The 57671-nt window shown below is 67.2% G+C and carries 35 protein-coding genes and 1 riboswitch (2 of these 36 running past the window's edge); of the genes, 14 read left to right on the top strand and 21 right to left on the bottom strand.

Going from position 1 to position 57671, the window contains the following annotated elements:
* From acs to mntP, 3 genes are all read left to right on the top strand, one after another.
* On the top strand, positions 1-614 hold the final stretch of the coding sequence (gene acs / locus AB3X07_RS22390) for an acetate--CoA ligase (protein WP_369941412.1). 1330 nt of this gene lie to the left of the window's left edge; only the last 614 of its 1944 coding nucleotides appear in the window; its start codon lies beyond the left edge, outside the window; it ends in the stop codon at positions 612-614.
* Positions 615-752: 138 nt separating this feature from the next.
* A complete protein-coding gene (locus tag AB3X07_RS22395; RefSeq protein ID WP_369941414.1) occupies positions 753-1418 on the top strand; it encodes a response regulator transcription factor in 666 nt (221 codons plus the stop codon).
* 356 nt (positions 1419-1774) lie between these two features.
* Positions 1775-1867: riboswitch (yybP-ykoY riboswitch) on the top strand.
* An 81-nt stretch (positions 1868-1948) separates the two neighbouring features.
* A complete protein-coding gene (mntP, locus tag AB3X07_RS22400; protein WP_369941416.1) occupies positions 1949-2512 on the top strand; it encodes a manganese efflux pump MntP in 564 nt (187 codons plus the stop codon).
* Positions 2513-2965: 453 nt separating this feature from the next.
* Here mntP and AB3X07_RS22405 read toward each other — a convergent pair whose 3' ends face one another.
* The 4 genes from AB3X07_RS22405 to AB3X07_RS22420 all read right to left on the bottom strand — a co-directional run bounded on the left by AB3X07_RS22405 (position 2966) and on the right by AB3X07_RS22420 (position 12842).
* On the bottom strand, positions 2966-5668 hold the full coding sequence (locus AB3X07_RS22405; RefSeq protein ID WP_369941418.1) for a TonB-dependent receptor: 2703 nt from the start codon (positions 5666-5668) through the stop codon (positions 2966-2968).
* A gap of 319 nt (positions 5669-5987) precedes the next feature.
* Positions 5988-7835: a tetratricopeptide repeat-containing sulfotransferase family protein gene (locus tag AB3X07_RS22410; RefSeq protein ID WP_369941420.1), complete on the bottom strand. Its 1848-nt coding sequence runs from the start codon at positions 7833-7835 to the stop codon at positions 5988-5990.
* Positions 7836-7985: 150 nt separating this feature from the next.
* Positions 7986-11420, bottom strand: a complete 3435-nt coding sequence (locus AB3X07_RS22415) for a NahK/ErcS family hybrid sensor histidine kinase/response regulator (RefSeq protein WP_369941421.1) — start codon at positions 11418-11420, stop codon at positions 7986-7988.
* 45 nt (positions 11421-11465) lie between these two features.
* Positions 11466-12842, bottom strand: coding sequence for a sensor histidine kinase (locus tag AB3X07_RS22420; protein WP_369941422.1), 1377 nt, complete (start codon positions 12840-12842; stop codon positions 11466-11468).
* A gap of 167 nt (positions 12843-13009) precedes the next feature.
* On the opposite strand from AB3X07_RS22420, the gene AB3X07_RS22425 reads away from it, so the two are divergent.
* The gene (locus AB3X07_RS22425) at positions 13010-14905 is read left to right on the top strand and encodes a sensor domain-containing diguanylate cyclase (protein WP_369941424.1); all 1896 of its coding nucleotides are present in this window, start codon (positions 13010-13012) and stop codon (positions 14903-14905) included.
* 137 nt (positions 14906-15042) lie between these two features.
* Positions 15043-17469: an AAA family ATPase gene (locus AB3X07_RS22430; RefSeq protein ID WP_369941426.1), complete on the top strand. Its 2427-nt coding sequence runs from the start codon at positions 15043-15045 to the stop codon at positions 17467-17469.
* Between the two features lie 39 nt (positions 17470-17508).
* Here the strand turns inward: AB3X07_RS22430 and AB3X07_RS22435 are convergent, their stop codons facing one another.
* Positions 17509-19929: a GH36-type glycosyl hydrolase domain-containing protein gene (locus AB3X07_RS22435; protein ID WP_369941428.1), complete on the bottom strand. Its 2421-nt coding sequence runs from the start codon at positions 19927-19929 to the stop codon at positions 17509-17511.
* Complete coding sequence (locus tag AB3X07_RS22440; RefSeq protein ID WP_369941430.1) at positions 19926-21305, bottom strand: MFS transporter; 1380 nt, start codon at positions 21303-21305, stop codon at positions 19926-19928. Before AB3X07_RS22440 ends, AB3X07_RS22435 begins: the two co-directional genes overlap by 4 nt.
* Positions 21306-21455: 150 nt before the next feature.
* Here AB3X07_RS22440 and AB3X07_RS22445 point away from each other — a divergent pair, with 150 nt between their 5' ends.
* Complete coding sequence (locus AB3X07_RS22445) at positions 21456-22019, top strand: gluconokinase (protein WP_369941432.1); 564 nt, start codon at positions 21456-21458, stop codon at positions 22017-22019.
* A 292-nt stretch (positions 22020-22311) separates the two neighbouring features.
* Here the strand turns inward: AB3X07_RS22445 and AB3X07_RS22450 are convergent, their stop codons facing one another.
* The 10 genes from AB3X07_RS22450 to AB3X07_RS22495 form a co-directional block, all read right to left on the bottom strand.
* Positions 22312-22938, bottom strand: coding sequence for a DNA-3-methyladenine glycosylase (locus tag AB3X07_RS22450; protein ID WP_369941434.1), 627 nt, complete (start codon positions 22936-22938; stop codon positions 22312-22314).
* A 125-nt stretch (positions 22939-23063) separates the two neighbouring features.
* Positions 23064-25211, bottom strand: coding sequence for a S46 family peptidase (locus tag AB3X07_RS22455; RefSeq protein WP_369941436.1), 2148 nt, complete (start codon positions 25209-25211; stop codon positions 23064-23066).
* A gap of 317 nt (positions 25212-25528) precedes the next feature.
* Positions 25529-26017 carry a hypothetical protein gene (locus tag AB3X07_RS22460; RefSeq protein WP_369941438.1) on the bottom strand — a complete coding sequence of 163 codons (489 nt, stop codon included), beginning with the start codon at positions 26015-26017 and terminating at the stop codon, positions 25529-25531.
* Positions 26014-27000 carry an RHS repeat-associated core domain-containing protein gene (locus AB3X07_RS22465; RefSeq protein ID WP_369941440.1) on the bottom strand — a complete coding sequence of 329 codons (987 nt, stop codon included), beginning with the start codon at positions 26998-27000 and terminating at the stop codon, positions 26014-26016. The genes AB3X07_RS22460 and AB3X07_RS22465 overlap by 4 nt, the downstream gene beginning before the upstream one ends.
* A 28-nt stretch (positions 27001-27028) precedes the next feature.
* Positions 27029-27397 (bottom strand): hypothetical protein, encoded by a 369-nt coding sequence (locus AB3X07_RS22470; RefSeq protein WP_369941442.1) that lies wholly within the window; start codon positions 27395-27397, stop codon positions 27029-27031.
* Positions 27398-27897: 500 nt separating this feature from the next.
* Positions 27898-28224: a hypothetical protein gene (locus AB3X07_RS22475; RefSeq protein WP_369941444.1), complete on the bottom strand. Its 327-nt coding sequence runs from the start codon at positions 28222-28224 to the stop codon at positions 27898-27900.
* A 56-nt stretch (positions 28225-28280) separates the two neighbouring features.
* Complete coding sequence (locus tag AB3X07_RS22480; RefSeq protein ID WP_369941446.1) at positions 28281-28610, bottom strand: hypothetical protein; 330 nt, start codon at positions 28608-28610, stop codon at positions 28281-28283.
* A gap of 35 nt (positions 28611-28645) precedes the next feature.
* On the bottom strand, positions 28646-32851 hold the full coding sequence (locus AB3X07_RS22485) for an RHS repeat domain-containing protein (RefSeq protein ID WP_369941448.1): 4206 nt from the start codon (positions 32849-32851) through the stop codon (positions 28646-28648).
* Between the two features lie 629 nt (positions 32852-33480).
* A complete protein-coding gene (locus AB3X07_RS22490; RefSeq protein ID WP_369941450.1) occupies positions 33481-37314 on the bottom strand; it encodes a translocation/assembly module TamB domain-containing protein in 3834 nt (1277 codons plus the stop codon).
* Entirely contained in the window at positions 37311-39092 is a 1782-nt protein-coding gene (locus AB3X07_RS22495) for an autotransporter assembly complex protein TamA (protein ID WP_369941452.1), read from the bottom strand. The genes AB3X07_RS22490 and AB3X07_RS22495 overlap by 4 nt, the downstream gene beginning before the upstream one ends.
* Positions 39093-39626: 534 nt before the next feature.
* On the opposite strand from AB3X07_RS22495, the gene AB3X07_RS22500 reads away from it, so the two are divergent.
* Positions 39627-40172, top strand: a complete 546-nt coding sequence (locus tag AB3X07_RS22500; RefSeq protein WP_369941454.1) for a GNAT family N-acetyltransferase — start codon at positions 39627-39629, stop codon at positions 40170-40172.
* A 3-nt stretch (positions 40173-40175) separates the two neighbouring features.
* Positions 40176-40718: a DinB family protein gene (locus AB3X07_RS22505; protein ID WP_369941456.1), complete on the top strand. Its 543-nt coding sequence runs from the start codon at positions 40176-40178 to the stop codon at positions 40716-40718.
* A 212-nt stretch (positions 40719-40930) separates the two neighbouring features.
* Here AB3X07_RS22505 and AB3X07_RS22510 read toward each other — a convergent pair whose 3' ends face one another.
* Positions 40931-41581 (bottom strand): YceH family protein, encoded by a 651-nt coding sequence (locus tag AB3X07_RS22510; RefSeq protein WP_369941457.1) that lies wholly within the window; start codon positions 41579-41581, stop codon positions 40931-40933.
* A 429-nt stretch (positions 41582-42010) separates the two neighbouring features.
* On the opposite strand from AB3X07_RS22510, the gene AB3X07_RS22515 reads away from it, so the two are divergent.
* A complete protein-coding gene (locus AB3X07_RS22515; RefSeq protein ID WP_369941459.1) occupies positions 42011-42937 on the top strand; it encodes a 5'-nucleotidase, lipoprotein e(P4) family in 927 nt (308 codons plus the stop codon).
* Positions 42934-43677, top strand: a complete 744-nt coding sequence (pyrF, locus tag AB3X07_RS22520; protein WP_369941461.1) for an orotidine-5'-phosphate decarboxylase — start codon at positions 42934-42936, stop codon at positions 43675-43677. Before AB3X07_RS22515 ends, pyrF begins: the two co-directional genes overlap by 4 nt.
* A gap of 181 nt (positions 43678-43858) precedes the next feature.
* On the opposite strand, the gene AB3X07_RS22525 is transcribed toward pyrF, so the two are convergent.
* On the bottom strand, positions 43859-45364 hold the full coding sequence (locus AB3X07_RS22525; RefSeq protein WP_369941463.1) for a tryptophan halogenase family protein: 1506 nt from the start codon (positions 45362-45364) through the stop codon (positions 43859-43861).
* Between the two features lie 18 nt (positions 45365-45382).
* Between AB3X07_RS22525 and AB3X07_RS22530 the strand changes: the two genes are divergently transcribed.
* Positions 45383-45853, top strand: a complete 471-nt coding sequence (locus AB3X07_RS22530; RefSeq protein ID WP_369941465.1) for a hypothetical protein — start codon at positions 45383-45385, stop codon at positions 45851-45853.
* 81 nt (positions 45854-45934) lie between these two features.
* Here the strand turns inward: AB3X07_RS22530 and AB3X07_RS22535 are convergent, their stop codons facing one another.
* The 3 genes from AB3X07_RS22535 to AB3X07_RS22545 all read right to left on the bottom strand — a co-directional run bounded on the left by AB3X07_RS22535 (position 45935) and on the right by AB3X07_RS22545 (position 53177).
* Entirely contained in the window at positions 45935-48970 is a 3036-nt protein-coding gene (locus tag AB3X07_RS22535) for a TonB-dependent receptor domain-containing protein (RefSeq protein ID WP_369941467.1), read from the bottom strand.
* An 89-nt stretch (positions 48971-49059) separates the two neighbouring features.
* Positions 49060-50112 (bottom strand): LacI family DNA-binding transcriptional regulator, encoded by a 1053-nt coding sequence (locus AB3X07_RS22540; RefSeq protein WP_369941469.1) that lies wholly within the window; start codon positions 50110-50112, stop codon positions 49060-49062.
* Positions 50109-53177: a discoidin domain-containing protein gene (locus AB3X07_RS22545; RefSeq protein ID WP_369941471.1), complete on the bottom strand. Its 3069-nt coding sequence runs from the start codon at positions 53175-53177 to the stop codon at positions 50109-50111. Before AB3X07_RS22545 ends, AB3X07_RS22540 begins: the two co-directional genes overlap by 4 nt.
* 376 nt (positions 53178-53553) lie before the next feature.
* On the opposite strand from AB3X07_RS22545, the gene AB3X07_RS22550 reads away from it, so the two are divergent.
* The 3 genes in view from AB3X07_RS22550 to AB3X07_RS22560 are tightly spaced (at most 45 nt apart) and all read left to right on the top strand, a layout consistent with a single transcriptional unit that may run on beyond the window.
* Positions 53554-54516 (top strand): hypothetical protein, encoded by a 963-nt coding sequence (locus AB3X07_RS22550; RefSeq protein ID WP_369941473.1) that lies wholly within the window; start codon positions 53554-53556, stop codon positions 54514-54516.
* Complete coding sequence (gene plsB / locus AB3X07_RS22555) at positions 54516-57173, top strand: glycerol-3-phosphate 1-O-acyltransferase PlsB (protein ID WP_369941474.1); 2658 nt, start codon at positions 54516-54518, stop codon at positions 57171-57173. Before AB3X07_RS22550 ends, plsB begins: the two co-directional genes overlap by 1 nt.
* Positions 57174-57218: 45 nt before the next feature.
* A protein-coding gene (locus tag AB3X07_RS22560; protein WP_369941476.1) for a DUF2884 family protein crosses the window boundary here: on the top strand, positions 57219-57671 show its 5' portion. It continues 540 nt past the right edge of the window; only the first 453 of its 993 coding nucleotides appear in the window; its start codon is at positions 57219-57221; its stop codon lies off the right edge, out of view.

Consider the following 57671-nt stretch of genomic DNA (forward strand, 5'->3'; position numbering starts at 1 on the left):
AACCGGCCCTGGTCAGCGCCGACGGCGAGATCCTGGAAGGCGCCACCGAGGGCAACCTGGTGCTGCGCGATTCCTGGCCGGGGCAGATGCGCACCGTCTACGGCGACCACCAGCGCTTCATCGACACCTATTTCCGCACCTACCCGGGCAGCTACTTCACCGGCGACGGCTGCCGCCGCGACGAAGACGGCTACTACTGGATCACCGGCCGCGTCGACGACGTCATCAACGTCTCCGGCCACCGCATCGGCACCGCCGAGGTGGAGAGCGCGCTGGTCTCGCACCCGAAGGTGGCCGAAGCCGCGGTGGTCGGCTTCCCGCACGACATCAAGGGCCAGGGCATCTACGCCTACGTGACCCTGGTGGCGGACGAGGCCCCGAGCGAGGCGCTGCACAAGGAACTGGTGGCCTGGGTGCGCAAGGAGATCGGCCCGATCGCCGCGCCCGACCACCTGCAGTGGGCGCCGGGCCTGCCCAAGACCCGCTCGGGCAAGATCATGCGCCGCATCCTGCGCAAGATCGCCGAGAACGCCCCCGACCAGCTCGGCGACACCTCGACCCTGGCCGATCCGTCGGTGGTCGATTCGTTGGTGAACGAACGCCTCGCGCGCTAGCGCGCGAGACATTCGTTCGGGAATGGGGAATGGAGAATCGGGAATGGGAAAAGCCGTTTCCCGATCGCTTCGTTTCCTCAGGCACCGACACGCCGCTTTTGCCGTTGCTATTCCCCATTCCCCACTCCCGGCCTCACCATGCCCACCCTGCTGATCGCCGACGACCATCCCCTGTTCCGCGAGGCGCTGCGCGGGGCGGTGCAGCGGGTGATGCCGGGCGTGCAGTTGTACGAGGCCGACAGCGTGGAAGCGTTGTATGCGCTGGCCGACCACCACGCCGATGCGGATCTGTTGCTGATGGACCTCAACATGCCCGGCGCGCAGGGGTTCAGCGCGCTGGTGCATCTGCGCGCGCTGCATCCGCAGTTGCCGGTGGTGGTGGTGTCCGCGCGCGAGGAGCCGACGGTGATGCGGCGCGCGCTGGACCACGGCGCGTTCGGCTTCATTCCCAAGTCGGCCGATTCGGACACCATCGGCCTGGCCCTGGGCACGGTGCTGGACGGCGAATGCTGGGCGCCGCCGGAAGCGCACAACATGCCGCCCACCGACCGTGCCGAACGCGAGGTGGGCCAGCGCCTGCGCGAGCTCACCCCGCAGCAGTTCCGCGTGCTGCAGATGCTCGGCGCCGGCCGCCTCAACAAGCAGATCGCCTACGACCTGGGCGTGTCCGAGGCCACCATCAAGGCGCACGTCACCGCGATCCTGCGCAAGCTTGGCGTCACCAACCGCACCCAGGCCGTGCTGATGGCCGGCAAGCTGGCCATCGACAGCGACGGCATCGTGCTGCCGCTGGAAGAGGATTGAAGCCGCCGGCCTGGCGGATGCGTGGGCCGGGGTGTGGCGGCACGCGGCTCGATCGCGACGGGTAGGCTGAGGCCTGCGGCCATGCGTGGCGGTTTCGATCAAGCATGTTCGCGTGGGTTCGCCGCTGTGGCATCCGTCGAGATTCGGTCGCGGCTGAAGCCGCTCCTACAGTGAAGCGTTTCAGTGCGACCTTTTCCCTGCAGCCTCCCCCTGTAGGAGCGGCTTCAGCCGCGACCACTGTTGATGCAGCACGCATCGCCGACACCGCCCATATAGCTGCGGCTATGAAAAAAAGCTGCAGGTTCGCGTGCGTTCCCGGTGTGTTCGCCGCTGTTGACCGCTGTTAGACTGCGCGTCCCTTGGGGAGTAGCCTGCTGTCCGACTTGCGCGGACAGCGCCCGCATCAACAGACTCGGCCGATGGCCGTGGTGCGGGCAGCCAGTCCGGTTGGCGAGACCAGCGGCGAGCTTGCGTGGCGAAAGCCGGGCGCGCGCGCTCGTCGTCGTCTCCTGCCCCGGCGCGGTCCCTCCATGTCCTTTCTTTCGATTCTGCTGCTCGGCATCGCCATGTCGACCGACGCTTTCGCCGCCGCGGTCGGCAAGGGCGCGGCGATGCAACGCCCGCGCTGGGCCGACGCGCTGCGCGCCGGCCTGATCTTCGGCTGCATCGAGGCGCTGACGCCCGCACTCGGCTGGTTACTGGGCCAGGCCGCATCCAAGTACGTGGTCGCCTTCGATCACTGGATCGCGTTCGGCCTGCTCGGCGCGCTCGGCGTGCACATGATCGTCGCCGGGCTCAAGCCGGATGCCGACGAACCCGAGGCCACGCCCAAGCGCCACGGCTTCTGGAACCTGGCCGCCACCGGCCTGGCCACCAGCATCGACGCGATGGCGGTCGGCGTCGGCCTGGCCTTTCTGGACGTGAACATCGTCGAGGTCGCGGTGGTCATCGGCCTGTGCACGCTGACCATGGTCACCCTGGGCATCATGCTCGGCCGCGTGCTCGGCGCACTGGCCGGCAAGCGCGCGGAGATCGTCGGCGGCGCGCTGCTGATCGCGATCGGCAGCACGATTCTCTACGAACATCTGCATTGATGCCGGGATTGGGGAGTCGGGATTGGGGATTGGTCACGGCGGATCACCTCGCCGGCGGGTTATGGGATTGGCCCTGCATTGGCGCGATGGGACTGGCCTGGCGGTGAATTCCAGGTAGGTGGAGAGGGTGCACTTGTCGCCGCCGCGCGGCGGCAGTGCGGCACGCACGTGGAAGATCGGCGTGTTTCATGAGCGGCGGTTCCTGTATCCCGGACGGCATTGCTGGTTGCGGCTCGCGGTGCGGTCTGCGCGCCGACCGCCGATGCCCTCGACCGGGCGCGACGACGCCTCGCGTTCGAGCGGTGAGCGGTGAGCGGTGGCAGGCGTTCCGCGTGGCGAGTGGCGCGCAATGCGACCGGCAGCTCTGGCGATGGATCGGCTTGCCGGGCCATCGCTGCAATCGCCTCGAAGAAAACAGCGCGCCCAACCGGGCGCGCCGTGGGGCAACCTCCCTCAGAACCGGTAGGTGGCGCGCATCCAGTAGTAGCGCCCCAACGTGTCGTAGGTGCTCACGTCGGTGTTCGCGTTCAACACGTTGTTCTGGTACATCAGCGGCGGCTGCTTGTTGGTCAGGTTGTCCACGCCCAGGTCGACCCGCAGGTTGGCGCCTTCCATGTCGTAGCCCACCTGCAGCGCGTGATACATGTAGCTGCCGTAGCGCAGCACCACACCCTTATCGTGCCCGTCGGCGGACATGTTCTGCGACAGGTCGCCGCTGCCGACCTGCACCTTGCCGACCCACCGCGTGGTCCAGCTCGCATCCCAGTTGCCCAGCTTCCAGCCGGCCATGGCGTGCGCGCGCCAGTGCGCGTAATTGCCGTAGGACGAGTTGTAGCGGCCAGCCATGTGCACCACCGAGTCGCCGGTGTCGATGTCGTAGCGGTGCAGGTAGGTGGTGTCCAGGGCCAGGGTGAACTTGCCGAACTCGGTCTGCGGCAGCGCGTAGTTGGCGCCGAAGTCGATGCCCTGGGTGTCGAGCTTGCCGATGTTGACCACCGGCGTCTGGATGTAGTCGACGTTGCCGGCGCTGACGCTGTCGGAAGGATAGCGATGCAGGTAGCCGCAGTACGGGCTGCTCTCGTCGTTGTAGCAGAGATTGGCCACGGTCTGCGCGGAAATCGGCTGGATCAGGTCGTCGAGCTTGACCTTCCACCAATCCAGGTTGAGCGACAGGCCCGGCACGTAGTCGGGGCTGTAGACCAGACCGTAGTCGAACGAGGTGCCCTTCTCCGGCTTGAGCTGGTAGCCGACGTAGCTGGAGCCGGACACGATGCCGTTGGTCTGCGACAGGCCCGAGCCGCTCCAGCCGGCCGGCACGCCGGCGCAGGCGGCGGCGTGGCCGCTGCCGCTGTAGCCGATGCACGGATCGACGAAGTTCGGCGCGTCGGAGGTCGGCCCCTGGTAGATGTCGCTGATCGTCGGCGCGCGGAACACCTGCGCCGCGGTGCCGCGCACCATCAGGTCGTGGATCGGCCGCCATTCGACCTGGAACGAGCCGCTGTTGTTGCTGGAGCGCACGCTGCTGTAGTCGGAGAAGCGGTCGCTCAGGGTCAGGTTGAGCGCGCCGATCGGCGAGGACTGCGCCAGCACCGGCAGGAACAACTGCAGGTAGGCTTCCTTGACGTTGAAGCTACCGCTCAACGGCGAGGAACAGGCCTCGGTGGACACGGCGCAGGTGTTGTCGCTGTTGATCAGCGCATTGGCGGAGACGGTGGTGTTCAAGCTCTCCTTGCGGTACAGCGCGCCGACCGCCAACTGCGCGCTGCCGCCGGGCAACTCCCACAGGCTGCCGTTGGCGCTGGCCTCCCACTGTCGGGTGATGGTGGTGGTTTCCTGGCGCGGGATGGATTCATGGCTCTGCAGCCAGGCCACCGCATTGGCGCCGCCCTGGTCGAAGATGTTGACCTGGCCCGCGGTGATCGCGTCCTGCAAACCGGCGTAGTCGACGTAGCCGTGGCTCCAGTTGCGCTGGCGGTAGTGGCCGTAGTTGAAGTTGGCGTCCCACACCCAGCTGCTGTCGCCGATGCTGCCCTTCAGGCCGAACACGTCCTGGTCGGTGGCGGTGTCGTAGAAGCCTTCGCGCTGGCCCAGCGAGGTGAAGCGCGTCTGGTACTGGTAGCCGTTGGGGCCGAACTCCACGCCGAACGGGTTGTAGGGGTTGTCCGCGGCGATGGTGATGCCGTCGTTCTGCGCGTCCAGCGGCAGCGGCGCGATCGCGAAGTTGGACATGGTGTGGTTGTGGTACGCGTTGACGTAGGCCTGCAGCTTGTCGGTCACGTTGAAGCTGCCGAGCACGAAACCGCCGACGCGTTGCTGCGGGGTCAGCAGCAGGTTCTGCGCCTGGTAGTTGTAGGCGTCGGACGCGGGGTCGTAGCACTTGTAGCCGCCGCTGCCGTTGCCGGTCAGCGCGCCGTCGGCCGCGCAGCCGTTGGCGGCCAGGGTCGCGGCCGGGAGCTTGTAGTAGCCGCTTGGGGTGCGTGCCGAACCGCCCTTGTAGACGCTGCCGCTGGACAGGTACATCGCGTCCTTGGAGAACGCGCGGTTGGCGGTGGAGACCGCCTTCTGCTTGTTGTAGTCCAGCCCGACCACCACGTTGCCGCGGTCCCAGGTCTTGCCGAAGGTGAAGCTGCCGCCCTGGCGCGCGCCGTCGCCGCGGCTGGCCTGGCCGTAGTTGGCCGAGACTTCGCCGCCTTCGAAGTTCTTGCGCAGGATGAAGTTGACCACGCCGCCGATGGCGTCGGAGCCGTACATCGCCGAGGCGCCGACCTTCAGCACCTCGACGTGGTCGATCATGTTGGTCGGGATCGAGTTGACGTCGTTGTTGAGGATGCGGTGGCCGTCGATCAGGATCAGCGTGCGCGCATCGCCGAGGCCGCGCAGCGACACGGTCGAGGCGCCGTCGCCGCCGCCGTTGTTGACCTGCGGATTGGTCGCGTCGCCGGCGATGCCGGGCAGCGACTGCAGCAGGTCGCCGAGGGTCTGCTTGCCGCTCTGCTGGATCTGCTCGCGATCGACCACCGCCACCGGGCTGGCCGTCTCCACGTCCACGCGGCGCACCAGCGAGCCGGTCACGGTGACCCGGTCCAGATCCACCGTGTCGGAGGCGGCCGGTGCCGAGGCAGGGTCGGCGCCCTGCGCGTAGAGCGAGGCGGGCAATGCCGCCAATCCCAGGCAAACGGCCTGTGCGAGTCTGTTCTTTGCTACGGACATGGTGAGCTCTCGTGTCATGGGCAATGGCATGCCTGCGCTGCGCACCGGCGCGAACCGATACGCGTCGCGCAAGGCGCGGCGGCGTGTTGTGGGATGCCCCGGATTCGCGACCCGGCGAAGCGCGAAGCATGTGTTAGTTTTTTATAAGAAACGTATGGTGCGGATGTGCCGGTTTACGCCAGCGACTGACACAATCGCTGCACCCGTTCGAAATACGCCGGTCACCGGCGCGTCCCCGTGGCCGCGCGCGCGGCGGCCGTCCCGCTCAATCGGCGTCGTAGCCCCAGCGCTGCAGATACGGCTGCAACAGCGGCAGCACCGGTTCGAAGAACGCGCGGTACGGGCGCCAGCGTCCGATGCCGTTGCGGTTGATGCCTTCGACCACCTGCGCGTAGCTGGGCGTGCTGATGAAGCCCTTGGCGCGGGCATGGCGCTGGAAATCGAGCAGCCGCGCCGGCTGTTCCAGTTCCAGAAAGTGGCCAAGACGCGCGACCTGGGTCTGCGGATTGGCGACCAGATCCTCGTAGCGCAGTTCCAGAGCATGCGGCCGCAGCAGCTCCACATGCTGCAGCCAGCCGCCCATCGCATCGGCGTAGCCTTGCGCCAGACGCTGCGCGCTGGAGCACAGCACGGCGAAGGCCGGCGAGCGGAACGCCTGCATGTAGCAACTCAGTAGCACGTCGCAGGGATGACGCAACGCCAGGATCACCGGCGACTGCGGAAACAGCCGCTGGATCAACGGCAGGCGCAGCAGGTTCAGGGGATTCTTGTCGACCAGGCGCTGTCCCAGCTGCAACGTCACGACGCCGCCTACCGAGCGCCAATAGTCCGCGCGCAAGGCGGCGCAGTCGGCGTCGTCCAGCTCGCCCAGGCCGTCCGGCCAGTCCAGGCCGCGGCGCTCGATGCGCTCGGCCAGCCCCTGCAGGAACGGCCGCTCGTCCATCGCGCACAGCTGCGGGTGCGCATCGAGCATCTGTTCGAGCAAGGTGGTGCCGGAGCGCGGAAACCCGACCACGAAGATCGGCGACGCCGCGCGCGGCGGGCCGGCGACCGGCAACGCCGCCGCGTGGCGCGCCGGGTTCCAGCGACGGCGGGCCGATGGCAGCGGCGGCGCATCCACGGCGATCAGATCGGGCACCAGCGCGGCGATGCCGGCGACCTGCCCGGCATGTCCGCGCGCGCAGGCCGCCAACGCGGCGTCGTGGCGCCCCAGCCGGTCGCAGACCCGGCCCAGCGCGAAGAACAGGTTGCTGTGCTTGCGCGCGTCGGTCGCGGCAGAGAGCAAGCGGGAGAGTTGCCGGTCCGCGTCGTGCCAGCGGCCGTCGCGCATCGCCAGCACCGCCAGCGCATTGAGCGCGTCGTGGCGCGCATCCGGGTCCGCGATGCAGTCCGGATCAGGCAGATGCGCGGCGGCCTCGCGTGCTTCCTGCAGCCGGTTGGCGCGCTCCAGGACCAGCACCAGCCGCGACCAGGCGCGCTCCGGGGGCGTCAGCACGGCCGCCGTCTCGCGCAGCAGCGCGCAGGCCGTGTCGGTATCGCCGGCCTGGGCCAGCAGCCAGGCCAGTTCCAGCGTGGTCTGCGGCTCCTGCGCCGGCCAGTGCCGCCAGTCCGCGATCAAGGCGTCGGCGCGCTGGAAATCGCCGCACTCGTGGCAGGCCATCGCCGCATGGACGCACAGCGGTGGCGACTGCGGCGCCAGCGCGTGCGCGTCCAGCAGGTGCGCGCGCGCCGCGGCGTAGTCGCCCTCGTCCAGCGCCAGCAGGCCCAGGTTGTGGTGCAGCATCGGATCGTCCGGCGCCAACGCCAGCGCCTTGGCATACGCCTGCCGCGCCTCGGCCAGACGCCGCGCCTCGCGCAGCGCCGTGCCGAGGTTGTTCCAGTGCGCCACGTCGCGCGGCTCGCGCTGGGCCAGGGTGCGATACAGCGCCGCCGCCTGCGCCGGGTCGCCCTGCATCTGCAGGCTCATCGCCAGCAGGCTGCCGACCGTGGCGTCGCCGGGCACATGCCGCAGGTAGCGGCGCGCGCCCTGCTCCAGCGCTTGCGCCTGCCCGGCCTGTAGCGCCGCCAGCAACGCGGGCAGGGTCGGGATCGCGGTGTCTTCCGATGGGGGCATGCGGTGAAGCGCGTGGTGGCGAGCGGGGAAGGCCCGTCACGATAGCCGTGCAGGATCGCCGCGCGAGGCGCCACGTGTCAGTGCCTGGCAAGAAACGCACACAGTGCGGGCACACGACGTCGCGCGCCGGCCGCGCTGTTGGCGCCGCGCCTAATCGCCCTTGATCGGGTCGTGATAGGCGGCCAGGAACGCGCGCAGCGACGCCGGCTTGACCGGTTTGGTCAGCACCCGGTAGCCGCGTTCGCGCGCCTGCAGCTTGAGTTCGTCGCGGCCATCGGCGGTGAGCAGCGCGCCGGCGAACGGGCCGACCATCGCCTCGCGCAGCGCGTCCAGCGTGTCCAGCCCGTCCAGGCGGTCGTGCAGGTGGTAGTCGACCAGCATCACGTTGGGCGCGCGCGCCGCCAGCGCCAGCGCGTCGTCCACGGTGCTGGCGCAGATCACCTCCACCTGCCAGCGGCCGAGCAGCGCGCGCATGCCGTCGAGGATCTCCTGGTCGTTGTCCACGCACAGCACGCGCAGGCCGGCCAGGGCCTCGCTGGCGGCGGCGCTGCGCTGCGGCCGCTGCTTCTGCGGTGCCGGCGCCACGCGCGGCACGGCGATCGAGAACATGCTGCCGCGGCCGACCGCGCTGCGCGCGTCCAGGTCGTGGCCGAGCAGGCGCGAGATGCGCTGGCAGATCGACAGGCCCAGGCCCAGGCCCTGCTCGCCCCAGTCGAACGGCTGCTCGTAACGCTGGAATTCCTCGAAGATCTGCTGCATGTGGTGCTGGGGGATGCCCGGACCGGTGTCCCACACCTGCAGCTGCAGCGCCGCGCCGCGGCCGCGCATGCCCAGCACGATGCGCCCCTGGCGGGTGTAGCGCAGCGCATTGGCGAGGAAGTTCTGCAACACGCGGCGCAGCAGGCGGCGATCGCTGCGCACCCAGATCGGCCGCGCGTACACGTGCATGCGCAGGCCGCGGCCGGCGGCGACCGGGGTGTACTGCGCGGCCAGTTCGCGCAGCAGCACGCTGGCGTCGAAATCCTCGATAGCCGGGCGCAGGCCGCCGGCGTCCAGCCGCGACACGTCGAGCAGCCCGTCAAGCAATTCCTCGGCCGCGCGCAGCGAGGCGTCCACGCGCTCGGCCAGGTGCCGCTGTTCCTCGTTCTGGTGCGCTTCGCGCAGCGCCGAGGCGAACAGCCGCGCCGCGTTGAGCGGCTGCAGCACGTCGTGGCTGATCGCGGCCAGGAAGCGGGTCTTGGACTGCTGCGCCAGTTCGGCCTCGCGCGAGCGGTCGGCCACGCGCTGCTCCAGCGTCTCGTTGGCTTCCAGCAGCGCCTGTTCGGCGCGCTTGTAGTCGGTGATGTCGTTGTAGCTGGTGACATAGCCGCCGCCGGGCAGCGGCTGGCCGCGCATCTCGATCACCTTGCCGTCGCTGCGGGTGCGCTCGAACACGTGCGAGGTGCCCGCGCGCAGGTGCGCGATGCGGCGGTCGATCTGCTCCTCGATCCGGCCCTCGCCCAGTTCGCCGCGCTCGGCGTTGTAGCGGATCAGGTCGGCGACCGGGCGGCCGACATAGAGCATGCCGTCGGGGTAGCCGAACATCTGCTGGTAGCGGCGGTTCCACGCGGTCAGGCGCATCGCCGGATCGACCACGCTGACCCCGGCGCTGATGTTCTCCAGCGTGGTGGACAGGATCTCGCGGTTGAAGCGCAACTCCTGCCCGGCCTCGTCGAGCACCGCCACCACCTCGCCGATATCCATGCCCGAGCCGCGCAGCAGACTGGTCAGCACCAGGCGCGCGGAGGCGGCGCCGATCGAGGCGGCGAGCAGGCGTTCGGTGAACTGCACCCAGACGCGGTCGGCCACCGCATTGGGTTGCGGCTCGCGGCCGAGCAGTTGCGCCTGCTCGGCGAAGGCGCGGCGCGCATGGCGCTCGCCGACCATGCGCTCGGCCAGGGCCTGCAGGTCCACCACCTGCACCTGCCCGAGCCAGTCGCCGGCCACCGCCGGGCGCTGCGAGTACGGCTCCAGGAACGGCGCCGCGCGCAGCCGTTCGTCCAGGCCCGGGCGCCAGCGCGCCGACACCAGCATCATCGTGCCGACGTTGAGCAGCAGCGACCAGAACGTGCCGTGCGCCATGGGGTCCCAGCCGCTCATGCCGAACAACTGCTGCGGGCGCAGCCAGGAGATGCCGAACGGTCCTTCGTGCAGCCAGTCCGGCGCCAGCCAGCCGGCCTGGGTCAGCGCCGGCAGCAGCAAGGTGTAGATCCACACGGCGAAGCCCAGCACCATGCCGGCCTCAACGCCCTTGCGGCTGGCGCCGCGCCAGTACAGCCCGCCGATCACGCCCGGCGCGAACTGCGCCACCGCGGCGAAGGCCATCAGCCCGTACGAGGCCAGGGTGCTGTCGTTGCTGCTGCTGCGGTAGTAGCCGTAGGCGATCAGCGCCAGCAGCAGGATCGCCAGGCGCCGGATCCACAGCACCCGCGAAGCCACGTCGGCACCGGCCGCCTGATGCCCGCGGCGGCGCAGCAGCACCGGCATCACCAGGTCGTTGCTGATCATCGTCGCCAGCGCGATGCTGGAAACGATGACCATGCCGGTGGCGGCGGAGAACCCGCCGACGTAGGCGACCAGCGCCAGCGCGGTACGGCCCTCGGCCAGCGGCAGCGCCAGCACGATGCTGTCGTCGGCCACGTCGCCGCCGCCGAACAGCGCCACGCCGGCGGCGGCGATCGGCACCACCATCGCCGAGATCAGCATCAGGTACAGCCCGAACAGCCAGCGCGCGCGGCGGATGTCGCCGACGTCGCTGCATTCCACCACCGCCACGTGGAACTGCCGCGGCAGGCACACGATGGCCAGGAAGCTGAGCAGGGTCTGCGAGATGAAGCCGACCGGCGGGGTGTTCTGGAACAAGGTGCGCGCCGACTGCAGCACCTGGCCGTCGCGGCCGTTGAGCCAGACGTAGGCGAACACGCCGACCGCGACCATCGCCAGCAGCTTGACCACCGATTCCAGCGCGATCGCCAGCATCATGCCGTGGTGGTGCTCGGTGGCATCGACCTGGCGGGTGCCGAACAGGGTGGCGAACAGCGCCATCAGCAGCGCCACGTACAGCGCCGGGTCGGCGTAGAACGGCGCGCCGGCGCTGGACTGGCCGCTGAGCACCTGCAGGCTCATCGCCACCGCCTTGTACTGCAGCGCCAGGTACGGCACCACGCCGACCAGCGCGATCACCGCCACCAGCGCCGCCAGCCGCCGCGAGCGGCCGTAGCGCGAGGAGATGAAGTCGGCGATGGACACCGTGTTCTCGCTGCGCGCGATCAGCGCCAGGCGTTCGACGATGCGCCAGCCGAACAGCAGCAACAGCAGCGGGCCCAGGTAGATCGGCAGGTAGCCGGCGCCATTGCGCACCGCACTGCCGACCGCGCCGTAGAAGGTCCACGACGAGCAGTACACCGCCAGCGCCAGGCTGTACACCGCCGGGCGCAGCCATGGCCGTTCCGGATACAGCGGACGCCGGTCGCCCCACCACGCCACCGCGAACAGCAGCGCGGCATAGCCGACCGATACCAGCAGCAGGATCCAGCTAGAAACCAAGGGCGAGGTCCCCGGGACGAACGCCGCAGTCTAGCCCGGCGCGGTTCACGTGGCGGTCGCGGCGGCGGCGTGCAGCGGCAGCCGCAGGCGGAACACGCTGCCCTGTCCCGGCGCGCTTTCCACCAGCAGCGCACCGCCGGCGGCGGCGATCAGGTTGGCGCTGACCGCCAGCCCCAGGCCGGTGCCCTGGCCGCTGGGCTTGGTGGTGAAAAACGGCTCCAGGCAGCGCGCACGCACCTCCTCGCTCATGCCGTGGCCGGTGTCGCGCGCGGCGATTTCCAGCATCGCGTCCGGCTGCGGCGCCAGCGCCAGTTCGAACCGTCCGCCCTCGGGCATCGCCTGCTGCGCGTTGGCGGCCAGGTTGAGCACGATCAGCTCCAGCTGCGCGCGGTCGAAGCGCACCGGGCACGGCGCCTCGTGCAGGTGCAGGCGCACCTGCACGTCCGGGCCGAACAACTGGTCGAGCATCGGGCGCATGCCGGCGATGGTCTCGGCCGGTTCGAACACCTCCAGCCGGGTCGCTTCCTGGCGGCTGAAGTCCAGCAGCTTGCGGGTCACCGCGGCCGCGCGCCGCGCAGCCGCCTCGGCGCCCTGCAGCGCGGCCTTGAGCTGCTGCGGATCGTCGCTGCGGCGCGCCCGCGCGGCATAGCCCATGATCAGGCTGAGCAGGTGGTTGAAATCGTGCGCCACGCCGCTGGCCAGGCGCCCCACGCTCTCCATCTTCTGCGCGTGCACCAGTTGGTCGCGCGAACGCTCCTTTTCCTGCATCTCCAACTGCAGCCGGTCGCGCGAACGGGCCAGGTCGTTGCCGCGCTTGCGCGCCAGCGCCAGGCTCTCGCGCAGGGCCGCCACCGACTGGTCCAGCACCACCGCCACGACCACGAAGCCGATCAGATTGCCCAGCGCCACTTCCAGTACCCGTGGCCACATCGCCGGCATGAAGAACATGCCCGCTGCGTCGCGCCAAGCCCCCAGCGCCATCACCAGCGCCAGCCACGCCACCGTGACCCAGAGCGCGCGCCGGCTCAACAGCAGGCCGCCGATCAGCACCGGAAGCAACTGCGCCAACTGGCTGCGCAGCTGCGCGTCCAGGCCGAGGCGCACGTAGCTCACGGTCAGCAGCGCGAGACTCACCACGACGAACAGCCGCGCCGCGCCCAGGAACGCGCCGCGGCGCAGCCACGCGAAGCAGGCCGCCATCGCCAGCGCGTTGAAGGCCGACAGCCACAAGGTGGCCGGATCGATCGCCGCGCCGACCCGCCACCACACCGCCAGCATCGCCGCCACCTGGTACAGGCCCACGAACACCAGCACCAGTTGCAGCATCGCCGCGTTGCGCCGGTCGACGCGGTCGGCCAGCGGGATTGCGCGCCACCAGCGCAGCGCAGCCGCCAGCGGACCAGCGGAGGGGGAAGAAGGCAACGGATTCGACATCGGCAGGAAGAAACGCCGGGCATGGGCGGAATGCGGACTGCGGCTATATTAGCGACCTCCGTCTTCCCGCTGGGTGCGACGCGGCACTGGACCTGCCGCCAACACGTGCCGCGCGGGCCGATTCCCCCGCTGGACGCGCCTGGATGACCCATTAGATGACGCCTCACTTGTTCACGCGCCCGGGCCGGGCACTGGTCGTGGTCCTGGCGCTGCTGGCTGGCCCGGCCCTGGCGCAGACCATTCCCGGCACCGATCCGTACGAACCGCTGTTGCAGCGTTGCCATGCCAGCATCATGCAGAAGCCGCAGGCTTCGCTGGCCATGGCCAAGGAGTTGCTGGGCAGGCCGGAGCTGCCGTTGCCGGCGCAGGTGCAGGCGAACGGCTGCCTGGGGGCGGCGCAGCAGATGCTTGGCGACAGCACGCAGTCGATGGCGACCACCGAGCGCTTGCTCGCCCTGCTGGAGAAGCCGGGACTGTCGCTGCCGGTCCTGACCGGCGGCCGCCTGCAGGCGGCGATGCTGCTGCAGCAGAACCGCCAGCTGCCGCGGGCGTTGAAGCTGCTGGAACAGGTCCAGTCCGATGCGGCGCGCAACGGCGACACCGCCGCGCAGATCAGCGCCCTGACGGGCATCGCGATGATGCGTGCCGACGCGCTGGACGATCCGCAAGGCGCACTGGACTACTTCCGCCAGGCCATCGCCCTGGCCGACCAGTTGCAACGGCCGGTGCGGCCCGGCGACATGATGCTGTACTACAACTACGGCTACGCGTTGCTGTTGCTCGAGCGCTACGACGAGGCCGACGCCGCCTTCGAGCGCGCCTCCGGCGTGGCGGCCAAGCTGCCCGGCCAAGACCTGTTCATGCATCGGATCGACGGCCACCGCGGCGAGATCCAGCGTGTCGGCGGCCATCTCGAACGCGCCGAGGCGATCTTGCAGAAGACGCTGCAGTGGCAGCAACAGTTCGATCCGCAAGGCGCGGTGGTCAGCCTGCAGCGGCTGGCGCGGGTGCGGCTGCAGCAGGGCCGTGGCAAGGACGCGCTGGCCTATGCCGAACAGGCGCAGGCGATGGCCGAGCGCAGCCGCTTCCTCGCCGAGACCCGCGACGGACTGGACCTGCTGAGCGAGGTCCACGCCGCGCTGGGCGATACCGCCGCCGCGGCCCGCAACGCGAAGCAGGCGCGCGCGATGGACCGCGACAAGGCGCGCGCCGAAACCCTGGACTCCCTGGCCAAGCTGCAGGCCGAAGCGGCGCGCAAACTGCCGCCGGCCGCCGCCGCACGCACGCAACTGGCCGATGGCGCCGGCCGTGTCGCGATCGGCCTGGCGGTGGCGCTGCTGCTGCTGGTCGCGCTGGTGCTGCTGCTGCGCCGCCGCCACCGCCTGGCCGCCGATCAGCGCCTGCGCGATCCGCTGACCGGGGTGCTGAACCGGCCCGAGGCCGAGCGCCGCATGCAGGCGCTGTTCGACGCGCAGCCGCAAGCCAAACGCGAGACCGATAGCCGCTGCGCGCTGCTGCTGGTCGACGTGGACGGGTTCAAGGCGTTGAACGCGCGCTACGGTCACGCCGCCGGCGACCGCGCGTTGCAGGCGCTGGCCGACTGCCTGCGCGCGCACTGCGACGCCGACGACCTGATCGCGCGCTGGGGCAGCGAGGAGTTCCTGGTGATCCGCGCGGACACCTCCGCGGCCGCGGCCTTCGCGCTGGCCGGCCATCTGCGCGGCGCGGTCGAACGCCTGCGGGTCCAAACCGAGCAGGGCGAACCGTTGCCGTTGACCGTGTCGGTCGGCGCGGCGCCGTTCCCGCTGTTGCACCGGCCCGATGCGCGCCTGCAGGACACCGTGGCATTGGCCGAACAGGCGCTGCACGCCGCCGCGCAGGCAGGCGGCAACGCCTGGGCCGGGGCCTGGGGCACACCGGGCGATGTGCCGGTCGCGCCGCAGCAGGTGCTGGCCGATCCGCTGCGCGCGCGCGCGCAGGGCTGGCTGTTGCTCGACGGCAGCGACCCGCTGTCGTGGGCCAACGCGTTCGCCACCGCGCGCCGCGCGTGAGGGCGCGCGTGCAGCGCAAATGCGCGCGCCGTGCCTGGACGGCGCCCGTCGCCCCGGCGCATGCGCTGTCTTGGTTCGGGACCGCCGGGCCGGCACGCTAAGATTCACGCCGTGACCGCCTGCCCCCGCCACCGCTGATGGTGTCCGACCCGACCGCGTCGCGGACGACCTACCTGCAGCAGCAACAGCTGCGGCTGCAGGCGCAGTTGCAGCAGGCGCAGCTGCGCCAGACCGCGGCCGAAGCCGAGGTCGAGCGCCACCTGCCGGCGGTGGAGCAGGCGGTGGCCACGATCCGCCGCGATTTCGGCGCACGCGCGCAGCAGGCGGCCGCCGCGGTGCTGCGCCGCGAACGCCGCCGGGCCTGGTGGCCGGCGCTGCTGCTGCACCCGTTGCTGCCGGACTGGCGCTGGCGGGCGGCGCTGCTGACCTTCCTGCTGCTGGCGCTGCCGTGGATGAGCGCGCGCTGGTTCGGCGACGCGCACGGCTACCTGGACTGGTGGCGCCTGCTCGGCATGCAGGGCGACACGCTGCAGCTGCTGCAACGCGCGCTGCCGTCGCTGCTGCTGTACGCGCTGCTGGTGGTCGGCGGCGCGCAGCTGCTGGCCCAGCACGTCAGCCACGACGAACGCGCGCTGCTCGGCGACGTCGCGAAACTGCCGCTTGCCCTGCTGCAGGTCGCCAGCGAGCCGCGTCCGCACGACGCGTCCACCTACCGCGTCACCCGCGCGCCGTGGCCGCAGCGCGCGCTGCAGGGGCACTGGCAGATCGACGCGGCGCACGGCGACCTGTCCGGCGCGCGCCTGCTGGCACTGCACGATGGCGCCGAACCGGAGCCGCAAGTGTTGGCGTTGCTGGTGTTGCCCGACCAGGCCAGGAACGCCGCGCTGATTCCGATCGCCGCCCGGTTCGACGCGAGCGAGCAGGCGCAGGTGCGCGCATTGGCGCTGGCGGTCGCCGAGGCCGCGGTAGCCGAGGCGCAGCCGATCGCCACCCTGCACCGCCACGTCGAAGCCTGGATGGAGGCGCGCAACCAGCAGCGCGTGTTGCAACAGCGGCTGCAGAGCATGCAGGCGATCCATCGCCACTGGGCCGACGTGGCGCTGCCCGACGCCACCCTCGACCAGATACTGAAGTTGGTCGACCTGTTCGTGTCCGGGCGCACGCCCGCGCCCAAGGGCATGCTGCTGCACGGCCCGCCGGGCACCGGCAAGACCCTGATCGCGCGCAAGCTGGCGCGCCATGCCGGCTGCCATTTCGAGGCGCTGGGCGTGGCCGACCTCAAGGCCGCGCACATCGGCCACACCGCGCCCAAGGTGCAGGCGATCTGGCAGCGCTGCCGCGCCAAGGCGCCGGCGATCCTGTTCATCGACGAATGCGAGAGCGTGTTCGCGCGCCGCGGCGGCAGCGACAGCGACAGCTTCGGCGCCGAACTGGTGCAGACCTTCCTGGCCGAATGGGACGGCTTCCACGAGGCGCGCGGCCAGGTGCTGGTGATCGGCGCCACCAACCGCCCCGCCTTGCTCGACGATGCGGTGATGTCGCGCTTCACCGCCAGCATCGGCATCGGCCTGCCCGACGCGCCGGCGCGCGCGCGCATCCTCGGCAGCGAGCTGGAACGCGCCGGCTTCGCGCAGGCGCTGGACCCGCGCGTGGTCGCCGACAGCAGCGGCCTGTCCGGCCGCGACCTGCACACCCTGGTGGCGCGGGTGGCGGCCGACTGCCTGGACGGCGAGCTGGATGGCGAGGCCTTGCTGGCGCAGTTGCGGGCACTGCGTGGCAAGGGCTCGACCCGGGTCGCCGCGCTCGACTGGAACGACGTGGTGCTGCCGGCGGCGGTGATCGAGGAATTCGTCGGCCTCGGCAAGGAACTGCGCAACGCCGAGACGCTGGCGACGCTGGGCGTGCCGGTGCCGCGCGGCATCCTGCTGTACGGCCCGCCGGGCACCGGCAAGACCCAGCTCGCGCGGATCCTGGCCAGCCAGTCGGGGCTGGCCTTCATCGCCCTGACCGGCGCCGACCTCAAGGCGGCCTACCTTGGCCAGTCCGGCCAACGCGTGCAGGCCGCGTTCGAACGCGCGCGCGCGCAGGCGCCATGCATCGTGTTCGTCGACGAGATCGACATCGTCGCGCCGGCACGGGGCGCCGATGGCGACGACGCGCTGACCCGCGAGATCGTCGGCCAGTTGCTGCAGGAACTGGACGGCGTGGCCAGCCAGGCCGGGCAGGTGTTCCTGCTGGCGGCCAGCAACCATGCCGCCGCGATCGACCCGGCCTTGCTGTCGCGGCTGGACCGGCAGATCGAGATCGGCCTGCCCGACCACGCCGCACGCGCCGCGATCGTCGCGCGCCTGCTGCACGGCAAGCCGCTGGCATTCGATGCCGACGCCGCCGCCGCCTGGCTGGCCGAGCGCAGCGACGGCCGCTCCGGCCGCGACCTGCAGACCTGGATCAGCCGCGCCCTGCGCCGTGCCGCACGCCGCGCGCTGCAGGAAAGCGACGATGCGGCGAACACGCGGCTGCAGTGGGACGATTTGGTCGACGCGGCGGGTGCCGGTCGCGGCTGAAGCCGCGACAGACCGCCAAACGCAACCGCTCTTCCGCGATCACGACGCGCCCCCCGCGCCCTCGCCCACCGGCAACACCACCTCGACCAGATAGCGGCGGCCCGCGGCGATCCCCTCGATCCGCGGCGCAGCCAACACCTGTCCATCCACGCTCACCCGCGGCGCTGTGCACTCCGCATCGCGGCGCATCCGCACCTCGAACGCCGCGCCGCGGAAGCGCCGCTGCACCGTCGCCTGCGTCCAGTGCGACGGCAATTGGGGCCGCACGCACAGCGCATCGCCATCGCCCTTCAGCCCGAACAGACCCTCGATCACGCAGCGGTACAGCCACGCCGCGGTGCCGGTGTTGAACAGTTGGCTGGAGCGGCCCGCCGTGCGCGGCAACTCGCGCCAGGCGCCGCGGTAATAGTTCGGCACGAACACCGGTAACTGGCCGCGCTGCAGGTAGTCGGCCAGTTCCGGTCCGGGAATCATCGCGCGCAGCACGCGCCAGGCGCGGTCCGCGTCGCCGATCGCGTACAGCGCATGCAGGTAGAACGCGGCGGCATGGTTGTAGACCGAACCGTTCTCCGCCGACCCAGGATGCTTCTGGGTCAGCCGCCCCACGTCCTCGCGCATCGCGGTGTACGGCGGCGCCAGCATGGTCGGCCCGTACGGCGTGTCCAGCTGCGCATCGACCGCCTGCAGCAGGCGCGCACGCCGCTCCGCATCGGCGGTGCCGGCGAGCAGTGCCCAGCTCTGCGGGTTGAGATAGATGCGCCCTTGCGCATCGTCCTTGATGCCGAAGCGCACGCCGTCGTCGGTGATGCCGCGCGCGTACCAGTCGCCGTCCCACAGTTCGCGGTTGACCGCGGCGTTGACCTCCGCCGCGCCAGCGCGAAAGGATGCCGCCTGCGCGCCGCGGCCATGCTGTTCGCAGATCGCCGCCCACAGCTGCAAGGCGTAGGCGGTGGCGACCGACAGCCAGCCGGACACGCCACGGCCGCGGTAGCCGACCATGTTCATCGGGTCGCACCAGTCGCCCTGCGCGATGTAGCTCAGCCCGCGCGCATCGCGCGCCTGCAGCAGCCAGCGCATTGCCGCGTCCAGCCGCTCGGCGACGCTTGCCGCATCGCCATCGGCGCAGGTCACGACTTCGTCGAGCAACGCCGCATCGCCGGTCTCGTCCAGATAGGCGGTGAGGAACACCGGCAGCCACACGCAGTGGTCGGTATGCGGCACCTGGTTGATGTACTTCAGCTCCGCGCCCTCGATCAGCAGGATGCCGTCCGGCATCGCGCCGCTGGGCTCCTGCTGCGACAGCGCATGCAGCAGCGCCGCGCGCGCGGTCCGCGGGCGCAGGAAGCTCATGCCCATGTGGTCCTGCAGGAAATTGCGGGTCTGCGGATCGGTGGTCAGGCGGTTGACATCGCCGTGGTAGAACACCTGCCGCGGCAGCCAATGGTTGACCAGGTTGTCCAGGCACGGATCCGGCGTGGCGATGTGCAGACAGCCCTCCGCCGCCTCCAGATAGGCGCGGTAGTCGTCCGCGGCGGCCGCGAAGCCCGCAGCGGACAGATAGCGCTGGCGCAGCGCGCCGATCTCCGCGTCGTCGCGCGCCGGGCCGAACAGGAAGCGCAGCGTGTGGGCCTGCTGCGGCTGCAGCGTCAGGCAGTACTGCAAGGCCGCGGTCGGCGTTTCGTAGCGTGCGTCGCTGCCGCCCAGCCGCGGCTGCAGCACCGCGCTGGGCGCATGCAGGCCGCCCTCGCCCTCGAACGCCGATTGCCGCGCGTCCCAGGCATCGGGCGGCTGCTCGTGCAGCAGGAAGGTGCAGTCCTTGAAGTCGCGGTTGCGGAAGTAGTCCTCGACCTTCTGGTACGGCGTGACGCTGCGGCAGACGATGCCGCCCAGGTCGGCGCGGTACTCGCCGCTCTGGTGCATCCACGACATGTAGCCGACCGGGAAATACGCGTACAGCGCGATCCGCCGCGCGCGCCCATCCAGATTGCGCACCTGGCACTGCCACAGCTCGACCGTATCGTCCACCGGCAACTGCAGGCGCAGTTCCACTTCGATGTCGGCGTAGCGCACGCACCAGACGATGTCGCGCCGGCCGACCGAAAACGCGAACGCCTGCGGCGTCGCCCGCACCGGCTCGTACGGCACCGCGTACAGCGCGCCGCTGTCCTCGTCCTTGAGATAGAAGAAGCGCCCGGGATGATGCGCGTAGTACGGTTGCTCCGGCTGCATGAAGGTCCTGGCCTCCAGGTTCGGCGCATGCGCGTACTTGGCCGGCTCCGGCTGCATGAACTGCGCGGTCGCATAGCCGCGGCAGGTGACCTGGATCATCATCCGGCGATTCCACAGGAACCCGCCGGCATTGGGCAGCGCGGTGGGGCTGTGCAGCGTGTAGCGCTCGCCGTCGGCGCTGGGCGCCAGCAGATCGCGCGCGTCGTGGTAGGCGTCGTTGCCGGCACTCATGCGTTTGTCTCGTTCGCGGCGCTTTTGCGCGCGGCCAGTTCCTGTTGGATGCGCAACAATTTCGCGTCGTCGAGTGGATAGAAGTACATGGTCCACGCCGCCAGTAGCGCCACCGCGCCGGGGATCGCGGTCAGCAACAGCACGATGCCGAGCTGCGACGCCCCGCTCTGCGCCTGGTTGGCCACATAGCCCATCGCCGCCAGCACCCAGGCGATGCAGGCCGAGGCCAGCGCGCCGCCGAGCTTCTGCGAGAACGTGGCCGCCGAGAACGTCATCGCCGTGGCGCGGCGCCCGGTCTTCCATTCGGTGTAGTCGGCGGTATCGGCGTACATCGAGAACGCCAGCGGCGACTTCGGCCCAAGCGCCAGGCCGATCAGGAAGTTGATGGCGAACAAGGCCCAGATCGCATCGCGCGGGATGAAGAACATCGCGCAGCTGAGCGCGCCCACCGCCGCCATCAGGCCCATCATCAAGCGGCGCTTGTCGAACAAGCGGGTCAGCAGCGGCGTGGCCGCCGCGCCCAGCGCCAGCGCCACCGAATAGCTGCCCAGGAACCAGCCGGTCAACTCCGGACGGCCGACGTAGTACTTGAAGTAGTACACGCCCGCGCCGGCGCGCATGACGATGGTGATCATGATCACCAGCGCCAGCACGAACAGCACCCGCCACGGCGGGTTGCGCAGCAGATCGGCGATGTCCTGCCGCACCGGCACGCGCGGCTGCGGCAGCGGCTGCACCCGCTCGCGCGTGGTCGCGAACACGATCGCGAACAGCACCGCGGCGGCGGCGCCGTAGGCCAGCATCGTGCGCTGCCAGCCCTGCGCATCGTCGCCGTTGCCGAACCAGCGCACCATGTCCAGCGTGGCGTAGTTGACCAGCGTGGTGCCGGCGAAGGCGGCGATGAAGCGGAAGCTGATCAGCGTGGTGCGCTGCTGGCTGTCGGCGGTGATCACCCCGGACAGCGCCGAATACGGGATGCTGATCACCGTGTACATCAGCATCATCAGGCCGAAGGTGACATAGGCCCAGACCAGCCGCCCGCCCTGGTCCAGGTCCGGCGTGGTGTAGGCCAGCACGCCGCTGGCGGCCATCGGCAACGCCGCGAACAGCAGATAGGGCCGGAACTTGCCCCAGCGCGAGCGGGTGCGGTCGGCGATCGCGCCCATCAGCGGATCGGTGATCGCATCGACCACCTTGGTCAGCAGGATCATCGTGCCCACCGCGGCCGCCGGCAGGCCCATCGTGTCGGTGTAGAAGATCAGCAGGAACGCGGAGATGTTGGCCCAGTAGAAATTGAAGCCCATGTCGCCGACGCCGTAGCCGACCTTTTCGGTCCAGCGCAGCGGGGCATCGGCGCGTGGCGGCGGTGTCGGCATCGGCGATCCTGGGCGGGTGGGCATGCGATGATGGAACCGCGTGAGGCGCGTTCCGCGGTCGTGGCGTGCCGACGCTACACCACGCTGCGCGCCGCGCCAACGCTGGCGCGCGCATCATGCCAAACCCCCTGTCAGGTATAACCGCTCGTGATGGACGCGACATCCCAGAATTCCTTGCCGCAGCGCAGCGAAGCCATCGTGGTGATGGGCATTTCCGGCAGCGGCAAGACCAGCGTCGCGCAGGCGCTGGCGCGGCACTATGGCTACGCCTTCCTCGACGCGGACGACGTGCACAGCGCAGAGGCCAAGGCCCAGATGGCGCGCGGCGTGCCGCTCACCGATGCGCAGCGCGTGCCGTGGGTGGCCGCGCTGGCGGTGCGCCTGCGCCAGTCGCTCGATGCCGGGCGCAGCGTGGTGCTCGCGTTCTCCGGGCTGCGCCGCGCGCATCGGCAGCAGTTGCGCGACAGTGGCGTACCGATGCGGTTCGTGTTCCTGCACGCGGCCCGGCACGTCATCGCCACGCGCCTGGCCGCGCGCAGCGGCCATTTCATGCCGCCGACGCTGCTGCAGAGCCAGATCGATGCGTTGGAGTTGCCGCTGGAAGAGCCGGATGTCGTCTCCGTGGATGTGGATGCGCCATTCGATGCGGTGGTGGCGGATGCGATCGCGCAGCTGGATGCTGCGGCTGGCGGTGTGCGCGTCGGTGGTGTTTAGCCTGTCTTTCGTCATTCTCGTGAGCGCACTCGAGTCGTTCGTTGCAGCTCGGGTGGCTGCCCATATCGCCTCGTAGCCAACTCGCCGGATGCACTGTAGGAGGGACTTCAGTCCCGACGCCTTCCGGTCGCGGCAACCCCACCGCTTCGTTCGTCGCAGCTGAAACCACTCCTACATGGCGCTTGCGGCCAACCCGATGGGTGCACTGTGGGAGGGACTTCAGTCCCGACGCCTTCCAGGTCACGGCCATACCGCCATTCGAAGCGTCGGTGTGCGGAACCGACGCAACCTCTCAGCTCGCGCGCATGCGCCTACGCTTCACTCCCGGCAGCGCAGGCCCCGACACGTTCGGATCGCCAGGCACATACCAGCGCCACAGCGCCTCGGTAGCCTTGCTGATGCCGATGCGCGGCGTGACCGCCGGATCGGCCGGCGGCGGCATGCCATCCTCGCCCATCCACAGGCGCGAACTGGCCTTGGTCAGATCCAGACCATTGTCCGCACCCGAAGCGCCAAGCGCCTTGGCCAGCCGGCCGGGACCGCGGGTGAGGTCGGCGATGCGTGGCACACCGCGTGCCAGCTGCATCGCCTCGATTCCCGCGACCGGCGCCAACGCACGGATCAGCACCGCATGCCCGGGCGCGCCGCCGCACACCGCGTTGAGCGCCCAGTGCATGCCGTAGATGAAGTAGACATACAGATGGCCAGGCGGCCCGAACATCACCCGGGTGCGCGGCGTCATGCCGCGGAACGAATGCGCCGCCGGATCCTCGGCGCCGCAATAGGCCTCGACCTCGACGATACGACCGCAACGGCCATCGTCGGTGACCAGCAGCTTGTTCAACAAGTCTGGCGCCACCGCGCGCGAATCGCGGGCGTAGAACGCACGTGGCAATGGAGTCGGGGCTGGTGAAAGCATGCTCGCAGGCTAGCGCGACGTGCGCGAAGACCATGTGGGTCGGCGCAATGCAGCGCCGGCTAACGTGTCCTGCTGGGTATCCCCCGGCACGCGACACATCGCGCGACCGCGGGACGCGCGGCGCCTCATTCCGGCGGCAACTTCAGCTCCTGCAGCAGCTGCGGCGCCGGATACACCTTGGCCAGCAGCCAACGCAGGTAGCGCATGTCCACGTGGATCGCGCGCTTGTAGCGCGGGTCGTACCACCAACTGGCGCTGACCGCCTCCCAGTTGCTGTCGAAGTTCAGCCCGATCAGTTCGCCACGCGCGTTGAGCACCGGCGAACCGGAATTGCCGCCGGTCGTGTCCAGGTTGGTCAGGAAGTTCACCGGCTGCGTCTTCAGCTGCGCATCGGCGGTGCTGCCGAAATCGCCCTTGGCGATCGCCGCGAGCAAGGGCTTGGGCGCATCGAACGGCACCTGCCCGGTGTTCTTCTCGACGATGCCGGCCACCGTGGTCACCGGCGCGAAGCTCACCGCATCGCGCGGCGCCAGCGGCTCCACCCGGCCATAGCTGATGCGCAGCGTGCTGTTGGCGTCCGGATACACCGCCCGTCCCTGCTGCTTGCGCCACGCGAACAGCGCACGCATGTAGGCCGGCCGCAGCCGCAACAGCTCGCCTTCGCGCGCCTTGCGCTCGTTCTCCAGGCGCAGCTGCGCCGGCACCAGCGCCGCGGCCAACGCCATCAGCGGATCGGCCGTCACCGGCTTGCCTTCCCGAGCAGCGGCAAAGCGCGACAGCCGCTCGGCCTCCTCGCCCATCTTGGTCCCGCCATACACCTTGTCCAAGGCCTGCTGCAGCTGCACGGGCGTGCGCCCGAAGGCCGCGTCGAATTCGGGCACGCGCTGCGTATCGGGCAACTGCTGGTAGCGGGTCAACAGCGCGCTGAGCAGCGCCTTCTCCACCGCGGGCGCGTAGCGCCGCTGCGCTTGCTTCAGCGTGCCCTCGATCAACGCCTGGTCGCGCTGCTGGTAGCCGCTCTCGCGCTGCGCGTCCGGCTTGGCCGACTCCAGCCGCAACCGCTCCAGCGTCAGCGCCGAACGCAGCAACTGGGTCTGGCTGCCGATCAGCGACAACAGCAGATCGCGCTCGCGCAACGCCGAGGCCGCGGCCAGCGTCGACTGCAGCGCCGCGATGTCGCCCGCGTCGCTGCCGTGCGTGGAGGCGAGCATCCCGCGCTCGTCCTCACCGCGCAGCCGCACCGCATCGCTGCGCTGCATGCCTTCCAACTCGCCGGCCGCGCGCTTGCGGTTGTTCTTCAACGACTGCAACTGCGCCGCGTAGCGCGTGCGCGCCTCCGCATCCGCCTTGCCCGCCGCCTCGATCACCGCGATCATTTGGTCAAACACCGCCACCCGCTGCGGCAGCGTCCAGTTCACCTGCTCGTCGAACTCCGCCGCCGTGCGATGCCGATAGGTGATGCCCGGATAGCCGGCCAACATCGCGAAATCCCCCGCCTTCGGTCCCTGCGTGGCGATCTGCAGATGCGCCGGCGGCTGATAGGGCACATTGTCGGCGCTGTAGTCGGCCGGCTTGCCGTCCTTGCCGACATAGGCGCGCAGCAGCGTGAAATCGCCGCTGTGCCGTGGCCACATGAAGTTGTCGATCTCGTCGCCGTAATTGCCGATCGCCCGTGGCGGCGCATACACCAGGCGCACGTCGCGCAACTCCAACTGGCGGATGCGGTAGAAGTCGGTGCCGTAGTACATGTTGGCGACACTGCAGCGCACCCCGCCCTCGCGCTCGCAATCGGCCACGATGCGCTTGCTCGCCGCATCCACCGCATCGTAGTAAGCACGCCCGGTTTTGCCCTTGGCCGAGCCGAGCACCTGATCGGTCACCTTGTCGAAGCCCACCGTCACCAGCACCCGGAAATCGGGATTGGCCGCGCGCTCATCGCCGCGATCCTTGGCGATGAAGCCGTTCTCGATCAGGTTGTCCTTGGCCGAGGTGTTGTACTGGATCACCCCATAGGCGACGTGGTGATTGGTCAGCAGCAACCCGTCCCCGGACACGAACGCCCCGGTTCCACCCCCGACCTTCACCACCGCACTCAGCGGAGGCTGCGTCACCGCCGCCAGGTCGCGGGGATCTCCGCGAAAACCAGCTTCGCGCAGCGGCTTGGCCAGCTCCGGCAACTGCGATGGCATCCACATGCCTTCGTCGGCGTGGGCGGTGGCGGTGAGGGCGACACCGAGGGCGAGTGAGGCGGCGAGGGAGCTGGGGATGGACATACGGGTATCGAAGCAAAGAATGTAACCGCGACCTTAGCCGGCCGGTGCGGTCGCAGCAACCAAGCTGCCGATCCATCATCGATGGATATGGTCTTTACGATGAAGGCCAAGAATACTCACGACACAACGAGCGCAGGACCAGATCGCTTCCTACTGCCCGATGCACAGATGCATGCTATGAATAAGTAAACCTGACCCCGTTACTGTACGTTACTGTACTGGACCCCGTTACTGCCCTCATCTCGAGGCCATGGGGGGTTGTTTGAGGTGCCCAAACAGTCCACCTGGCCCGCCTTCCCTTGCAAGCATTGCGAGTACTACTTCTCTTCCAATGCTAGGAGAGTACTAGCCGCTGGCAAAAAGTCTCCCTTCTGAGAATACCCTGACAACCAAATAACTGGATCAACCGCGCGCAAAAATCGGCTTACATTTACTGCTGATATTTGATAGTTGAATCTAACTGCCTTTCCTCCCTGCTTGGTGACGAGGCAACCTTTTCCGCTTGTCAATCGAGGAGTTGCAGCTTTTGCTTCGATAAAGCTAGTATCGCAATCCCTGACGGACGCCTCCTGGATCAGGACATTAATTTGGGCGCCACTTTGATAGCGAACCACCACCTGCTTTATCGCGTGCGGTTGAACATAAACGTAGTAGTCCTTCAACTGCTCAGAACGATGCTTAGTCACGGACCAACAGAAATCTTGCTCACATGCCATATCCGCTTCGACCGACGCCAGCGCGCACAGGGGGCACAGCCAAAGCACCGCCACAGAAAAATACCTTATATTAACGAAGGCAATATTCATTTAGATAGCTCGCGATCAAGACGTTTTGAATCATTACGTCCCTCCACCTGAAAAACCCCTTGAAAACTACTGAGTCTCAGCTTTTGAGTGGATTCATTAGCCGAAATACGGTCAGTATCACGGGCAGTTAATGAACTTCCACGCCGATCAGCCATAATATTATCCCGACCGTAACCATCAAGATATTCGGCACTTCGGTCGTCCAAAATTCCTCCTACATCTCGATAACCGTCTGGAGCACCGGCAAAGTGAAAAATATCATGAACTGCGGCATTATGCCAGTCCGGCTGTGAGGAATTGATATGCCCAAAGTTGCCACCGGATCCCCCATAAACACCCTGGCCAGCGGCTGGAAACAGAATTTTGTTATAGCCAGGCGATAAATTCATCGTATTCGTCCCCTCACCGCCAGGTCGACTCAAAACCTGTAGAACAGGCCGCATATTGCCAAACTCTGATTTAATTGAATCGAACTTGCTTTTTATTGCCGCAATGTTCTCTGGCGTGGCAGCTGATCCGGTAAAATAAACTGGCACAACAAGGATATTTTTGTCAGTGAAAAGAAAAGCGTCACGCCCATCAGGGTCTGTGAATTTATAGGGGTTATTATTTGCATAAAGGTATCGGTTGAAGCTCGCCCCTGTACTCGGGTTAGCAGCTACCGGATCAACGCTGAGGAACCTCCCACTTTCTGGGCCATAGTAACGTTGCTGCATGTATGTTAGCCCAGTAGCCGAATCCGTTACATGCCCAGCGTATCCGGGGCCATCCGTTGACGTCCGATTCAGTAGGCTTCCGTATGGTTCATATTCACTTCGGTCGGCAATGCTGCGCTCGTTGTCCGTCACGAGCACTACCGAGCCCAGCCCATCCGTATGGATATAACGAACTGTTTGCGCAGAGGCGCCGAGGGAAAGGATCGATGAAACGGTTACTGCGACGATGCCATAAAGCACCACCTTAACCATCCGAATTTTCAACATGACCCGTCCTTTCACTTTAGATAGTTAATCAATATGATATTCGGATAAACATCGGCCGCTCTCTATCAGACCAATCCTTGCAGTCGCCGCTGCCTCGAACATAGACCTGCTTACCTTGTGCAGCCGCTGATAGCAGCATGGCATACATCGCCTTACCATGATCGTTAGATGAATCGAACGCCCAGTCCGTTGGTGTCGTCGTACAGTTAGTCGTGGCGTTGACAGCAGGGCTGCCCTCGCGCTTCTCCATGCTGAACATGATGACTCCCTTGTCGATTCCGTTCACCACGTTCTGATGCGCGTAGATTTCCATTATTTTGCCATAGCCATTTCCGCAGTAGCCGATTTGAGGCAACTGTGCAAGCAAAACGAGGATTACGGTGCTTGTCAATTTCATAGTCGTTCGTTGAACCCAAATTAGTTAGTGCATCAATCAGACCGATGGCATCTACCGGTCGCACGACCCTCAGCACTGTAGCGACTGATATAAGAACCATTCCGCGCGTTCTGCGGTCGACGTCCACTATCGGCAGTGGCTTTAGTCATACCATCTTCGCAGCGGACCATTCCATCATTAAGCATTCATTTAATATAGACCTCAAAGATACTGCATCCGCTAACTTGAACATCCACTTCCGCTTATTGATTAGAGCAGCCATCAGTACTGCCAGCATTGACTTCCCACCGGGTTGCGTTTCGCTACATCTCACGACCGGGCTTGTTGGATTCGCGGCCTTGCATTCTTCTGGCGTGGCGCTGAACCAAACGAAATGCGTTGCATTATCTTGATACGTTCCAATCTGAGCTACTTCAACGTTAGATAGGGTTTCGTTTGCGCTGGCGTGTCCACTAAACAAGCCAGTCAAAAACAAAGCCAATATCGCTAGCTTCATATTCTCAGCTTTTAGAAATGGACACAGACTTCAGCTTCATGACGCCGCCACTGCAGCCATCTACATAGAGCGTGGCCTGCATCCTGTTCTGCATAGCCATCAGCAAGAGCGAGACCATTTCCTTCTGCATCAGGACTCCAGGTTCGATGAGAAAGCGATTGCCATCGCCGCAGTTTGCTCCAGCGGGCAGCGTACCTTGGGTATCTACGAAGAAGCCTTCCCCCGTCCAACCTGTCGAGAGAATAGAAATTGTTTGACCGCCTATGCTGTATGGAGCGGCATAGACGGGTCCACAAACAGCCAACATAATGAATGCGACTATTAGTTTCACCCTAGATCTCCCCACGACCCTCGATGAAGTTTCATTTAAAATATTACACAAATAATTTATTTTTTTAGACGTATAGAAAGCACCTTGGTCCGCCCACCGAACAGACAAACTCCGGAATCAAGGATGACTTCGACCTCGGCATTGGATGTGAATGCTGCCAACGCCATCGCCACGAGCTCTTTATAGGCGGGATGGTCTTTATCTATTGCGAATTCATCGCGTGGCGCCCAGCACCCTTCCGGCCCTATGCTGGAGTCGCGGATGACCAGCCCTTCACCGTACCAGCCGTTTTCAATGTAGATGATCTTGCCCGGCCATACTAGCTGCTGCGCCGCTTGACCGGTATTACAAAAACCCAATGCAGTAATCGTGAGCAGCAACGCCATTATTCTTGAAGACATCTCAGACCCCTGTTTATATTCTAGTTGAGCAGCAGTTGGTAGAGAAGCGGAACAATATTGAATGCTGGCTGCTGCACGTGCACGATGTTCCCAGCAGCGCTGCAGGTTCCATCCGGCATACACGCCGATACTCGATACGAATAGGTACTTGGGGGCCTGGCAAGCGAGGTCCAACTGGAATCGGCTCCCTCATAAACCGACGTCCACGTGACTCCATCCACGCTCTCTTCCACCACGTAACGTGTCGCGCCGCCCACCGCTGTCCAGTTCACATAGTCTTTGACCGCCGCGGTCTGCCCGAACGGCCAGTCGACCTCGGCCACGAGGCTTCCTCCCAGCATGACGTAGTCGGTTGCCTTGGACTGGCGCTGGTTCTTCTGGTAGCGCAATACCCCGGCCTGGTCGTACATCGAGCCGATGGCACCGGCGCTTTGCGTCGCCAGGGTACGACGACCGTAGCCGTCGTAACGGTAGGTTTCCTTGCTCGTCGCTTCGCGCAGGCGGTTGCCGTAGTCGAAGACAAAGCCCTGGCCGTTTTTGTTCTTCAGATTGCCCTGAACGTCATAGCTCATGCCGATGACGGTGCTGCCGCTGCAGTTGCCGGTCTTGACGTTGGTCAGCTGCCAGTAGCCGTCGTAACAGTAGTAGTGATCCCGGCCCGGCGCCACGACGTGGGTCAGGTTGTCGAGCACGTCATAGTCATACGTCGCAGTGCCGAACATGGGCGAGACCGCCGAAGTCAGGCGATCCAGGCCGTCGTAGGCCATGGTGCGATTGCCGCGCTGGTTGCGCCCGGTCGCGCCATCGCTGATGCCAGCCACATTGCCGTTGGCATCATAGTCGTAGCCGTCGCTGAGGAATGCCGTGCCGCCGTAGGCATCCTGGCTGGTGTCCGGAAGCTGTCGGGCGTTCTGCGTCAGCGTATGGACAATGCCATTGCCATACGTGAACTGCTTGATCGCGCCGTTTGGGTAGTAGCTTACGCCCGTCGCATAGCTACCAGCCTGGGTGGGCTGGCCCAAGGCGTTGGGTGCATACCCTACCGTCTGCCCTGACGGATAGCGGTGCGCGGCCAAGTTACCGTTGGCATCATAGACATAGCCCATTGCCCAGGTCTCTCCGTCGGCCTGGCCTTGAGTCTCTGCGATCAGCAGACGGCGCTTGTTGTACGCGTAGCTATTGTAGGTGGCGACGCCGCCATTGGTGGTGGTGATCTGCTTGACCAGACCATCGGGCCAGTAGCTCCAACGCTGGTTGCCGTTGCCGTCCGGGAACGCCAATGCGGTGATCCGATTGCGGGCGTCGTAGCTGCGATCGATGCGACGACCGGAGCCGAAAGCTGCATCGGCATCGCAGGAACTCGTGCTCGGCAAGGACAGGCCACTTGCGGTCCAGACGATGTTGCCGGCCGCATCGTACCCGTTCGCACTCGCGCCGGTCTCCGGTTCGATCGATTTGCACAGCTGTTGATAGCCGTCATACACGTAGCTGCGCGTGAGGGATACGCTATTGCCCGCGTCATGGCGCCGAATCGAGGTGGGCTTTCCGAACACGTCGCGCGCGATCTCTGTGACCGCACCCTCCGGATGCTGAATCCATACCGGCGCGTCGTAGGCAGGTTGGTCGAAGACTTGATAGCCGGTTAGCGTCTTGTTTCCTCGCGCATCGGTCACGCGCGTCTGATTTCCCGACAGATACTCGGTTGTCGAGGTCAACAGACCCAGCTCCGAGTCCTGCGAGACCGACGTCGTTCTGCCAAGCGTGTCGTAGTTGTTCCATGTACCGGTCGTCAGCCCGTCGCTGCTTCCCGGGTACGAGGCGAAGGTCACCCGGCTTTCGTGGTCATAGGAAAAGCGCTGGAACTTCTGGGTCGCCACCTCATTGCCAGCGTCGTACTCTCGGGTGAGTAGCGGACGCCAGAGGCCATCGAAATAAGTCACCTTGCGCGCGTTCCCTGCGGAGACGACTTGCCGCCAGTGGCCCGCGGCCACGCCGTATTCCGCTTGTGCCATTGGCGCAAAGACCTGCCTTACGACATTCCATCCTGTGCTGTCGTCGCTCGGGTAGGTGATGCTTTCCAAGCGCCCTTGTACGTCGTAGCCGTACGCGGTGACGAAACCATTCTCGTCGGTCACGGAGGTTACCCAGCCGTTATCGTCCACTGCCGCCGCCTGTCGCGTGCTATCGGCGTATTGGATCAGCTGGGGAATCCCTCGTTTCCATGACGACAATGTAGTGGTGTTGCCCTTGCCATCCTTTACCGCAGCGATTGTGCCGTCGCTGTTGTAGCTCAAGGTTTGCTTCAGCTTGCCGAACGCCTCGCTGGTCACCGGCTGCGCATTGGCGTTATACGTGGTACGGCGCACCACAATATTGGTGTCGCTATTTGTCAGACTGCTTTCCAGACCCAGTATCCACTTGCCGGTATCGTCGTAGTAGGCGGCGACATCCGTGCGGCTGGCCCAGGGGCTGGCTCGCGTGACGTTCAGCGGACGCGCGAAGCTGTCGTAGGAATTCACGGTCTTTGAGTAGGAGGTACCATCCCGCGCAGTTACCCTTTTGGCTTCCGGAGCGACCGCCAACGTCTCCGGATCCGCGATTCCAGCCAATGAGCCGCCATAGCTCTCATAAAATACGCCACCAGCGCTCTGGGCGTTGGCATAGGCAATGGAGCTGGATTGCACAACCTGCTGAGAGGCATTCTTTATCTCTTCCTTGAGAAGCCTTCCATCGTTCAACCTGTATACGTTACCGAACTCTTTAACCAACTGGCTGCCGTCGGGCTGAGTTATTGTGACAACTTTTCTGCTGTTGCAATCCTGGCAAGGATAGGCGGGCGCTTCCGTTGGGCTACCCCATAGGAGCGCAGAGCTCAATGAGGGAGTACTGTTATATGAATAGGACCATTTATAGGAGAAACCATCTTTTATTTCTTTTTTAGTCAAACTCATAACATCAAAATAGTGAGGTGTAAGCAAGGTATACATGGGCTCACCGCCTTTAACCGGAAGTGAGCTACTGCATTCACTTGCATGTACACCTGCGCGGTAATGCCGCGTATTTTCAAAAGTAAAGCTACCCATGGCACCTGATGGGTGGGTGGCATTCAATACGAACATCGCACCGATCATGGGTGCCTGGCTCCTGCACCATGGGCTGCTTAGATTTTCGTAGTCTGGTGGCTGAGAAGGCCTAAGCGAATCCGAATAGCTATAAGACCACTTTGTGCCATCGGGGATGCTCACCTTACTTAGTACAGTTTCGTTCGCAGCTGTACCATAGTCGTAAGTCCATGTACGGCCTGATACAGAAACAGTTTTTACACGACCGTCGGCATAAGAGACGTCGATCCTTCTGCCATCACTACCCAGAATTTCGGTGGGGTGCCCATCTGCGTCATATGAATAGGACACCCAATTTCCGAACCTGTCTTCCACACGTGATGCAAGGATGAAGTACTTGTTTCGCTTTAGATAATAATCGACCGGGTTTTGGGTAGCCGATGTCGAATCTGTCGTTGGAGAATACGTTTTATGGAGCGTGGAATCCGCCCTCATCACTGCGATGTCAAAATAATACTTCAGGCCTTGTACGGTAGTTACTCTAAATCCATCTCCCGAAAGACCAGACTTCATCGGAACGCAATCCACAACATCGCGCTCGACTGTTGCGTAACGGTATGTCACCCCGTCGCTGGGCCGAGGAACGGAAGAAGAAAGCAACGACAGAAAAGGAACCTCCTGCCGACCTGGGATCGAAAGATTTATCCCATTCCAGAACTCTCGCCTGTTGAACTGCCCAACGGTTGAAGGAACGCTTCCCAGTGTGCACCGGTCGGAATTCCATCCATTTTGACTCGGGTAGGTGGCAGAAATGTATGGAACGTCCACATCCCAGTTACCCAGCCCTTTTAGCCGTGCGTCATAGCCGGCCACTTGACCGTCCTGAGGCTGTAACTCAACGGAAAGGGTTCTAGAGAATTCGACGGAAAGACCACTATTTCCAGGAATCGAGATATCTACTACCCGGAACCTGGTACTTCCGTTGTAGAGGCTCGACTCGTCCCCAAAGAGTCCCTGGGTCAACTGCGCCACATTCTCTGTCGATTTTATTTTCTTCTTGTACTCGACCGATGGATCGACGCCTTCGGCGAAGCAATCTTTGGCCACCATCGCGACCAGAAACGCTACGACTAGACGAACGACTTCGCGATTACCAGCATTCATTGGCACACCTTCCAGGCAAATTCATCCGCAATAGCGATCGGCATCAGTCCAGCCCTTGCGCATTGGCAAGCCTCAAGCAGAAGGTGGCGAACGATGCCCCGCCTGGGCAGGAGTAACGTTGTGTTTGCGGTATCCATATTTTCCCGGGACGAATCCACGCCAGTAATTGCGCGATGCTGTCGCGGCAAAGTGCTTGCGCACCGCGAGAGCAACTATCGGACGACGGCTTCCAACGCCGACCAGGGCGATCGGCACGGAAACACAGGCAGACGACGTACTAGGTCGTTGGCTTTGGCTGATACGAAACGAAGCTCACCTTTGCGGCGAGCAGAGCAGCGCGCGAATGACGATCCATGTTTTCCCCTGTTGTAACGCAGCAAGCTGTCACGCAGTCATAGCGCGGCAGTCGACAATACCCACCAGCAATACAGCAAGACCTCTCTCGGCTCGATCCGGACAGCGGATACATACCTGTATCCGGCTAGTCGATACTGCTTGGATCGAGACCCCCTTGGTAGGACTGGCCAGCCGCTCGACTGAGCGATTTCCCGGAAGCAACTGTGCTAGGCCGAGCCCATGCATGTCAAGGACATTTAACGGTTCAGCGAGGCCCGCTTCGGGACGACCCCCTACTTCTCCTTCCGCCAATTCACCGACCCACGGCTCTCCACCGTGCTCGATTCCACCTCGGCGTCGAAGCCGCGGCCAAGCAGATACTTCAGCGTCAGCACCGAACCGCTACCCACCAGCGAAACGCCATAGCTGACGTAGAGGCGCGGCGACAGATACTTGCCGAAGCCCACCACCGAGCCGCCAAGCGTGCGCGACTGGCTCACGCCGGCGTCGTCGAAGCCGAGCTTGGCGCCGAGTTGCGAGGCGAGCAGGCCGCTGCCGGCCGACAGCGCGCTGGCCGCGGCGGTGACCTGGTCGGCTTCGGCGCTGCTGGTGTTGCTCAAGCTGCGGCCCAGCACCAGGTAGGACATGGCCTCGGATTGCGACATCGACGGATCCGACCACACCTCGGCGCGCGGCGCGGTGGCACGGCCGGTGACGTCGATGCCGGCGGTGACGTCGCCGACCTTGCGCTGGGCGCGGATGTTGATGCGCGGGTCGGAGACGATGTTGTTGCTCCAGGTCAACTGGCCACGGGTGATGGTCAGATCCTGGCCATAGGCCTTGTACTGGCCGCTGACGTCCAGGCCGCCGGTGGCGGTCATCTCGCGTCCTTGCCGCGAGCGCACCTGCATGGCGCCGGTCAGCGCGCCCTTGAGGCCGAAGCCGGCCATCTTGACCTGGTCGCCGAGGACCACGCGCAGATCCATTTCCAGCGGCGAGCTCGGCGTCTCCTCCGGGTCGGCCGGGTCCAGCACCACTACGTCCTCGGACACCGAGGTGCCGCGGTCCAGCCGCTCCAGGTCGATGTCGGCCGACGGCACGGTGACCTGGCCGTTCAACTTCATGGTCTTGTTGGCGATGCCGAACTGCAGGTCGGGATTGGCGACCGCGCGCAGTTCGGCGGTGTTGGAGACCAGCACATTGCTGCCGCGGATGTTCAGCTGCAACGGCGTGCTGTCGCCGTACCAGGACAGGCCGCCGTCGACGTTGAGCGTGCCTTCGCCGGATTTGACCGAAGCCACGATGCGCGCCGAACCGTCCGGCTGCGCTTCGAAGCGGCCCTTGCCTTCGCTCAGGGTCAGGCCCAGCGCCGGCAGTTCGCCTGTGAAATTGCTGAGCGTGGCGTCGCCGCCCATCGACGGCTGCGAGCGGGTGCCGCGCAGGCTGACGTGGCCTTCGACCAGGCCCTTGGGCCGCACCAGATCGGGCGAGAACAACTCCATCCAGTACAGCCGCGACATGTTCATGTAGATCTCGCCGGTGAGCGGCGCGTACGCGTCCCAGCCGGTGTCCACGGTGGCGTCGATGAAGCCGTCGCCCTGGAAGCCGACGCCGAGCTTGGAGTGGATGTGCTGCGCGGTGAAATCGGTGACGAAGCTGAACTGGTCGTAGCGCACCAGTTCGCCGCGCGCGTTGTCGCCCAGGCGCAGGCCGCCTTCGCGCGAGGCCAGCCGCAGCGATCCCTGCCAGGCATTGCCGGCGGGCTTGAAGCTGCCGTCGAGGGTGAGTTCACCGCGCAGGTACATCTTGCGGCCGCTGTTGGGCGGCAACCACGGCTGCACCAGCGACAGCGGCAGCGCGTCGCCGCGCAGGGTCAGGCCTTGCTTGGGCCAATTCGCCGCCACGCACAGCGCGCCGCCGCCGCTCGCGCCGAGGCAGGCATCGGACAGGGTGAAGGCGCTGCCGGCGATGGCGAACGTGGCCGGTTGCCGCAGTTGCCATGGCTCGCCCTTGGCCGGCGCCACGCGCAGCGTGTTCAAGCCGCCCTGCCAGCGCGCGCCGTCGCGGCGCAGCTGCCCGGCGAGCGCGAGCGCGCCCATGTCGTTCTGGGTGTCGGCATCCAGTTGCAGGTTTTCCACCGCGCCGCGCGCGTCCACGCGCAGCGTCTGCAACGCCACGCCGGCGCTGATCGCACTGCCACGCAAGGCCAGTTCGCCGCCGTTGCCGCGCCACGGCAGGCGCCCGCGCAGGCTGAGGCTGTCGGCGCCGTAGCTGTCCCACTTCAGGCCGTTGCCGGTGAGGTCGGCGGTCAGATCGGGCGCGTCGCGGCGGCCCTTGACCTGCACGCTGCCGCGCAGGCTGCCGCTGGCGCCAGGCAACAGGTCGGCCAGTTGCAGCGGCTGCAGCTGCGCGTCGATGTCGAGTTGGTCGCCGACCTTGCCTTGCGCCTGCACGCGGCTGTCGCCGAGCGACAGTTGCAGCTTGCCTTCGCCCTGCTCGCCCTGCAGCGCGAACTTGCCGTTGGCATCCAACGGACGGCTGCGCAGCTTGCCGTTCAAGCGCGGCACGTCGAGGCTGGCCTGATAGCCGGCGGCGCTGCCATCCGGACGCGCCGGCAGTTGCTTGCCCTTGGACGCGAACTGGCCGGACAGATTGCCGTCCCAGCCCGGCGCGAAATAGCCAGGATCGAAGCCGGCCAGCTTGGCCTCCACGTCCCAGCTCAGCTCGGGCACCCAGGCCACGTCGCCGCCGAGGTCGAGCGTGCCGCTGGGCATCTTCGCCTGCACCTGCACCAACTGCGCATGCTGGTCGTTGCCGCGCACATCCAGGTGCAGCTGCGCGCTGTCCTTGCCGCGGGCGACGGTGGCCTCGCCATAGGTGGCCCACTGCTTCAGCGTGCCGGCCAGGCCGAGGTGGGCGTCGACCAGTTCGATCGGCACCGCCGGCGCGTCGGGCGTGGACGGGTCCGGCGCGGTGGCGAAGTGCAGTCCGCTGGCGTTGACCGAGAAGCGGAAGTTGGGATTGGCCGGATCGCGGAAGTCGGCGGTCCCGCGCAGCCGCGCCTGGCCGTCGAAGGCGCGCAGTTGCAGCGGTGCGACGGTCAGCACCTGGTTGTCCAGGCGTACGTTGGACGGGTCCAGCGTCACCTTCTGCTCGCCGTACGCGAGCTGGCCCTGCAGCTTGGCGTCGCCGCCCTTGCCCGAAGCGCTCAGGTCGAAGGCGATCGGTTCGCCCGCCGTGGCCGCGGCATCGCCGGGCGGTACGAACAGCGAAGGATCCAACGCCTTGCTGCTGGCGGCGAACTGCCAGACAGGATCGGTGCGGCCGGTGAACACCAGCGTGGCGCGCAACGGTGCCGGCGCATTGCCGGCGATGGCCACTTCCATCTTGTCCAGGTTGCCGCGCGCGACCAGGCCCAAGCGCGCCGGCGTCCGCCCGCGTGCGGCCGGCAGCATCGCGCTGGCGGTGAGATCGGCCTTGTAGTCCTTCGCCGGCACGTAGTCGCCATCGACGCGGAAATCGCCGCGGTCGCTGGTCACCACCAACTGCGTGGCGCGAAACTCGCCGTTGGCCACTTCCAGGCCGCCGCGCAGCGTGTGGATGTCGATCATCGGCTGCTGCGCCTGGGTGATGCGCAATCCGTCGACGACGATGCGATCGGCCTGCAACGCCAGCGGCACTTCGATCTGCGGCAGCGACTGCGGCCAGCTCGGCAGCTCGAACGGCTCGTCGCTCTTGGCCAGGTTCAGCGTCGCGTTCTTCAACTGCAGCGCGTCCAGTTGCAGCTTGCGCCCGAGCAACGGACGGATGTCCGGATCGAGGTAGGCGCGTTCGGCGGTGAAGTGGATCTGGTCGTAGCGGAAATCCAGGTTGTACAGGGTCAACGGACCGGCCAGCGGCCCTTCGACGCGCTCCCAGGTCAGCGAGGACCCGGCCGGCAGCCGCGCCACGATCTGCGCCAGCAGCACGTCGCGTCCGGCCACCGTCTGCAGCAGCCAGTACAGCGCCAGCACGACGAGCAGACCGAGCCCGGCGACGGTCAGCGCCGAGCCCCACCAGAAACGCTTGCGCCGGTAGAAGCGCGGCCGCCGCGGCGGCGGCGTGGCGCCGGCCGTGGGCGCGCTCACAGGTTGGCCCCGATGTTGAGGTAGAGCTGGAACTGCGAGTCCGGATCGTTCAGGCCATGCGCGATGTCCACCCGCACCGGCCCCACCGGCGAGCGCCAGCGCATGCCGAAGCCCACGCCGGTATGCCAGTCCGGGGTGTCGTCGAACGCGCTGCCGCTGTCGACGAACACCGCGCCGCCCCACGGCCCGCCCTTGAAATAGTGCTCGTATTCGGCGCTGCCGGTGAGCACGTGCTTGGCGCCGAGCGCGAAGCGGTCCGGCCTCGGCGTGCGCGGGCCGACCTCGCGGAACGCGTAGCCGCGGATGCTGTTGTCGCCGCCGGCGAAGAACCGCAGGCTCGGCGGCATCGCCACCAGCGCGTTGGTCCAGGTGCTGCCGGCTTCGCCGCGCAGCAGCAGGCGGCTATTGGCGCCCAGGCCCTGGAACCAGTTCAGGCGCATGTGCGCCTGGGTGAAGCTGGCGTCCGAGCCCAGCCCCTTGGCGCCGGCGCGCAGGCTGACGTTGCCGCTGAAGCCCTTGCGCGGGAACACCTTGTCGTCCACGCCCACGTAGTCGGCCTCGATCTGTGGGTAGACCAGGGTGGAGTACTGGTACAGCGCGCCGTCGAACACCTCGTCGGTGGCGTAGCGCCAGCGCTCGCGCAGCGCGTTGAGCGAGGCGGTCGCGGTCCAGTGTTCGTTGATCTCGCCGCTGCGGCTGCCGGTGAGCTTGAGGTTGCGCAGGTCGATGTAGTCGGTCTGCTCGTCGTAGGCGCGCAGCGAGGCGGTGTACCAGCCGTCCAGCCAGCGGAACGCCGGCACCCGGTAGCTGGTCACCAGGGTCTTGCGCTTCTGTGCGTAGTCCAGCTGGGTGCTGAGCTTGTGGCCACGCGCGTTGACGTAGCGGCGGTCCACGCCCAGGCGCACACCGGCGCCGCTTTCGCTGCCGTAGCTGATGCCGGCGGTGTAGATGCTGCGCTTGGCGCGGGTGAGGTTCACGTCCACCGGCACGTTGCCGTCGGCATCGGCCTCCTCGGGCTTGGGCTGGATGTCGACGGCGCTGAAGTAGTCGAGCTTGACCAGCGACTCGCGCAGCCGGTCCAGCTTGCCCTCGTGGTAATAGCTGCCTTGGTCCCAGTACACCAGCGGATCGAACAGGTCCTCCCGGAAGTAGTCCTGGTGGAAGCGGATCGCGCCCATGTTGTAGCGGCGGCCGCTGTCCCAGCTCAGGTCGATGTCGGCGGCGTGGTCGGCGCGGGTGACCTCGACCTTGCGCTGGGTGAAGTCGGCATCGAAGTAGCCGCGCTCGGCCAGGCGCCGCGTGATGGTGACCTTGCTGGTCTCGTAGGTGGTGTGGTCGAAGACGTCGCCGGTCCTGGGCCGGAAGTTCTGCAGGTCATCGCCCAGGTAGCGGTCGTCCTCGGCCGGGCCGGTGATGCCGACGTGGAAGCCGCGCACCCGCACCGGCTCGCCCTTGTCCACGTGCAGGGTGACGGTGAGCTTGTCGTCGCTGCGCGGCGCCTCGACGGTGATGGTCGGGGTGTAGTAGCCGAACGGCTCCAGCGCCTGCCGGGTCTGGCGCTCGGCCTGGCTCAGCAGATACTCCAGGCGCGACTCGCCCTGCACCTTGCCGATGGCCTGGTACAGCGACAGCGAGACCTGGATGTTCTCGATCATCGCCGCATCGTCGTCCTTGTCCAGGCCTTGTATCTGGACTTTTTCGATCGTGCCGCGCGCCTGGGCGAGGCCGGCCAGCGACAGCAGGGACAGGAGCAGGGCGAGGCGGGGGATCGATCGCATGGGCGCCAGAATACCGACACAGGGTGTGAAGCTGTTAACTAGATGTTCGCGGATGGCGATCCTCGGATGGCTTGCAACTTGGGGCGATGTCGCGTAAGTGCGCGGTGCTGGCCGCTGCCGCGGTGGTGCCGTACCGGCCTGCCTGGAGGCCGCCGTCTGGTCGATGCGGCTTGCCTACGGGAAAGGGCGCATGCGTCGTGGAGGGAGCCGATAGCGCGCGTCCGGGTGTGCGCTTGGCGCTGGACTCCTCTCCTGGGAACACGGCGGTATGGGCCGAGTTGGCGTGGCGCCGCGGTGACCTACACCGCGCTTGCGTCCGGCCGCGACACGCGGCCAGGCGGGCGCCGCTCGACGATCCCGGCGTCATGGCGCATCTTGCGGCGACGGCGAACCGGCGAAGTTCAGCCAATGGGCACGGCACCGCGGCTGTGTGGCGAACATGGCACGCCGCAGGCCTGTAGGCGCATCCGCAACTTGCCAAGCCGCCCAGGCCGCGCCACGCTGCAGCGACCATCTTCCTTCCCAGGAGCCGCCGTGGCCACCGTGATCGACACCGCGCGCTTGCGCCTGCGCTCGCTGGACCCCGACCGCGACGCCGCGGCCATGCTGGCGCTGCTCAACGATCCCGGCTTCCTGGCCCATATCGGCGACCGCGGCGTGCGCGACGCCGCCCAGGCGCGGCAGTATCTCGCCGATGGCCCCGTGCGCAGCTACGCGCAGCACGGTTTCGGCCTGTACGCGGTGGAGCGCCGCGACGACAGCGCCTGGCTCGGCGTGGCCGGCCTGGTGTCGCGCCCCACCCTGCCCGCCCCCGACCTGGGCTATGCCCTGTTGCAGGCCTACCAGGGCAACGGCTACGCCAGCGAGGCCGCACGCGCGGTGCTGGCCCATGCACAGGACACCCTGGCGTTGCCGCGCTTGTGCGCCATCGTCGCACCGGGCAACGCGCGTTCGATCCGTTTGCTGGAACTGCTTGGTTTCGCCGCACAGGGCCGCACGCGGGTCGCGGCCGATGCACACGAGGTGGCGTTATACGCCCGCGACCTGACCGCCTCGCACGGCGACGAATCGGAGAACTGAGCCGTGAACGCCCTCGAATCGCTGCGACTGTTGGCCCGCTACAACCAATGGATGAACGAGCGCCTGTATGCGGCAGCGGCCGCGCTACCGGCGCCGGCCATCGCGCAGCCACGCGGCGCCTTCTTCGGCTCGCTGCTGGGTACGCTCAACCACCTGGTGGTGGCCGACACCATCTGGCTGCAGCGCTTCGCCAGGCATCCGGCGCAGTATCCGGCGTTGACGGCGATCGCCGCTGCGCCGGCGCCCGCCGCGCTGGACGCCGTCCAGGCCGATACCCTGCCCGCACTGCTCGCGCAGCGTCAGGCATTGGACGCGACCATCGCCGCCTGGATGGCGCAGGTGAGCGCCTCGGACCTGGATGTCGCCTTGGAGTACAGCAACACCCGCGGCACGCCCCATCGCCGGCGCTTCGGCGACGTGCTGCTGCATTTCTTCAACCACCAGACCCACCATCGCGGCCAGGCCAGCACCTTGCTCAACCAGGCCGGCGCGGACCTGGGAGTGACCGATTTGCTGGCCTTGATCCCGCAGATGGAAATGGAGTGAACGCGGGGCGCGCGGCCGCCGTGCATATTGGCGACAGCGGCTGTGCAAGATCTTTGCGCGATGGCTACCGCCAAGCGCATAGCGAATCGACGACCGCAGCGCCCTCGGCAAGGCAGCGCCTTCTGCAAGTCGGTTAGTGCGGCGGCAAGGCGGACTCCACGCTAGCGGCGAGCGCCAGCGCACGGCCGCAACACTCTTCCGCGAACAACGCGCTACGCCGTACCGCGCTGCGCCTGCAACTCGGCGACGATCTCGCGCAACTCCGCCACCTCGGCTTCCAGCGCCTGCACCCGCGCCTCCAGCTCCTCGCTGCCGGACGTCGCCGGCCGCGCCTTGAAGGTCGCCGCCAATGCCTCCGCATCGATGGGCCCACCGAGCAGATGCATGTAGCGATCCTCGCGCTGGCCGCTGGCGCGCGGCAACTGCACCGCCAACTGACGCTGCGCCAGCCGATCGAGCTGATGGCGGACGTCCTCGGCATCGGCGAACCGCGCCATGCGTTCGGACCGCGCCAGCAATTCGTTCGCCGTCTGCGGACCGCGCAGCAACAGCAGCCCGATCAGGATCACCTGTTGCTGGGTCAGATCCAACGCCGCCGCCAGGCGATGCTCGTAACGCACCGCGCGCGAGGAGAACTGCTGCCGCGCCAGCCCATGCCCTTCCAACTGGCGCAGCGCATGCTGCACATCGCCAGGGTTCAGCGACATCACCGGTTCGCGCGAGGTCTTCTGGTTGGCCGCCACCACCGTGGCATTGACCGTCAGCGGATAAGCATCCGGCGTAGTGGCCTCTTTTTCGATCAGGCAGCCAAGCGCACGGGCTTCGATGGGAGAGAGGATGGGCGGTGTAGGGGTGTCGGTCATTGTGCTTGCGCCAATGGGATCATTGCGTAGCATAGCGCCCAACCGAGCCGGCTTGGTTGCGATCCGCGACCCGCACAACACGGTGAGCCGTGCCGAAGAGCAAGCGTATGTGGCTCCAGTGGGACAGTGACGCGATTGCAACGATGGTCGCACTGTCACGGCAATTGCCGTGGACACCGAGGGGGAGTCTCCAGCAAATGTGTCAGCAATCGATTTGCGCGAACTAGCCCAACTACTAGCAGCTTGAGTTCAGCAGGATTTGTCATTACCACGGCGCCCAGATCCGTAATGCCTGCGGCGGCTTGCCTCTCAAACGCCTCGCGGGACATCGCTGTGCTGGCCCGATGCCCGCACCGATGTAGCCACTCGCCACGGGCACCGCCACAACCCGCTAAAATCGCGGGATTCCCGCCTAGGTTCCCGCGCCCGATGACCCCGATCGCCCGCACCGCACTGGCTTGCGCCGTGCTCGCCCTGTCCGCCTGCAAGCCGCAGACGCAGGCCCCGGATACCGCCGACAAGCCCAGCGTCGCGGCGACCGCCACATCCGCCGCGTCCGCCACCGCATCTGCCGGTGCCGCCGCCGGCGACGACAACCTCAACGCGGTGCTGTGGATGCAACGCTCGGCCGAGTACCGGGCCGCGGCCGAACAGACCTATCGCGCCGCCGCCGACCGCCTGGACGCGGCGCTGAAGGAGCCGAACTGGGACGCGCTGGTGCCGGAGGAGCGCGGCAACGCCGCCACCGGGCTGAAGCCGGCGGTGGTGATGGACGTGGACGAAACGGTGCTGGACAACTCGCCCTACCAGGCGCGGCTGATCCGCAGCGGCAAGGAGTACGACGAGCTCAGCTGGGACCAGTGGGTGGCCGAGAAGAAGGCCAAGCCGATCCCCGGCGTGGTCGATTTCGCCAAGGCGGCCGACGCCAAGGGCATCACCGTGCTGTACGTAACCAACCGCGCGGTGCACCTGACCGACGCGACCCTGGCCAACCTGCGCAGCGCCGGCCTGCCGGTCGCCGACAACAGCGTGCTGCTCGGCCTGGGCACGGTGGTCAAGGGGTGCGAGCAGAACGGCTCGGAGAAGAACTGCCGGCGCAAGCTGGTCGGCCAGCAGTACCGCGTGCTGATGCAGTTCGGCGACCAGCTCGGCGACTTCGCGCAGGTGGTGGCGAACACGCCGGAAGGCCGCGCGCAGTTGTTGCAGCAGTACCACGACTGGTTCGGCGAGCGCTGGTGGATGCTGCCCAACCCCAGCTACGGGTCCTGGGAACCGGCGCTGTTCAACAACGACTTCACCCAGTCGCGCGCCGCACGCCACCAGGCCAAGGTGCAGGCGCTGGAGCTGGCGCAGTGAGCCGCGCGCCGCTGCCGCTGCAGGCGCACGAGCGGTTGATCTTCGCCCTCGACGTGCCGGGGCGCACCGAGGCGATCGACTGGATCGAGCGGCTCGACGACACGGTGGCGTTCTACAAGATCGGCATGGAGCTGCTGGCCTCCGGCGAGTATTTCGACGTGCTGGAGACACTGGCCGCACGCGGCAAGCGCGTGTTCGTGGACCTGAAGTTCTTCGACATCCCGGCCACCGTCGGCGGCGTGATCCGGCGCCTGTCGCAGTGGCCGGTGGACTACTGCACGATCCACGGCTGGCACCCGGCGATGATGCAGGCCGCGGCCGAGGCCAACGGCGGCGAGATGCGCCTGCTGGCGGTGACCGTGCTGACCTCGATGGGCCGCGCCGACCTGGCGTCGATGGGCATCGACCGCGAACCGCAGGACGTCGTGGTGGAGCGTGCCCTGGCCGCGCAGGCCGCCGGCATCGACGGGGTAATCGCGTCCGGCCAGGAAGCGGCGCCGATCCGCCGCGCCACCGGCGCCGGCTTCTCGATCGTGTGCCCGGGCATCCGCCCCGGCGGCCCGGTCGGCGACGACCAGCAGCGCACCGTGGGCGTGGCCCAGGCCTTCGCCGACGGTGCCGATGCGATCGTGGTCGGCCGCCCGATCCGCCAGGCCGCCGATCCGAGGGCCGCGGCGGCGGCGATCCAGCGTGAGATCGCGGCGACCCTGGCAAGCGAACAGGCCCAACACGCCTATTAATTTCAACAACTTAGATGCATTAATTTAAACCATTGCATTAAATTGACGGTGCCGGTAGCATGCGCAGCGTCCGGCTTTGCCGGAGATGCGCCACCAACCGTTCTCCGGCTTCGGTCGGATTTTGAAGAGGCCCGTGCCTGGTGCGCGTGGCCTCTTTTTTTGGCTTGGCGCCGGGCAACGCTCAGCGCGGCGCGGCCGCGCAGTAGCGGTCGATGAAGGCCTGGTGCGGCGGCATCGCGTCCACGCAGTGGCCGATGGTCTGCTCGATGCTGGCGACGAAGCGTTCGATGTCCGCGCCTGGCACCTGGTCCACCAGCGGGTGGTAGCCGCGCGGCAGGATGCCCTGCCCGACCATGACCTGCACCCAGCTGATCTCGGCGAACATTTCCTCGGCGTTGCGGTAGAAGCGGCCGCTGTCGCGGAACAGGTCCAGGGTGGCCTGCAGTTCCGGGGTGATCGTCATGGCGCGGCACTGCCGCCAGAAGTCGCTGTCGTCGCGCTCGGTGGCGTGGTAGTGCAGCACCAGGAAATCGCGGATGCGGTCGAACTCGAAGGCGATGCGGTCGTTGTAGCGCTGCACCAGCACCGGGCTGATGCCCTCGCGCGGAAACAGCTCCAGCAGTTTGGAGATGCCGGACTGGATCAGATGGATGCTGGTCGATTCCAACGGCTCCATGAAGCCGCTGGCCAGGCCCAGCGCGACCACGTTGCGGTTCCATACCTGCTTGCGGCGCCCGGTGAGGAAGCGCAGCGGGCGCGGATCGGCCAGCGCCGGGCCGTCCAGGTTGGCCAGCAGCGTGGCCGCGGCCTCGTCGTCGCTGAGATGCGCGCTGGAATACACGTAGCCGTTGCCGGTGCGGTGCTGCAGCGGAATGCGCCACTGCCAGCCGACCGCGCGCGCGGTGGCGCGGGTATACGGCGTGGGCGGGCCGACCTTGGCGCAGGGCACGGCGAGCGCGCGGTCGCACGGCAGCCAGTGGCTGAAATCGTGATAGCCGGTATGCAGCGCCTGCTCGATCAGCAGGCCGCGGAAACCGGAGCAGTCGATGAACAGGTCGCCGGCGACGACCTCACCGGAGGCCAGGCGCACCGACGCCACGTTGCCCGATTCCGGATGCAGCTGGACCTCCTCGACGATGCCTTCGCGCCGGGTCACCCCGCGCTGCTCGGAATAGCGGCGCAGGAACGCCGCGTACAGCGCCGCGTCGAAATGGTAGGCATAGGCGATGTTGGCCAACGGCGACGTGGGCGGCGCATCGCTGGCCGAGGTCATGAACTTGCCGCGCTTGGCGGCCACGGTATTGAGCGTGTAGGCGCCCAACGGCTTGGCCTTGCCGGCCAACGCCAATTTGAACCAGTACTGCTGGAACGGCAGCAGCCCCAGCGGATGCCCGATCTCGGTGCCGAAGCCATGCACGTAGGACGTGCCCGGCCGCAGCCAGTCGACGAACTCGATGCCGAGCTTGAAGCTGCCCTGGGTCTGGCGCACGAACTCGGCCTCGTCGATGCCGAGCAGGTTGTTGAAGGCCTTGATGTGCGGCACGGTGGCCTCGCCGACGCCGACGATGCCGATCTGTTCGGACTCGATCAGGGTGATGCGGTAGGCCGGACCGAGCACGCGCGCCAGCGCGGCGGCGGCCATCCAGCCGGCGGTGCCGCCACCGACGATGACCAGGTTGGTAAGCATATTATTCTTCCATATTCAATGCTAACAGAAAAATTACCGGTTCTTAATATTCAAAAACAGATCATCGCTCGTCATCCCGGCATTGGCATTGGGCCAACGTTGCGGCTGGCCATATTTATCAAGGACGGATACATGAGAAAGTCGATCGTTACGGCCATTGCCCTGCTTGGAGTGGTTGCGTCGGGGTCATCGGTCGCTGCAAGCCCGGTACAAGGGATATTTCAGCAGGGGACGCTGCCCAAGTTCGCTGGCGTCCAGGCCGACATCTACATCACCGGCGGCGGCACCGTGGACTATGCAAGCAACTTCAATATCTTCGCGAACGGCCATTTTCTTTGCAGCACCCAAAACGAGTCCTACAGCACGACGCCGATCAGGCATTGCAAGGCGGTGATCCCCAACCCCGGCACCTATACGATTTCGGCCACCGCCACCACGTCCGGACAAAACTTCATCCCGCCCGCCAACGCCATTGTCAATGTAGATTAGAGCAGGCTTGTTTCGTTGCGGGATGATGGATGAAAAACAAGACGCGCATGGCATTGGCCATGCGCGTCTTGCATTGGACCATCAGAACTTGGCGCCGATTTCAAAAGTTACAGTGCGCGGCACATAGTTGATCTCACCCGTCTTGTTGATGGTGATGTCCGGATCGAAGCGTCCTTCGCTACCCCAGCCGTTGTAGACATACGACGAGTAGTTCTTGAAGTTGAAGGCGTTGAGCAGATTGATACGCGCCGACAACTTGAAGTCGTTGTACACGGTGAAGTCCTTGCTCGCCTGGAAATCGACCGTGCGATAGCCCCAGATCTTGCCGCCGACCAGGAACTTGCCGCTGCCCGGCGGAGTGACGCCGACCTGCTGGCAGGTGCCGCCATCCGGCTCGACGAAGCCGTAGCACGCGATTTCGTTGACAGGATCCGGGGTGGCAAGCACCACCTTGGCGCCGAAGGTCACGCCCCACGGGCCATCGATCGAGCCGGAGGCGACGAAGCGATGCGTCGGCGTGGCATCGGACTTCACGAAGCGATAGCCGCGAATGGTCGGCTTGTCGAACGCGTAGGGCTCGTCGATCTTGCGGTTCTGACGCGCGTTGGTGTGGGTGTAGGACAGCGTCAGGCCCCAGCCCGATTCCTTGGTGTAGGGCTTTTCCGCCGACAGCAGCACCTGGCTGCTGCGCTGTTCCAGGCCATTGTTGCCGAGGATCGTGTTCTGGTAGCCGGGCACCGGCTCGCCCCAGGGCAGATCGCCGTTCTGGAAGTACGAGCCATCCGGATACCGGTTGATCAACGACATCACGAAACCGTCGTAGCTGAGCACGCGCTGGAAGGTCACGTCGGTCAGCCAGTCGCCGACCTGGTTGCTGATGCCGAGGCTGTACTGGTCGCTGTACGGGGTCTTGATGTGATTGTTGAAGATGAACAGTTCGGCGCTGCCGCTGACGCCGGGGATGGTGTTCAGCTGGTCGACGCCCTGCAGATAGCGCGGATCCCATGCCACGCAGGTACGGTCGTCGCGGTAGCACTGACCGGTAGCGGGGTTCTCGAAATACACCGCGACCGGCGACAAGGCCGCCTTGCTGGTTTCCAGCGCCAGCTGCTCGAACAGATTGCGGTCGTAGGACCGCGCCGCGCCGCCGTGCAGGACGGCGGTCTCGTCGCCGAAGAAGTCGTAGGAGAAGCCCAGGCGCGGCGCCCACGCGTCCTTGAAGTTCTTGCGGTTCTTGCCGGTGCTGATGTAGTCGGCGACATTGATGCCGCTGGGCAGCAGTCGGTCGGCCCACGGATGGCCCGGGTTCTCCGGATCGTCGGCGTACAGGGCGTTGACGAATGCCGGAGACGTGACGAAATCGGTGTAGGCCGGGGTGTCCTCGTAGTCGTAACGCACGCCGATGTTGATCATCAGCTTGTCGGTGGCGGCCCAGTCGTCCTGGATATAGATTCCGTACTGCTTGGACGGAGACTTCACCGTGGCCTTCTGCCCAGGCGTGTTGTACGGCGCAACGAAATCCACCCGGTACGGGGTGGCGGCGACACCATTGGCATCGACGGAATAGGCGAACTGCGGGTTCACCGCGGCCGCGTCCTGCGAGGTCAGTTCGACGTCCTTGTAATTGACGCCCATCTTGATGGTGTGGTCGCCATGCCATTCGAAGCTGGTGAAGGTCAGATCGTTCTGCAGGAACCAACCCTTCTGGCTCTTTCGCTGCACGCTGAGGCCGCCGGCCGAGCCGGTATTCAAGAAGGTGTACTCGTCCACATCGTCGGAACCGGGACGTGGCGCCAGATACTTGTAGATGATGCCGTTGCCCAAGGTCTTGGCGGTCGGGCTGTTCTCCGAATTCTCGGTGCCCACGATCAACTCGTTGTACCAGTTGTCGGCGCTGTGCTGCCAGCGCAGGTTGGTCCGCTTGTCCTTGTTGAACTTGTTGGTGGCCTGCTCCAGCGTGTTGACGCCGCCGACGTTGGCGATCTGCGTCTCGTCGCGGTACAGGGTGCTCAACTCGATGCGGTCGCGATCGGTCGGCTCGAAGTCGATCTTGCCGAAGATCAGGTCCTCTTTGAACGGCATGTTCGCCGCGCCAATCTGGCTCGCCAGATTGGCCGGCAAGAAGCCGATGAAGGGCTGCGCGGAGGCATCGGCCTGCACGCTCTTGGGCGCCACGTTCTCCTTGCCCTCGTAGGCGACGAAGAAGTGCATGCGGTCCTGGATGATCGGGCCACCCAGCGCGAAGCCGTATTCCTTGGTCTGCGAGTCGATCTTGCCCTTGTCTTCGTCCGGACGCTTCTCGCGCAGATCCTGGTCGGTGTAGCGGAAGAAGGCTTCGCCGTGGAACTCGTTGGTGCCGGACTTGGTCGCCGCGGTGATCGCCGCGCCGCTGACCTGGCCGTACTCGGCCTTGTAGTTGGAGGTGATGACCTTGTATTCGCCGATCGCCAACTGCGGGAACGGATTGCCCTGCGTGTCGGCCTGGCCGGCGATGCCGCCGCTGCGCACATAGCTCTTCTGACCGACGCCGTCGATGTACAGGTTGCTGGCGCTGGCGTTGGAGGCGCCGCCGCGCAGCTTGGTATTCCCGTTGCCATCGATCTGGAACACCATGCCCGGCACGGTGTCGGCGAACTCGAGGAAGTTGCGCGTGGCCTGCGGCAACTGCTGGATCTGGCGCAGCGAAACGACGTTGCCGACCTCGGAGGTCTTCACGTCCTTCAGCGACGGCGGCGCGGTGACGTTGATCGTGCCCAGCGTGGTCGCATCGCCGCCCGAGGCGGTCGCGGTGCCGGCATCGAGATCGAGCGTGGACGAGGACGCGACCTGCAGCGTGACCGTCTTGGTGACGCCGTTGGCCTCGACCTTGTAGGTGCCCGGCGGCAGGCCGACGACGGTGTAGTTGCCGTTGGCGCCGACCGGCGCGCGCCGCACCGAGCCGGTGGCGATGTTGGTGACGGTGACCTCGGTGCCGGCCTGCGCCGAGGCGACCTGGCCGCGCAGGGTCGCGGTGCTGGACTGCGCCATCGCCGGCATCGCCGCGAACAGGCTGGTGGCCAGCGCGCAGCACAGCAGGCTGCGTGCGGGCAGGTTGGAAGCGGAACGCTTGTTCTTCATGACAGTACCCCTCCCAGGGTGGTAAACGGGATCATGCGTGCTTTCTTCTAGTTGGAGTGGAACGGTGGTGATGCGGCGGGTCGGCGTGGTCAGTCCATGGCGGTTCCTCGCTGGACACTGGACGCACGGACGATCAATTGCGGAGCGATATCGGTGGACGGGGGCGCCGTGGCGGTCTGCGGCTCCAGCGCGGCGAGCAGCAGCTGCATCGCGCGCGCGCCGAAGCCGGCGATGTCCACCCGCATCGTGGTCAGCGCCGGGTGCACGTAGCGCGCCATCGGCACATCGTCGAAACCGGCCAGGGCGATGTCCTCGGGCACGCGCAGGCCGGCATGGGTGAAGGCGAACAGGCAGCCGAGCGCCATCATGTCGTTGGCCGCGAACACCACGTCCGGGCGCTCGCCCTGCAGCAGCGCCTGACCGGCGCGGTATCCGGAGGCTTCGTCGAAATCGCCCGGCAGTACCTGCGGCGGGATCTGCGGCGCTTGCGCCTGCAGTTCGTCGCGGTAGCCGCGCAGGCGTTCGCGCGCATCGAAGTTGTCGTCGGGCCCGGCGATGAAGGCGATGCGGCGGTGGCCGCTGTCGAGCAGGTGGCGGGTCATCGCGCGCGCGCCGCCGTAGTTGTCGACGTTGAGCACCTGGGTGTCGGCGATGCGCTCGGCGCAGTTCATCAGCACCGCCGGCAGGGCGCCGGGCAGCAGTTCGATCGCCTCGTCGGCGCCGCCGCCCAGATAAGGCGACATGATCAGCAGGCCGTCCACGCGCCCGGGCATGCGCCGCACCGCCAGGCGCTGCTCCTCCGGCTCGCCGTGGTAGCTGGACACCAGCAGGTGCAGGCCGCGCTCGCGCGCCACGGTATCGATGCCGCGGATCAGTTCGGAGAAGAACTCGCCGTGCAGGTCGGGCAGGACCACGCCGATGGTGTGGGTGCGGCGGCTGCTGAGGCTGCGCGCGGCATGGTGCGGCACGTAGTGCAAGGTGCGCGCGGCTTCCAGCACGCGCGCGCGCACCGGTTCGGCCACGTGCTGGTGGCCGTTCATGGTGCGCGACACCGTCGCCACCGAGACGTTGGCCAGGCGCGCCACGTCCTTGATGGTGATGCTGGCGCGCTGTTCGGGCGCGGGCGCGGTGCGTGGATTCACCAGCGTGCCTCCAGGGTCCGGAACGGCTTGCCCAGGGTCACGCCGCTGGCGTCGTAGGCGTCGATGCGGCGGCCGTCCACGCGCAGCTGCGCCGGACGCGTGCGCGACGGCCACACCACGCGCACCGCGGTGCCCGCGCGCAGCCCGGCGCCGAGGTCGATGCGCAAGGTCTGCTCGCGCTGGCGCGCGCGCATGCTCAGCTGGCCGTAGGCGGTGGGCAGGCGTTGCACCGACAGGCCCTCGCCCTCGACCCAGGCCGGCGGCGCGCCCGGCAGCAGCACCAGCGCGTCGTCGCCTTCGTGCATCAGCATGCCGAACAGGGTGCGCGCGTACTCGGCGCCGATCCAGGTATGCGGCATGTCGCCGAGGTAGCGCGGGAAGCGCAGCCGCGACTGCACCACCTCGGCCAGCACCTGCCATTCCAGCGGACGGCGGTCGCGCAGCATGTCCTGCAGCAGTTCGTCGGCGACCTGCGGCTGGTCCAGGTGCACGTAGGTCAGCACGTTGCGCATCTCGTACGGCGAATACGCCCACAGCGCGTTGGGCTGCTTGCGCTTGCGCACGTCCTCCAGGTAGCGCGCGAAGGTGGTGCGCAGCGCCTGCTCCGGCAGCAGGTCCTGCTGGCCGGTGGGATCCAACGCGATCGACACGCTGCTCGGATCGCCGTCGCCCAGGTCGGCGGCGGCCGGGATGAAGTCGGCGCCCTTCCAGGCCATCGTGGCGCGGATCGAGGCGGCCAGCGAGGTGCGCAGCGCGGCGTACTGTTCGCGCGCCCAGGCCGCAGTCCGCGCATCGCCCAGCGACTCGGCCAGCCACGCGCCGTCGTGCCAGCCCTTCAGCGCCCAGTAGTCGTCCCAATAGCTATGCGTGGGGCTGGAGTAGCCTTCGTGGCTGATCGACGGCGCCAGGATGCCGCGGAAGCGCTCCGGCGCCGGCTGCTCGGCCATGTAGCCGGGCACCAGGGTGCGTTCGCGCAGCTGCTGCATGAACTGCATCGCCAGCTTCACCTTCGGCAGGTAGGCGCGCACGCTCTCCGGGCCGCCGTCCAGGCGCGCCACGTCGGCGACCAGGGTGATGTACTCGCCCTGGCTGTCGTATTCCAGGTCCGAGCCGAAGCCGTCGTTGACGCTGCCGTCGTCGTTGAGGATCGGCGACACCAATCCGTTCGGATGCACGGCGTGGTCGCTGTACCACTGCAGGTAGTCGCGCGCGACCTTGGCCTGGCCCATGCGTAGCAGCACCGCCGAGGTGGCCATGCCGTCGCGGATGAAGGAGCGGTTGTAGTTGCGCGGGCCGGGCTGCATCGCCGGGCCGGTCTGGTTGATCAGCATGTACGCGGCCTGCGCGCGCAGCATGTCGACCAGGCTGGGGTCGGGCAGGCTCAGGCCGACGTTGCCCAGGCGCTGCTGCCAGTCCGCCGAGGCCTGCTCGGCCAGCGCGTCGAAGCTGCGTCCCGCATCGCCGCGGCCGCTGGTCAGCAGCGCGGCGCGGTCCAGCGGTGGCGCCGGCGGAAGCCGGCCCTGCTTGTCGGCACTGGCGGTGCCGAGCGGGAACGCCAGCACCACGTCCTGCTGCGCCCCCGGCGCCAGCGTCACCGCATAGTTCAGCATCCCCGCGGCCAGCCCATCGGCGTCGTGCGCCTGGCGTTGCGCCGGCAGCGTGCCGGCGGCGACGTGGCGGGTGATCTCGGTCTCCCCGTGCGCGCCGAACGCCGCGGCACCGGCGCCGCTGGGCGCGCTCAGCGATTCCAGCAGCACGCGGCCGTTGACGCGCACCGCGGCATCCTCGATCGCCACGTCGTGGATCGGCGAAAGGCCGCCGTTCTGCCACGGTGGATTCATCTGCATCGGCCGCACCAGCAGCGACAGCGTGCCGCTGACCGGGGTGTTGCCGGTGTTGCGCAGGCGATGGCGCAGGAGCGTGACCGGCTGGCCGTTGCGTTCGATCGCGAAGGTCTCGCTGCGCAATTCCAGCCCCGGCTGCGGCGACCAGCGCACCGACGGCATCGGTTTCCAGCCGTCGCGCAGCGCATGCGTCAGCGCGTGGCCGTCGGCGCCGGCGGCGGTGCCGGACGCATCGCGCCACAGCGGCTGCACCAGCGGCGCGCCCTTCCACGCTTCCAGGTTGCCGTATTCGTCGAAGATCGACTTCTGCCGGCCGGCATGGATGCCGACCGCGGTCCAATAGGTCTGCTGCATGTGCAGCGAGGCCGGGAACAGCGCGCGCGTGGCGCCGCGCTGCGCGGCGACCTGGTAGCGCTGCATCGGCGTCATCAGCGCCTTGGGTCCGAGCAGGCGCAGGCGGCGCAGCACCGGGGCGACGCCGCCGGGCGCGGCCTCCACGCGCAGGCGCAGCGCGCGCGCCTGCACCGGCGCGGTGCCGGCCAGGATGGCGCTGTCGCTCTGCCCGGCCAGCGGATCCTCGGCCAGCGTGCTCCAGCGGCCGGCGGCATCGCGCGCCTGCAGTTGCGCCGCGCCGTGGACGCCGGCGAATTCGACGATCAGGCCGGCGCTGGCGAGCGGGCGCGGGAAGGCGATGTCCAATTGCCGCGCCTGCGCGCCCTTGCCGGGCATCGCGACCGCCGCGCCGCCCTGCCACAGCGCGGCCGCGTCGGCCACCGACAGGCCTTGCAGGCGCGCACTCGCCGCTTCGCCCAGCGGCGCCATCTCGTAGATCGACACGCCCCAGTCGGCGCTGCGCTCGGGACTGGCCAGGCGCAGATAGCGCGCGCTGCGGGGCGCGAAGAACAGGGTCTCGCTGCCGCCCAGGGAATCGGTCATGGTGTAGACCGTGTCCCAGCGCTGGCCGTCGCTGGAGACCTGCACCAGGTAGCCTTCCGGATTGGCGGTGTCCCATTGCAACTGCACGCCGCCGATCCGCGCCTGGCGCCCCAGGTCGATCTGGAACCAGTGTCCGGGAGTGAAGGCGCCGCCGGTGCGCGTAGTGGCATCGCCGTCGATCAGGTACGCGATCGCCTGCGCCTTGACCTGGCTGGAGGAGCTGGAGGCGCGCCATGCATCGCGCGGCGGCAGGCCGCCGTCTTGCGCCTGCGCTGGCAGCACCATGGCGCAGGCGCACAGGAGACCGGCCAGGGCCAAGCCACGTCGGCCAATGCCGCCGTGACCCAGCGCTCGAAAGATGTCGGACCTGTATCGCACTGGGACCCCCGTCCAGTACCACCTCATGCCGAGGTGGGCGGACGTTAACAGCAACTGCAAGCGGTTACATGATGCGCCGCAACATTGCACAATGTGGCGGCATGCCGTGCACGATGCCGCCATCGTGCCGACACCGTTGTCCCGACCTTGGCAAGCGGGTCAGGAAATTGTCCCGGGACGACACCGGCCTTGCGTGCGCGGCCGCCGTCGCACCACCGCGCGGCTTGCCGGAATCGTGCGCGCCCAGCAAGATGCGGAACGTTTTGGGGAACGAGCCAACAGTATGCCGCCGCCACGCCGCCCGACCCGGGCCACGTCCTCGCATCTCGTTCCCGCACTGCTGCTGGCCGCACTGGTCCTGCTCGGCGGCTGCAAGCGCACCCCGACCGAGTTGCCCGGCGCCGGCGCCGAACCGGCCACGGCGGTGCGCGAACTGGCGCGCACGCTGCAACGCAACGACCTGGCCGGCTACGCCCGCGCCGCGGTGCCGCCGGAGCAGTACCAGCGCCTGCAGCAGGCCTGGCGCGAGGACCGCAGCCGCTGGCCGCTAAGCGAGTTGCCGTTGGCCGAACGCCTGCCGCAGATCCTCGACACCCTGGCCGCGCCGCAGGCCGAGCGCGACTTGCAGCGCGCCTTCGATGCGCAGTTCGGCGGACAGGCGGCGAGCCTGCGCCAGGCCGCGCACTCGCTGGGCCTGTTCGGCGTGCAGTATCTGCGCAACCAGGGCGACTACACCCCCGAGCAGCGCGGCCATTACGTGCAGCTGGTGCAGGCATTGAGCGCCTGGGCCGAGCATGCGCCGCTGTCCGAGCGCAAGCGCGCGCAGGCGGCGATCGCGCGGCTCAGCGCCGCCGCGCGCCGCACCGGCGTTCGCAGCGACGCCGATCTGCACGGCCTGGGCATGGAGCAGAGCCTGGGCCGGCTCGGCCCGTTCCTGGCCGACCTGAAGACCGTGCTGGCCGACTACGGCCTGGACCTGGACGCCAGCGCCCGCGAACTGCGCACCGGCCTGGTCAACCAGCAGGGCGACCAGGCCGTGGTGCGTATCCAGTACCCGCTGGGCGGCGCGCAGATCGACACCACCGCGGTGCTGGTGCGTCGCCAGGGCCACTGGTACCTGCGCGACACGCTGCACGAGGTGGACACCTTGCTGGCCGCGGCGGCGCCACCGGTCGCGCCCCCCGTCCCGCCCGCCGACGCCCCGGCGCCCCCGGCCGCCGAACCCGCGCCGCCGGCTAAGCGATAATGACGCCGATGCCAGAACAAAATCCCCTGCCCTTCCCCGACGACGCCGCGGCCACGCGCGCGCCGGACCCGGCGCACGCGCCGGCCGCCGCGACCGGCGCCGACCCCACCGAGGCGTCCGCCGCCGCATTGCCGGTCCCGGCAGCGTCCCCGCGCACCGCCAAGCGGCCGCTGTGGGCACGCCTGCTCGGGCGCGTGGCCGATCCGTGGCTGGGGCTGAAGATCGAACCGGCCGAACCCGGCCAGTACGACGACGGCCGCCCGGTGGTCTACGTGCTGGAGGACTACGGCCTGTCCAACGCGCTGATCCTGGACAAGGCCTGCCGCGAGGCCGGCCTGCCGTCGCCGCTGGTGCCGCTGCCCGGCGACCCGCTGGGACGCAAGCGCGCCTACCTGGCGCTGTCGCGGCGCAGCAGCAACAACGCGCTGATTCCCGAGCAGCGCGGCGCCAAGACCCACTCCGATTCGCTGGCCAGGCTGCTGCAGGCGCACCGCGAGCGGCCGGACCTGGACATCCACCTGGTGCCGGTGTCGATCTTCGTCGGCCGCGCGCCGGACAAGCAGAGCGGCTGGTTCGCGGTGCTGTTCTCGGAAAACTGGGCGCTGGTGGGCAGCTTCCGGCGCCTGCTCGGCGTGCTGCTCAACGGCCGCAGCACCATCGTGCGCTTCGCGCCGCCGGTGTCGATGCGGCAGACGATCGAGGAAGGGCTGCCGCCGGAGCGCACCGTGCGCAAGCTGCAGCGCGTGCTGCGCACCCACTTCCGGCGCATCCGCGAGGCGGTGATCGGCCCCGACCTGTCGACCCGGCGCCTGCTGGTGGACCAGGTGCTGGCCGCCGAACCGGTGCGCGAGGCGATCGCCGCGCAGGCCAAGCGCGACAACAGCAAGCCGGTGGACGCCTGGCGCAAGGCCCACGCCTATGCCTGGGAGATCGCCGCCGACTATTCCAGCCCGGTGGTGCGCTCGGCCAGCTTCCTGCTCACCCACGTCTGGAACCGCATCTATGCCGGCGTGCTGGTGCACCACCTGGACAAGCTGAAAGAGGCCGCGCCGGGGCACGAAGTGATCTACGTGCCCAGCCACCGCAGCCACATGGATTACCTGCTGCTGAGCTACCTGCTGTACGAGCGCGGCATCGTGCCGCCGCACATCGTGGCCGGCATCAACCTCAACCTGCCGGTGGTCGGGCAATTGCTGCGCAAGGGCGGCGCATTCTTCATCCGCCGCTCGATCAAGGGCAACGCACTGTACTCGGCGGTGCTCAGCGAGTACGTGGCGCAACTGGTGTCCGGCGGCTACTCGATCGAGTACTTCGTCGAAGGCGGGCGCTCGCGCACCGGCCGGCTGCTGCAGCCCAAGGGCGGCATGATCGCGATGACGTTGCGCGCGTTCCTGCGCCAGCCGCGCAAGCCGGTGCTGTTCCAGCCGATCTATGTCGGCTACGAGAAGCTGATGGAGGGCAACAGCTACCTCGACGAGCTCAGCGGCCGGCCCAAGGAAAAGGAATCGATCTGGGCGCTGCTGTGGGGCATCCCCAAGGTGCTCAAGCAGAACTACGGCCAGGTGGTGGTGAACTTCGGCGAGCCGATCGCGCTGAGCCAGATGCTGGCGCAACGCGCGCCGGAATGGGATGGCCAGCCACTGGGCGAGGACGAGAAGCCGTCCTGGCTCAACGGCACCGTCGACGCGCTGGCGCAGCAGATCCAGGTCCACATCAACGCCGCCGCCGACGTCAATCCGGTCAACCTGCTGGCGCTGGCGCTGCTGTCCACGCCCAAGCACGCGATGGGCGAGGCCGACCTGGTCGCGCAGATCGAACTGTGCAAGAAGCTGCTGGCGGAACTGCCGTACTCGGACCGGGTCACGGTGACCCCGCATTCGCCCGAGCGCATCATCGCCCACGCCGAGGAGATCAACGTGCTGACCCGCACGCCGCATCCGCTCGGCGACGTGCTCAGCGTCAACGGCGACAACGCGGTGCTGCTGAGCTACTTCCGCAACAACGTGCTGCACCTGTTCACCGCCTCCTCGTGGGTGGCGTGCTGCTTCCAGAACAACCGCCGCATGAGCCGCGCCGGGCTGCTGCGGCTGGGCCGCACCGTGTACCCGTTCCTGCAGGCCGAACTGTTCCTGCCGTGGAGCGAGGACCAGTTCGCCGAGCGCATCGAGCGCACCATCGAGGTGTTCGTGCGCGAAGGGCTGCTGCTGCAGGTCAACGACGACGACGGCGGCGTGCTGGCGCGCAACACCGGCCAGACCGACGAGGTGTTCCGCCTGCGCGCGATCGGCCACTCGCTGCAGCAGGCGTTCGAGCGCTACTACATCGCCATTTCGGTGCTGGTGAAGAACGGCCCGGGCAAGCTCGGCGCCGGCGAACTGGAGAGCCTGTGCCAGCAGGCCGCGCAACGCCTGAGCCTGCTGTACGCGCCGGCCGCGCCGGAGTTCTTCGACAAGACCCTGTTCCGCGGCTTCATCCAGAAGCTGCGCGAACTGAAGCTGGTGTGGCCGGACGAGAACAGCAAGCTGGTGTTCGACGACCGGCTGGATGCGTGGGCGAAAGATGCCAAGTTCATTCTTGGCCGCGAATTGCGCCACACCATCGAGCGGGTCAGCCCGGAGGCGGCGAAGCCGGAAGAGCCGGCGGTGCCGCAGGACTGAACCGGCGTCGGGCTGCATCCGGCGCGGCGGCGCGGCGGCATCCAGGTGCGTGACGACGCGCCCGCCCTCGCGCTCCCCGCCGCGCGACACAGTGACTTCCGACACGCGACTGTCGGCCCATGCGATGGCGAGCATGCGCTGGACTCCACGACGCGGGCTGCAGCGATGCGCACGGTTTGCTTCCTTGCTCTGGTGCTGCTCGCCGCGTCCAGCGGATCGGCCCTGGCCGACCCGAACGATGACCAGGCCCGGCACGACCATCGGCCGCAGGTGTCCTCGCGGCAGTGCGGCCTGAGCACGCCGTTCAACGTGCTGGCCGACACCGGCGGCATCTGGCTCACCCGCGATGGCGAGGGGCCGCGTGAGATCTTCTTCCATGCCGGCGAGTTGAGCGTGGACCACCAGGTGCAGCAAATCGGCACCGCCGATGCGCAGCGCCTGCTGGAGATGGAGCGCGAAACGCGCGCCCTGATGCCGCAGGTCGCGGACCTCTCGCAC

The organism is Xanthomonas sp. DAR 35659 (assembly GCF_041242975.1).
Taxonomy (GTDB): domain Bacteria; phylum Pseudomonadota; class Gammaproteobacteria; order Xanthomonadales; family Xanthomonadaceae; genus Xanthomonas_A; species Xanthomonas_A medicagonis.

What these genes read in the sequence shown, in the direction of transcription:
- plsB (WP_369941474.1), top strand. Translation starts at nt 54,516, where the DNA reads ATGACGCCGATGCCAGAACAAAATCCCCTGCCCTTCCCCGACGACGCC.
- AB3X07_RS22495 (WP_369941452.1), bottom strand. Translation starts at nt 39,092, where the DNA reads ATGCGATCGATCCCCCGCCTCGCCCTGCTCCTGTCCCTGCTGTCGCTG.
- AB3X07_RS22450 (WP_369941434.1), bottom strand. Translation starts at nt 22,938, where the DNA reads ATGCTTTCACCAGCCCCGACTCCATTGCCACGTGCGTTCTACGCCCGC.
- AB3X07_RS22430 (WP_369941426.1), top strand. Translation starts at nt 15,043, where the DNA reads ATGGTGTCCGACCCGACCGCGTCGCGGACGACCTACCTGCAGCAGCAA.
- AB3X07_RS22460 (WP_369941438.1), bottom strand. Translation starts at nt 26,017, where the DNA reads ATGAATATTGCCTTCGTTAATATAAGGTATTTTTCTGTGGCGGTGCTT.
- AB3X07_RS22535 (WP_369941467.1), bottom strand. Translation starts at nt 48,970, where the DNA reads ATGAAGAACAAGCGTTCCGCTTCCAACCTGCCCGCACGCAGCCTGCTG.
- AB3X07_RS22510 (WP_369941457.1), bottom strand. Translation starts at nt 41,581, where the DNA reads ATGACCGACACCCCTACACCGCCCATCCTCTCTCCCATCGAAGCCCGT.
- AB3X07_RS22550 (WP_369941473.1), top strand. Translation starts at nt 53,554, where the DNA reads ATGCCGCCGCCACGCCGCCCGACCCGGGCCACGTCCTCGCATCTCGTT.
- AB3X07_RS22440 (WP_369941430.1), bottom strand. Translation starts at nt 21,305, where the DNA reads ATGCCGACACCGCCGCCACGCGCCGATGCCCCGCTGCGCTGGACCGAA.
- AB3X07_RS22455 (WP_369941436.1), bottom strand. Translation starts at nt 25,211, where the DNA reads ATGTCCATCCCCAGCTCCCTCGCCGCCTCACTCGCCCTCGGTGTCGCC.
- AB3X07_RS22445 (WP_369941432.1), top strand. Translation starts at nt 21,456, where the DNA reads ATGGACGCGACATCCCAGAATTCCTTGCCGCAGCGCAGCGAAGCCATC.
- AB3X07_RS22545 (WP_369941471.1), bottom strand. Translation starts at nt 53,177, where the DNA reads ATGGTGCTGCCAGCGCAGGCGCAAGACGGCGGCCTGCCGCCGCGCGAT.
- AB3X07_RS22485 (WP_369941448.1), bottom strand. Translation starts at nt 32,851, where the DNA reads ATGAATGCTGGTAATCGCGAAGTCGTTCGTCTAGTCGTAGCGTTTCTG.
- AB3X07_RS22480 (WP_369941446.1), bottom strand. Translation starts at nt 28,610, where the DNA reads ATGGCGTTGCTGCTCACGATTACTGCATTGGGTTTTTGTAATACCGGT.
- AB3X07_RS22465 (WP_369941440.1), bottom strand. Translation starts at nt 27,000, where the DNA reads ATGTTGAAAATTCGGATGGTTAAGGTGGTGCTTTATGGCATCGTCGCA.
- AB3X07_RS22470 (WP_369941442.1), bottom strand. Translation starts at nt 27,397, where the DNA reads ATGAAATTGACAAGCACCGTAATCCTCGTTTTGCTTGCACAGTTGCCT.
- AB3X07_RS22395 (WP_369941414.1), top strand. Translation starts at nt 753, where the DNA reads ATGCCCACCCTGCTGATCGCCGACGACCATCCCCTGTTCCGCGAGGCG.
- mntP (WP_369941416.1), top strand. Translation starts at nt 1,949, where the DNA reads ATGTCCTTTCTTTCGATTCTGCTGCTCGGCATCGCCATGTCGACCGAC.
- AB3X07_RS22410 (WP_369941420.1), bottom strand. Translation starts at nt 7,835, where the DNA reads ATGCCCCCATCGGAAGACACCGCGATCCCGACCCTGCCCGCGTTGCTG.
- AB3X07_RS22515 (WP_369941459.1), top strand. Translation starts at nt 42,011, where the DNA reads ATGACCCCGATCGCCCGCACCGCACTGGCTTGCGCCGTGCTCGCCCTG.
- AB3X07_RS22425 (WP_369941424.1), top strand. Translation starts at nt 13,010, where the DNA reads ATGACGCCTCACTTGTTCACGCGCCCGGGCCGGGCACTGGTCGTGGTC.
- AB3X07_RS22525 (WP_369941463.1), bottom strand. Translation starts at nt 45,364, where the DNA reads ATGCTTACCAACCTGGTCATCGTCGGTGGCGGCACCGCCGGCTGGATG.
- AB3X07_RS22530 (WP_369941465.1), top strand. Translation starts at nt 45,383, where the DNA reads ATGCTAACAGAAAAATTACCGGTTCTTAATATTCAAAAACAGATCATC.
- AB3X07_RS22435 (WP_369941428.1), bottom strand. Translation starts at nt 19,929, where the DNA reads ATGAGTGCCGGCAACGACGCCTACCACGACGCGCGCGATCTGCTGGCG.